This is a genomic window from Pseudomonas sp. ANT_J28 (assembly GCF_008370005.1).
Classification (GTDB): Bacteria; Pseudomonadota; Gammaproteobacteria; order Pseudomonadales; family Pseudomonadaceae; genus Aquipseudomonas; species Aquipseudomonas frigoris.
Map to the genome: position 1 here is coordinate 1 of NZ_VOBM01000031.1, position 56,634 is coordinate 56,634.

Sequence of the window (56,634 nt, forward strand, 5' to 3'; positions counted from 1 at the left end):
ACATCGTTGGGTTTTACAACAACGAACGGCTGCACTCGAAACTGGGATATCTGCCACCGACCGTTTACGAACGGGCGATGGCGTCAAAATCACCTATCGAGGTGTCCGGAATTAGTTGACCACTACACTTGAACAAGGTCGCCATGAACGTCATCGATAAGCAGCGCGGCCTACACAATGAACTGGTCTTCCCCTACGGACAGCCAGATCAATTTGGGGCCACAGCCATGCACCGTATGAACGATTCGGCCTGGAGGAAAGCCAGGAAGCGCGCGGCGGACAAGTGGGAGAAAACCAACCAGTCGCCAGCGCATCCGGGGTTCAGGTCATTTCGGATTCACGACTTGAAGCACACCTTTGGCAGAAGGTTGCGTGCAGCAGGCGTGACACTCGAGGATCGAAACATTTTACTTGGGCACAAGAACGGCAGCATTACGAGCCACTATTCTACCGCAGAGCTCGGGCAACTGATCGACGCGGCAAACAAAGTGTCAGCCACCGATTCGAGAGGACCGGCTCTGACCATCTTGAGGAGAAAAACGGGATGAACCCCCGCAAAAGTCCCTACGCGTAAAAAAGCCGAACTGGCTAGAGTTCGGCTAAGTTACTGATAAATATGGTCGGGACGGAGTGATTCGAACACTCGACCCCTAGCACCCCATGCTAGTGCGCTACCGGACTGCGCTACGCCCCGACTAGGCGTGAAACCCGTTCCTCTTCTCGAAGAACGCTCAAGAATATATCGCAAGCTTTTGAAAACTGGAAGTATTTAAAAGCAGGAAATTATTTCTTGAGCACAACCAGTACATCTTCCAATTCAGCGATCATCTGCCGAATCATTTGCTTGTATTGAGTGGTGTCATCTTTGGCTTCATCGCCGGACAAACGTAGGCGTGCACCGCCGATGGTGAACCCCTGGTCGTAAAGAAGCGCGCGGATCTGCCGGATCATCAGCACGTCTTGACGCTGATAATACCGGCGGTTTCCGCGGCGTTTGACGGGGTTGAGTTGAGGAAACTCCTGCTCCCAGTAACGCAGCACGTGTGGTTTTACCGCACACAGCTCGCTGACTTCACCAATGGTGAAGTAGCGTTTGCCTGGGATGACGGGTAGCTCGTCGTTATGACTTGGTTCCAGCATAAGCCTCAACTCGGGCCTTCAACTTCTGCCCTGGACGAAAGGTGACCACACGGCGAGCCGTGATCGGGATTTCTTCACCCGTTTTCGGATTGCGGCCAGGCCGCTGGCGTTTGTCCCGAAGGTCGAAATTGCCGAAACCGGACAATTTGACTTGTTCGTTGTCTTCAAGAGCGTGCCTGATTTCTTCAAAAAACAGTTCGACCAATTCCTTGGCTTCCCGTTTATTCAGGCCCAGCTCTTCATACAGACGTTCCGCCATCTCAGCTTTCGTCAGAGCCCCCATACGTCACTTCCTTAACGTGGCGTTCAACCTTTGTTCGAGCGAGGTGAGGATGTTTTGCGTCGTGGTATTCACCTCATCGTCATTAAGAGTGCGCGATGGATGCTGCCAGGTCAAGCCGACTGCAAGGCTTTTTCTATCAGGATCAATGCCTTTACCCTGATACACGTCAAATAGCCTGAGGTCTGTCAGCCATTCGCCTGCATTTTCACGGATTACGTCCAGTACAGCACTGGCCGCCACGTCCTTGGACGCAATCAGTGCCAGGTCACGACGCACTTCAGGAAAACGCGATAACTCCTGGAATTTAGGCATTTTGCCCAACGCTACTTCGGCCAAAACCAGCTCGAATACGAAGACTGGACGGTCGAGACCGAGGGTTTTCGACAATTCAGGGTGGATAGCACCGACGAAACCGACCAAGCGACCTTCACGTTCGATGCGCGCGGTTTGACCCGGATGCAACGCAGGGTGTTTGCCCGGCACAAAAGTGAATGAATCCAGTGCACCGGCGAAGCCCAGCACCGCTTCCACGTCGGCTTTGACGTCGAAGAAGTCCACCACATCGCGACCTTGCGCCCAGCCTTCCGGCAGACGACTACCGCAAACAACACCCGCCAGCATCGGCTCTTGCTTCAGGCCGTCCAGCTGACCGACGAAACGCAGGCCGCTTTCGAACAAACGAACCCGATCCTGCTGACGGTTCAGGTTGTGCTGAAGCGCCTTGACCAGGCCTGGCCACAGGGACGAGCGCATGGCGGCCATGTCGTTCGAAATCGGGTTGGCCAACAACAGCGGTTCGACACCTGGATTAAACAACTCGAACTGTTTCGGATCGATGAAGCTGTAGGTAATCGCTTCCTGATAGCCACGGGCTACCAGCAGACGGCGCAGCTCAGGCAGATCGCTCCGCGCCTCAGCCTTGGCCTGCGGCGCCAGACGAGCTTGCGGGTAGCGAACCGGCAGACGGTTGTAACCATACAGACGAGCCAGTTCTTCGATCAGATCGACTTCCAGGCTGATGTCGAAGCGATGGCTTGGCACTTCGACGCGCCACTGCCCTGCCCCATCGGCAGAAATCTTCAGACCCAAGCCGCTGAGCAGTTGCTCGACTTCGGCCGAATCCATTTCCATACCCAGCATCTGAGTGATGCGTTGCGCACGCAGAGTAACTGGCGCAATCGACGGCAGGTGCTGCTCGCTGACGGCTTCGATGATCGGGCCAGCTTCGCCGCCAGTGATTTCCAGAAGCAGGCCAGTCGCGCGCTCCATGGCTTCACGGGCCAATTGCCAGTCCACGCCACGCTCGTAGCGGTGCGAGGCATCGGTGTGCAGGCCATAGGAACGGGCCTTGCCGGCTACAGCAATCTGGTCGAAGAACGCGCTTTCGAGGAAGACATCGCGAGTAGTCGCGGTGTTGACGCCACTGTGCTCGCCACCCATGACGCCGGCGATTGCCAAGGCGCGGGTATGGTCGGCAATCACCAGCGTATCGCTACGCAGGCTGACTTCCTGACCGTCGAGCAGTACCAGCTTCTCGCCTTCTTCAGCCATGCGCACGCGGATGCCGCCATTGATTTCGGCGAGATCGAACGCATGCAGCGGTTGACCCAGCTCCAGCATCACGTAGTTGGTGATATCGACGGCAGCGTCGATGCTGCGCACGTCGCCACGACGCAGACGCTCGACCATCCACAGCGGCGTGGGCTTGGACAAGTCAACGTTACGGATCACACGACCCAGGTAACGCGGGCACGCGGATGGCGCCAGCACTTCGATCGAACGCACTTCGTCGTGCACGGCCGGCACGACAGCAACCATCGGCCGGGTGACTTCGGTGGCGTACAGCGCGCCGACTTCACGGGCCAGACCGGCCAGGGACAGGCAGTCGCCGCGGTTCGGGGTCAGGTCGACCTCGATGCTGGCGTCGTCCAGACTCAGGTATTCACGAATGTCCTGACCGACCGGCGCATCGACCGGCAATTCCATCAGGCCATCGTTGCCTTCGCCGACTTGCAGCTCGGCTTGCGAGCACAGCATGCCGTTGGACTCAACGCCACGCAGCTTGGCTTTCTTGATCTTGAAATCGCCTGGCAGCTCGGCACCGATCATGGCGAACGGGATCTTCAGGCCGGGGCGCACGTTAGGCGCACCGCAAACGACCTGGAAGGTCTCCGACCCATTGCTGACCTGGCAAACACGCAGCTTGTCGGCGTCCGGGTGCTGTTCGGTGCTCAGCACCTCGCCCACCACCACACCGGTGAATTCGCCGGCGGCCGGCGTTACGCTATCGACCTCAAGACCGGCCATCGACAGACGAGCAACCAGCTCGTCACGACTTACCTGCGGGCTTACCCAGCCACGCAGCCATTGTTCACTGAATTTCATCCTGCTCTCCTAAGAATTCGTTACGACTAGCGAAATTGCGCGAGGAACCGCAAGTCGTTGTCGAAGAACAGACGCAAGTCGTTCACGCCGTAACGCAGCATGGCCAGACGCTCAACGCCCATGCCGAAGGCAAAGCCCGAGAACTCTTCCGGGTCGATCCCGGACATACGCAACACGTTCGGGTGAACCATGCCGCAGCCCATGACTTCCAGCCAGCCAGTCTGTTTGCAGACACGGCAGCCTTTACCGCTGCACATCACGCATTCCATGTCGACTTCGGCGGATGGCTCGGTGAACGGGAAGTACGAAGGACGGAAACGAACGGCCAGTTCTTTTTCGAAGAACACCCGCAGGAACTCTTCGATAGTCCCTTTTAGGTCGGCGAAGTTGATATCGCGATCAACCAGCAGGCCTTCGACCTGGTGGAACATCGGCGAGTGGGTGATATCGGAGTCGCTGCGGTACACACGGCCTGGGCAGACGATGCGTATCGGCGGTTGCTTCGATTCCATGGTGCGGACCTGTACCGGCGAGGTATGGGTGCGCAGCAACATGTTGGCATTGAAATAGAAGGTGTCATGCATCGACCGGGCCGGGTGATGGCCTGGGATGTTGAGCGCTTCGAAGTTGTGGTAGTCGTCTTCGACCTCAGGACCTTCGGCGATGCCGTAGCCAATGTGGGTGAAGAACTGTTCGATACGTTCCAGAGTGCGAGTGACCGGATGCAGACCACCGGAGGTCTGGCCACGGCCAGGCAGGGTCACGTCAATGAACTCGGCGGACAGTTTGGCGGCCAGATCGGCCTCTTCAAACAGTGCCTTGCGTGCATTGAGAACCTCTGTGACACGCTCCTTGGCAACGTTGATCAGGGCGCCGACTTGCGGACGCTCTTCTGCCGGCAAATTCCCCAAGGTCTTCATCACCTGAGTCAATTCGCCCTTTTTGCCAAGGTAGTGAACCCGGATTTGCTCCAGGGCATTGATATCTTCAGCGCTTTGCACAGCCTCTAGAGCTTGAGAGACCAGCGCGTCCAGGTTTTCCATGTACAGACTCCAGATACAAAATAGGGGAAGAGCTTGAAGGCTCTTCCCCTATTTATGACGTTTAACACCTGGCCCCACAGAGGTGAGGCCGGGTGACTGTCGGGGGTACTTAAGCCAAGGTGGCTTTAGCTTTCTCGACAATCGCAGCAAACGCCGCTTTTTCGTTCACTGCCAGATCAGCCAGAACCTTACGGTCGATCTCGATGGACGCTTTTTTCAGGCCGGCGATGAAACGGCTGTAGGACAGACCGTTGATACGTGCACCAGCGTTGATACGAGCGATCCACAGAGCGCGGAACTGACGTTTTTTCTGACGACGGTCACGGTAGGCGTATTGGCCTGCCTTGATTACCGCTTGCTTGGCAACACGGAATACGCGCGAGCGAGCGCCGTAGTAGCCTTTAGCAAGTTTCAGAATTTTTTTGTGACGTTTACGGGCAATGACGCCACGCTTTACACGAGCCATGAGTTACTTCCTCTATTCTTGACTAAATTAACGAAGGCGCAGCATGCGCTCGACTTTTGCCACGTCACACGGTGCCAGCAAGCTGCTACCGCGCAGCTGACGCTTACGCTTGGTCGACATTTTAGTCAGGATGTGGCTCTTGAAAGCGTGCTTGTGCTTGATACCGTTAGCAGTTTTCAGAAACCGCTTAGCAGCACCACTTTTAGTTTTCATTTTTGGCATGTTCGGATACTCCGCATTCAGTTGATAAACATAATCAGAAGGCCTGCCGTGCCCTATTGATTACTTCTTCTTTTTCGGGGCGATGACCATGATCAGTTGGCGTCCTTCCATCTTAGGATGCTGTTCGACCGAACCGTACTCAAGCAAGTCACCTTCAACTCGCTTGAGAAGTTCCATCCCCAGCTCCTGGTGGGCCATCTCACGGCCGCGGAATCGCAAGGATACCTTGGCCCTGTCCCCATCACTCAGGAAACGTACCAGGTTGCGCAGTTTTACCTGGTAATCCCCTTCCTCCGTCCCTGGACGAAACTTGATTTCTTTAACCTGAATCTGCTTCTGGTTTTTCTTGGCCGCGGCAATCTGCTTCTTCTTTTCGAAGATCGATTTGCCGTAGTCCATCAGTTTGCAAACAGGGGGTACTGCATCGGCGGAAATTTCCACCAGATCCAGTTTGGCCTCTTCAGCCTTAAGAAGCGCGTCTTCAATTGACACAATCCCAAGCTGTTCACCTTCAGCCCCAATTAACCGAACCTCGCGTGCCGAGATATTCTCGTTGATCGGGGCCTTCGGTGCAGCTCGTTTATCTTGTCTCATTTCACGCTTAATAGTAATTACTCCGAATCTGGGCGACCACGCCGGGAAACCGCTTGAGCGAGGAACTCGGCGAACTGGGCGACGGGCATCGAGCCCAGGTCAGCACCTTCACGAGTACGCACAGCGACAGTCTGCATCTCGACTTCCCGATCTCCGATAACCAAGAGATAAGGAACCTTGAGCAAAGTATGCTCGCGGATTTTAAAGCCGATCTTTTCATTTCTCAAGTCAGACTTGGCACGAAATCCGCTTTCGTTGAGAGTTTTTTCAACCTCTGCGGCGAAATCAGCCTGTTTGTCAGTGATATTCATGATCACTGCCTGGGTCGGAGCCAGCCACGCGGGGAATGCACCCTCGTAGTGCTCGATCAGGATTCCGACGAAACGTTCGAAGGAGCCAAGGATCGCCCGGTGCAGCATAACCGGGTGCTTACGACTGTTGTCTTCAGAGACGTATTCGGCTCCCAGACGGACAGGCAGGTTAAAATCGAGCTGAAGGGTACCACACTGCCAGACGCGGCCAAGGCAATCTTTCAGCGAGAACTCGATCTTCGGACCATAGAACGCACCCTCGCCCGGCTGCAGATCATATGGCAGGCCAGCACTATCAAGGGCTGCAGCCAGGGCCGCTTCGGCGCGATCCCACAGCTCGTCGGAACCGACGCGTTTTTCCGGACGAGTGGACAGCTTCATCTCGACGTCTTTAAAGCCGAAGTCGGCATAAACGTCCATGGTCAGCTTGATGAAGGCAGCGGATTCGGCCTGCATCTGCTCTTCAGTGCAGAAGATGTGGGCGTCATCCTGAGTGAACGCACGCACACGCATGATGCCGTGCAGTGCACCCGATGGCTCATTACGATGGCAAGCACCGAATTCGGCTAAACGCATCGGCAATTCGCGGTAGCTTTTCAAACCCTGATTGAACACTTGCACGTGGCAAGGGCAGTTCATCGGCTTGATGGCGTAGTCGCGGTTTTCCGACTGCGTGGTGAACATGTTGTCGGCGTAGTTGGCCCAGTGCCCGGACTTCTCCCACAGACTGCGGTCAACGACCTGCGGAGTTTTGATCTCCAGGTAGCCGTTGTCGCGCTGAACCTTGCGCATGTACTGCTCAAGCACCTGGTACAGAGTCCAGCCGTTCGGGTGCCAGAACACCATACCCGGCGACTCTTCCTGGGTGTGGAACAGGCCCAGGCGCTTACCGATCTTGCGGTGGTCGCGCTTTTCAGCTTCTTCGATGCGCTGGATGTAAGCTGCCAGCTGCTTTTTGTCTGCCCACGCCGTGCCGTAAACGCGCTGCAATTGCTCGTTCTTGGCATCGCCACGCCAGTAGGCGCCGGACAGCTTGGTCAGCTTGAAGGATTTCAGGAAGCGCGTGTTCGGCACGTGCGGACCGCGGCACATGTCGACGTATTCTTCGTGATAGTACAGGCCCATGGCCTGCTCGTTCGGCATGTCTTCGACCAGGCGCAGTTTGTAGTCTTCGCCGCGGGCCTTGAACACTTCGATCACTTCGGCGCGCGGAGTGACTTTCTTGATCACGTCGTAATCTTTTTCGATCAGCTGCTGCATGCGCAGCTCGATCGCGGCCAGGTCGTCCGGAGTGAAGGGACGTTCAAAGGCGATATCGTAATAGAAGCCTTCGTCGATGACCGGACCGATCACCATCTTGGCCGTCGGGTACAGCTGCTTGACCGCATGGCCAACCAGGTGGGCGCAAGAGTGGCGAATGATCTCCAGCCCCTCTTCATCCTTTGGCGTAATGATTTGCAGCGTAGCGTCGCTGCTGATGATGTCGCTGGCGTCGACCAGCTTGCCATCGACCTTGCCGGCCACGGTGGCTTTGGCCAGACCTGCACCAATGGATGCGGCGACCTCGGCTACGGATACCGGGTGATCGAATGAACGTTGACTGCCGTCGGGAAGAGTAATAGTTGGCATGGCGCCTCCTCTCCTAGTGGTGACCCCTACCAAAGGTCACGTGGGTTGGGATGAGCCAGTACAAGATCCGATCCAGGCCATTCAATGACGAACGCCTGCCTTACAGCGGCAGGAGCCTTGCGGCCAACCGGAAAACCGAACCAGAGTGACTGGGATTCAAATCAGGGTTATTCGCACAATTGCCGCTACCGGGATTGAAGGTCATCCGGAGCCTGCAAACGCCCGAGCCAGGCATGCTAGCACAGATGAACGGTCGTCGATGCACCGAGGCCTTGTCTTGGGGCGAATCGGGCAATTTTATGCCAGAGTGCTGAACTAGAACCCTGCTTTACCCCTCAGATAACAAGACATTGACCCACAAGGAGCATCCCAGCATGCATCTGAAACGTTTATTCGCAGTAGTCGCCCCCATCGTTTTGCTGCTGCCACTGGCTGCCCACGCCGATTGGCCGAAGGGCGAGCGCGAGAAATACATGGCTCAGTGCACAGAAGCGGCCACTTCGCAGATCGGTGCAGCAGCAGCGAAGGCTCACTGCGCTTGCGGCGCCGATGCCATCAAATCGTACCCTGCTAAAGACATCCAGTCCCTGATGGACAACACCGCCAGTGATGCCCTGAAACAAAAAGCACTGACCCAAATCTCGTCGTGCAAAGCCGATAACAAAGCGAAAAAATAAGCCCGACAGAGCGCTTTTTGCGCCTGCAACGACAGTAAAAAGCCTCTGAAAACCGCTTTTTCATACAATTTATGCAGGTTTTAAAGGTTTTTTTATTGTCTTTACTTTTGGCTGAAAGCCTTTTAAAACGGGGCTTGCAGCCAAACAAAGCAGCAAACAGAACGCGACTGCAGGGCAAACAGCACGTCCGGGGGGCTCCCAAAGCGAACATTTCGACTATGATACCCCGGTGTGCCCAGTTGGCCTGAGCAGCACAGCACTACTGAAAATATATGTTTCTTGGAGATACACCATGTCTAATCGCCAAACCGGCACCGTTAAATGGTTCAACGATGAAAAAGGCTTCGGCTTCATCACTCCTCAAGGTGGCGGTGACGACCTGTTCGTACACTTCAAAGCTATCGAAAGCGACGGTTTCAAAAGCCTGAAAGAAGGCCAGACCGTTTCCTTCGTGGCTGAGAAAGGCCAAAAGGGTATGCAAGCTGCACAAGTCCGCGCTGAGTAATTTTCAGCCGCACTAAAAAAACCCCGTCCACGTGACGGGGTTTTTTATGGGCGAAACAAAAGTCTGAGCGGTCAGCCGCAGTTGACGCGAGTGATGACCCGATTGGCATCGGTATTCAGATTCAGGCGATCGGAGCGGTACTCCAGGGTCACCATGTCAGTGGGCAAGAGGAACCGAGCATTCTGCGCGCCTGCGCGAGTACGCGCTTGCTCCAGCAGTTCAGGCGAAGCCTTTTTGCCAATGGTGAATTCGGCAGCCTTTGCCTCACAACGGCTGTGACCCGTGTCAGTCGTCGTGACAGGATCTGTTGTCGACTCGGTGGAGGTAGTGCTGCAACCGGCCAGCATGGCAACGGCCAACAAAGTACCCAATGACGCGAGCTTCCAAGGCATGAAGCCTCCTTTTTTCAATAGTTAAGCTGAGATCGTGCGACCGCCAATCTGGCGTTTGGTTTCACAGGGAGCACTAGCACCCTGCCCTCTATTCGGACACGCAGCGAGTGTGCCTGAGCATCGCCCTGCCGTTTACCACTCAATCGTGACTGAATATGAACAGCGTTCAATAGACGTCAATGTAGTCGAACGGCGGATTCGGCCAGTTCTCTTTCAGCGCATTGAAAATCTGCATGACCCAGACCTCGTCACTGGCCGCGACCAATCCTACATAACCGGAACCCTTGGCCCACGTCTCCAGACGAAACAACAGCCCGCTGATATCAGTGCCGCCCACAACGCCTGACGAAATGTAGGCGATGCCGCCCTTGGTGACTCGCAATTGAGTGTGCTCATCGTCGCTGGCAGAGGCCAGCAGCTGGCGCACCGCCTCAAGGGTCAAGCCGTCAGGGGTGTTCAAATCGATCTGCACAGCACAGTCCTTGAAAAATCGTCAAAGACCAAGTGTCGCATAGCCCGCCCCTCATGCCTAAGTCGGAGTGCCAAAAGCCGCGCAAAATGGTTAACTCGACACACAGACTTTCCCGACTTCACGAGCGCCATCATGACCACCGTAAGCATCGACGCCGACATCAAAGCCAAGTGGCCACAGGGCCACAGCTCTTACAGCCCGGGCAGCCCGGAAGAGTTGGCAATCATTGGTATCGATCTATTGGTCAAGGAACTGGGGACGCAAGCCGCCCAGACATTCATCGCACAGATATTCGAGAAGTACCCCACCAACTACTTGGGCCTGATAGATAGCGAGTGAAAGTAAAACCCGCAGGCTGGCACCTGCGGGTCTATGCCTTACTTCAGGCGAGCCAGACGCTCGGTCAGCAGGTCAAAGAAGCCCTGGGCGTCGCCGCTTTCTACCCAGAAAGCGTTCTTCGGCGCTTTCAGGCCGTCATACCAGTCGACGATGGTTTGGCCGAACGTCGGGCCTTCGCGGCTATCAACCACCACATTTACCGAGCGACCGGTGAACAACTCAGGCTTGAGCAGGTAGGCGATGACCGTCGCGTCATGCACCGGGCCACCCGGAATGCCGTAGTGCTCCATGTCGCCTTTGACGTATTCATTGAGAATATCGCCCACCAGCTTGCTGGCATTGTTGTTGATCGCTGCGATCTGCTTCAGGCGCGCTTCGCTGGTGAGGATCTTGTGGGTCACGTCCAGCGGCAGGTAGGTCAGCTTCACGCCACTTTTCAATACCACTTCCGCAGCCTGTGGGTCGGCGAACAGGTTGAACTCGGCCACCGGGGTAATGTTGCCACCGTTGAAGTGCGCCCCGCCCATGATCACCACTTCCTTGATGCCCTGAACGATTTCAGGTTCCTGGATCAGCGCCAAAGCCAAATTGGTCTGCGGACCGAGCATGGCGATGGTAATGCTATGGGGCTTGGCGGCTTTCAAGGTATCGATCAGGTAATTGACCGCATTGCCTTGGGCCAGGCCTTTCTTCGGCTCATGTACGGTGACACCCGACAGTCCTTCCTTGCCATGGATGTTCTCGGCATAGATCGGCGTGCGCATCAGCGGCTTCGGAGCGCCCGCATAGACCGGCACCTCCTCACGCCCTGCCCACTCGCGGGCCAGCCGCGCATTACGCGAAGTCTTGTCCAGACGCACATTGCCGGCGACGGTGGTCAGCGCACGAATGTTCAACTCTTGCGGCGATGCCAGGGCAAACAGCAAGGCAACCACGTCATCGGCACCCGGGTCGGTGTCGATGATCAAGTCGATCTTTTCCGCCGCCTGGGCGCTTGTTGCGGTAATCAGGGACAAAAGCAGCAGACTCCGGAGCAGGTGGTGCAGTTTCTGAGCATAGCGGTGCATAGCGCACTCCTTGTGCGTAGGACAGCAGAAAGACAACAGCGAGTTAGAACGTAACCCCTGCCACCAGCACGATGTTGCAGTACGGCTGACATTCGCCTGTACGAACAATCGCCCGTGCCTGTCGGCTAAGGACTTTGAATTGGTCATGACTGAGCAGCTCACGCCGACCCAGCGCACCTTCGGCATTCAGCTCATCGAGTATCGACAATGCTGAAGGCTTTTTGTCCAGGATCTCCTGGGCCAGTACATGGCTCTCGACCTGCATTTCGCTGAGCACAACCTTCAACGTGCTGACGAAATCCGGGATACCGTGGGTCAGGGCCAGGTCGATCAGCTCAACGCCTGATGGCACCGGTAGACCTGCGTCGCCGATCACCACCGTGTCGCCATGGCCCAGGGATGCGATCAGCCGCGACAACGCGACGTTGAGCAAAGGTGTCTTTTTCATGGTGCTTTAAAGGCCTGTACGTCGGACAAGGTGGGAATCGAGGGTTGCGCGCCAGCGCGGGTCACCGACAGCGCCGCGGCGCCCTGGCCGAAACGGATCGCGTCGGCTTCGTTTTTGCCGGCCGCCAGCGCGGCGGCGAAACCACCGACGAAGGTGTCGCCAGCCGCCGTGGTATCGACAGCCTTCACCTTCGGCGCAGGGAAATGCTCGAAGCCTTTGCCGCTGGCAAACAGCGAACCTTGAGCACCGAGGGTGATGATGACCTTGCCGGCACCCATAGCGATCAACCGGGATGCAGCGGTTTCGGCAGATGCCAGAGAATCCACTGGCAAACCACTCAGCGCCGAGGCCTCGCTTTCGTTGGGAATCAAATAATCGATGGACGCGTACCAGTCCGCCGGCAGTGGGCGGCTGGCCGGCGCCGGGTTGAGGATCACGGTCTTACCCAACTCACGGCCGCGCTTGAGCGCATGACCGACAGTGGCATCCGGGACTTCCAGCTGACAGATGATCACGTCCGCTGCCCGCAATACGGCGTCGAAACGATCAATCACCTCTGGAGTCAGCGCCCCGTTGGCACCGGCAACGATCACGATTGCGTTCTGGCTATTGTCATCGACCACGATCAACGCTACGCCGCTGGAATCGTCGACGGTGCTGACCGCCTGGCAATCGATCTGCTCGGCTAACAGCGCCCCGAGCAGTTCTTCGCCGTAGGCATCGCTGCCCACGCAACCGACCATCGACACTTGCGCCCCCAACCTCGCCGCTGCGACCGCCTGATTCGCGCCCTTGCCACCGGAAACCGTGGCAAACGACTCGCCGATCAGCGTTTCACCGCCACGGGGCAGCCGTGGCGCCCGGGTGACCAGGTCCATGTTCAGGCTGCCTATAACCACTACTTTTGCTGGCATACGTCACTACCCATCAATTTTGTTTCAGCGGTGCTTTTGATTTAGCGGCTTTCTATTTCAACGGAACTGGGCGAACACGCCGGCCAGCGGCGCAGTCGACTCCCGCAGGACAATACTGGGCGTCACGATCCGTTGATCGGTGGCCATATCCGGCGTGGCGATTCTTCTTAAAAGCACTTCGGCCGCCATCTCGCCGAGTTGCAGGATCGACTGCCCCACGGTGGTCAGCGCCGGGTACACATAGCGGCTCATCTGAATATCGTCGAAGCCGATCACCGACAGCTCCGTTGGCACGCGAATATTGCGCTCGGCCGCCGCTCGCAGCACACCGATGCCAATCATGTCGTTACCGGCGAAGATCGCGCTCGGCGGGTTATTTTCCAGCAGCATCGCGGCGGCGTTGTAACCGCCGGTGCTGGTGAAGTCGCTTTCCAGCATGCGCTCGCGGGAGACTTCGACACCCGCCTCTTTCAGGGCACGGCAATAACCGGCCAGACGCATCTGCGCCACACTGGTACTCGCCGGGCCACCAATAGTGGCGATGTCCCGGTGCCCCAATTCCAGAAGGTGGCGGGTCGCCAGATAGGCGCCGTATTCGTGATCGATCCGCACCATGTCGGCATTCACGCCTTCCAGTCCACGGTCGACGATCACCATCGGCGTACGCACGCCTGCAAGGCCCTCCGCCAGCCCCGCGTCACCGCCAGCCGAAGCGACGATCAGTCCGTCGATGCGCTTTTCCAGCAGTACGCGCAGGTAGCTGCGCTGCTTGTCCGGGTTGTCATCGGAGTTACAGAGAATCACGCAGTAGCCATTACGCTCGCAGTAATCCTCGATGCCGCGCGCCAGTTCGGCGAAGTACGGGTTGAGGCTGTTGGGCACCAGTAGACCGATGGTCGCCGTGGTTTTGGCTTTGAGAGACCGGGCCACGGCACTGGGCACGTAGTCGAGGGTTTTGATCGCTGCCTCAACCTTGACCCGCACCTCTTCGCTCACCGGCCGGGTCTTGTTCACTACGTGGGAAACCGTGGTGTAGGAAATTCCCGCGAGCGCTGCCACATCCTTGATCGTTGCCATGACTCAGGTCCGCCGGCTTGCGCGCTGACTGCGATAAGTATCAAGCACCACCGCCACCACGATCACCGCGCCGGTGATGATGCGTTTGGTGGGTTCAGTTGCGCCGATCTGCGCGAGACCGGCCGCCAATACGGAAATGATCAGAACCCCGAAGAACGTACTGATGACCGAACCGCGGCCACCCATCAAACTGGTGCCGCCGATCACGACCGCGGCGATCACTTGCAACTCCAGCCCGGAGCCGGCATTCGGATCCGCCGCTTCCAGACGGGAAATCTGGAACAGCGCAGCAATACCGGCCAGCAGCCCCATCAGACTGAAAACCAGGATCTTGTAGGGCTTCGGATTGATCCCTGCCAGACGCACCGCCTCTTCGTTGGTGCCGATGCCGATCAGGTAACGACCGAACACGGTACGCGTCAGCACTGCCTGGGCAATGAAGATGATCAGCAAGGCAATGATGAACGACGGCGAGATGCCGAAGGCGATCGGGTTGGACAACCAGGCGAAGGCATCACCGATGTAGGCCGTGCGCGATCCGGTCATCTGATACGCCACGCCCCGGGCCATTTCCAGCACGCCGAGGGACACGATGAACGACGGAATCCGCCACGCCACAGTAATCGAACCCGTGATGGTCCCGGCCAGTGCTGCCGCCGCCATTCCGAGCAGCGCCGCAGGCAACACGCTCCAGCCCCAACCGAGAATTGCCACGCTGACCGTTGACGCCGCGAGCGCGAGCACCGAGCCCACCGACAGGTCGATACCGCCGATGATCAACACGAACGTCATGCCGACCGCCAGCACCATCAAGTCCGGAATCTGGTTCGCAAGGGTGCTGAAGGTGTCATAGGACAGGAAATGGCTACTTAGAACCGAGAACAGCGCAACCATTGCCAGCAAGGCACCGGCCAGTCCCAGATAGGTACCGAGGCCGTAAAAGTTGCCACTCCGTTTGCTGGCAGTCACTGCAGTATTCATGCGAGATCCCTAGGCGCTGCTTCGTTGAGCAACGCATCACGTTTTTGGTAGCCGGCGAACGCGGCGGCAAGCAAATCATCCTGGGTCCAGCTGTCACGCTCAAAGGTGTCGATCAGACGTCCCGCCGAGAGCACGCCGATGCGGTCGCAGATCAACATCAGCTCACGCAGGTCGCTGGAGACCACCACGAGCGCTTTGCCTTGACGGGTCAGCTCACCGAGCAAGGCATAAATGTCAAACTTGGCGCCGACGTCGATGCCACGCGCTGGCTCGTCGAACAGCATCACCGAGCAATCACGCTCAAGCCACCGGCCGATCACGACTTTCTGCTGGTTGCCGCCGGATAGTTCCGACACACGTTGCGTCGGGCTGGAACTGCGGATGCGCATGGCGTCGATCTGACGCTGGGCCAGCGCCATCTCGTCACCATTGTTGACGAAGCCACCGCTGGAAATCACCGGCATGTTGCCCAAGGCAATATTCGCGCTGATCGATTGGGTCAGCAGCAGGCCTTCGCCCTTGCGGTCTTCGGTTATCAGCGCGATGCCATGACCGACCGCGTCAGCCGGTGACCGGATACTGACAACCTGTGCTGGCGAACCGAGTGCAACCGTGCCGCTGTCCGCTGTATCAGCACCGAAGATCAAGCGCAGCAACTCAGTGCGCCCTGCCCCGATCAAGCCGGAAATCCCGTAGATCTCGCCGGCTCGCACGTCGAAGGACACGTCGCGAACCTTGTCGGAACGGGTCAGTCCTTTGACCGTCAAGGCTGGAGCACCGATCTTGCGCGGCCCCATGTCGATGTGTTCGCCGAGTTCACGACCGACCATCAGCGTCACCAGTTGCTCGCTGTTGTAATTGGCCATCGGCTCGACGCAAACCAGGTTGCCATCGCGCAGTACCGCAATACGCTGGGCGACCCGCGCCAGTTCTTCGAGACGGTGCGAGATATAGATGATCGACACGCCGCGAGCTTGCAGACGAGTAATCTGCTCGAACAGCATCTCGACTTCACGATTCGTCAACATCGCGGTCGGTTCGTCGAGGATCAGCACGTGGCAATCGCCGATCAGGTTGCGGGCGATCTCCACCATTTGCTGGTGACCGATGCCCAATTCGCCCACCAGCGTGTCCGGGTCAATCGCGTCGAGGCCGACCTGGGCCATGGCTTCGATCGCAGCCTTGCGCAATTGCCTGCGACTGATCCAGCCGCCCTTGCTGGGCAGGTTGTCGAGAAACAGGTTTTCCGCCACCGACAGGGTCGGCAACAGATTGAGCTCTTGCATCACCATGCGGATGCCGAGGTCTTCGGCCTGAGTGCGGCTTGCGGGGCGGTAATCCTGCCCCTGGAATTGCATGTGGCCGGTGGTCGGTGTGACCAGCCCGCCGATGATCTTCGACAGCGTGCTTTTTCCCGCGCCGTTTTCGCCGGTCAGCGCCAGCACTTCACCGCGCATCAGCGTCAGGTCGATGCCGGTCAGGACCGGTTGTGCGTAGGTCTTACCGATACCGCTGACCGAGAGGACAGCGTTCGGGGCGGAAACTGACATAAAAACTCTCCATGTGCTCGCCCCGACGGGCGAGCACCGTTGTGTCGCCATAAGGACTACTTGGTGACCAGCTCTACCGGAGTTTCGATCACGCCATTGGCGCCGCCGTCGACTTTCTCACCCTTGATGATCTTCAGTGCAGTCTCGATGCCAAACACCGCTTGCCTGGCTGCAAACTGGTCAGCGGTGGCCAGAACGCGACCATCCTTGAGCATTGGCTTGATGGCGTTGATGTTGTCGTAACCGACCACTTGCACCTTGCCGGCCTTGCCCGCTGCGCGCACGGCGGATACTGCGCCGACGGCCATGCTGTCGTTGCCGGCCAGCAGGGCTTTGACTTGCGGGTATTCGCTGAGGATCGAGGCCGCAACCTTGTTGCCTTTGTCGATTTCCCAGTCACCGGACTGCAAAGAGACGACCTTGATCTGCGCCGCTTCCATCGCATCCTTGAAGCCTGCGGTTCTTTGCTGTGCGTTGGTGGTGGTTGAAACGCCTTCGATGATGCCGACTTCGTCTCCGGCCTTCAGTTGCTTGGCCAGGTACTCGCCCACCAGACGCGCGCCTTTGCGGTTATCCGGGCCTACGAACGGTACGGTGATGTTTTTGCTTTTGACCACAGCCGGGTCCAGCTGGTTGTCGATGTTGATCACGGTGATACCGGCATCGATGGCTTTCTTGATCACAGGAACCATAGCCTTGGAGTCAGCCGGCGCGATGACCAGCGCATTGACCTTGGCCAGAATCATTTGCTCGACGATGCGTGTCTGGCCAGCCGTGTCGGTTTCGTCTTTGATGCCGTTGGAGATCAGCTCGAAATCGCCGGAGTGGTCTTTCTGATAGGCCTTGGCGCCGTCTTCCATGGTCAGGAAGAATTCATTGGCCAGGGATTTCATGACCAGCGCGACTTTGGGTTTTTCAGTCTCGGCGAAGGCCGAAGAGACGGGTAACGCGACGGATGCGGCAGCCAGCATAGCGACAGCGAGAAGACGTCCAGCGAATGGCAGCTTCATGGGTTCACTCCGATCTTATGATTATTGTGAGCAACGCTTGCGCTGGCGTAGGCTTCATTGCACTCGCTGATGGAAACCACCGGGAGCACCGCGCAAACGTTTGCGGAGACAGAACTATGCGAACCCTGTCGACATTTGTCAACGAGCAGAAACGACCATTTATTTGAACTGGCTGGCAAAATCCGGGCATTCAAGTCATGCCGTGGTGTTGACCACCGTTCCAGTGCTGGAACCCTTGGCCATTTCCTTGACCAGGGCCCCGGACACTTCCAGCAACGCACCATTGGTGTCGGCAATCTGTCCTTGAATTGCCATGACCACAGTGGCCTTGGCTTCCGGTGTCGGATAAGACGCCGCCTGAGCTGCGGCTAATTGTTGCTGTTGTTCGCGCAGTTGCTGCTGTAGCTCTTGCATGCGTTTGAGCAGGACTTTCACCGCCACACTCTGGTTGCTCTCGTCTGGGGTTTCGGTCTGCGCGCCCGCGCTTTTATCCAACCCCAAAGGGCCAGTCTTGACTTCGTTGCCGTCACCTTCCTTCGTACCCAACGCTTGATTCGCGGCATCGGCCGCCTGATCGTTCAACGCTTGAATCGAAGCGGTGGACTTGCCGCCGATGGTGATGCCTGCGGCGTTTGGGATACCAATAGATAACGACATGTGAACTCCTGAGTAAAAAGATCCTTTAAAGGAACATCGACCGAAGCGCGGGTTTCTTTAGCACTGATTCGCAATCTTGCAAGGCGATTTGCTCTACAGAGTTCGTAGTACTTTTCGGAGAGCCGAACAAAAACGCTCAACGCGTTCGGAAACCCGGACAACAGACTATGTAACCATTCTGGCTACTCAAATAAATACTGATACAAATCATCAAGTTAAAAGTTTTTCTCATTCAGAGTACGACTGGTACAGATCCTGCTCATCTCATTCACCCCAAGCGTTCAGATCGGCCTGGGGTGCATCTAGATGAACCTGCATCAGCACTGTCTCACTACTAGAGAGAAAAATAATGACATCTGCTTTCAAGACCTTCGTTCCGGGCGCTTTGGCCCTCTTGCTACTCCTGCCTACTGCCCTTCAGGCAAAAGAAGTCGAAACCCAACAGAAACTGGCGAACGTGGTGATCCTGGCCACCGGCGGCACCATTGCCGGCGCGGGCGCCAGCGCCGCCAATAGCGCGACCTATCAAGCGGCAAAAGTCGGCATCGAACAATTGATCGCCGGGGTTCCGGAACTCAGCCAGCTGGCTAACGTTCGTGGCGAACAGGTCATGCAGATCGCGTCCGAAAGCATCACCAACGACAACCTGCTGCAACTGGGTCGTCGCGTGGCTGAGCTGGCCGACAGCAAGGACGTCGACGGCATCGTCATCACCCATGGCACCGACACCCTGGAAGAAACCGCTTACTTCCTGAATCTGGTGGAAAAAACCGACAAGCCAATCATCGTTGTCGGCTCCATGCGCCCAGGCACGGCGATGTCGGCCGATGGCATGCTGAACCTGTACAACGCAGTGGCCGTGGCCAGCAGCAAAGAGGCACGCGGCAAAGGCGTACTGGTGACCATGAACGACGAAATCCAGTCGGGTCGCGATGTAAGCAAAATGATCAACATCAAGACCGAGGCGTTTAAAAGTGCCTGGGGTCCACTCGGCATGGTGGTCGAGGGCAAATCCTACTGGTTCCGTCTGCCGGCCAAGCGTCACACCATGGACTCGGAATTCGACATCAAAACCATCAAGAGCCTGCCTGACGTAGAAATTGCCTATTCCTACGGCAATGTCAGCGATACCGCCTACAAAGCGTTGGCTCAGTCTGGCGCCAAAGCCATCATTCACGCCGGTACCGGCAATGGCTCAGTCGCGTCCCGCGTAGTCCCATCGCTGCAAGCCCTGCGCAAGGACGGCGTGCAAATCATTCGTTCGTCCCACGTCAACGCCGGCGGTTTCGTACTGCGTAACGCCGAACAGCCAGACGACAAGTACGACTGGGTTGTGGCGCATGACCTGAACCCGCAAAAGGCCCGCATCCTGGCCATGGTCGCACTGACCAAGACCAACGACAGCAAAGAGCTGCAACGGATGTTCTGGGAATACTGATCCGCCCTCGCCCCACCGGTTCCGGTCGGGCACTGCTTTCACCACTCGCCAACCCAGGCGAGTGGCTCACACCCCCTTCCGATATTTCGATAAAAAATTTCCCTTCGTCCTACACAAAACGGAAAAAATTGCTGTCAGAGGATTTTCTTGGATTTTAAGCAGTTGCGAAAATGCTTACAGTTAAATACTGTATGCACGTACAGCTTAATAAGGATAATTCCGTGGCCACCACCTCTGCCTCTCCTGACTCCTATGAACGCATGGGTATGCGCGTTCAAAAAATCATCAATTCCCCTACCGCCCAAAAAGCCAAAGCAGCCTTGATCTTCCGTCTACCGGACGAACCCGTGGATGAGTGGGAACAATTGCTCGAAGAAATCGACGAGAACGACAACGTCACCCTCGCCTATCGCGACGATGGCGGTGTGCAGATTTTTTGGGTTGTGCCGAAGGAAGATTGAGTCAATGAGTGCCGCTGGTTTGCTTTGCTGTTTTTGTTCATCACCCTCGGCGCCCAGGCTGGCGCCCCACGCACCTTCAACGAAGCCAAGAAAGCTGCCTGGAAGCTCTACGCACCGCAATCCACAGAGTTCTATTGCGGGTGCAAATACACCGGTAGCGAGTCCGCTTCACCAGGATTCTCAACTCGTGCCGATCAAACCCTGCATCATCCACGGCAGAATGCAGTCGGTCGATTTGCTTTTTCAGCGCTTTCTCAATTTGAGGCTGGGCGTTTTTCAGATCGCCATTGGCTTCAGCAGCACGAAAAGCTGAGGGCCATACATCCAATTGATCGAACAGGTGACTCAGGGCTGGGCTTTTTAGAATTTTGGAATAGCTTGCTGCAAGCCGTTCCTTTCTGAGCTGCGCCTGAGTAAGAAAGCCCCGGCTTTCCAACTCATGGATCATCACCTCCAGATCACGGGTTGGAGTGGTCAGTTGCCCCACTGCAGCTGCCGCATTGTTGAGTGCCGCCGCCTCGCTCATGGCGCGCATCGGTCGAAGCAGGCTTCTGATACGCCTAACGGCTATTCTCAGATCATGCAAAGCCTCTCCATCAGTCCGCATCTCCAGTCGAGCACGCGAGTGATATAGGGAAACCTGGAGAGCCAGTATCTCAGCAACGAACTTGTCAACAAATGCCATGCGTTTATCTCAATGAAACGCAGTGGATTTGAGCTTAGCAGAACCTGGATCGCCGATTTATGACCCGATACGGTCATAGTTTTCGAACAGGGAAGGGCTTCTTCAAAAACAGCTATCAATGCGACCAGGCGGTCGCTTTCTAGGGTGTTGAACCGTCCTACTTCCGCTCTACGCGCCAAAGTCGTAGGTGACATGCAAATAGCCTTGGAAATACCCCCCGATTCACATGCAGAAGGTTCGCTATCCGGTCGAGGAATTCAAAATGCAGTCCTTCGCAAATTAGGTCATGAAGCCTGGTACCGCGTGACGGCAGCCCGAGGGTCATCCAAATGCTCTGTGCGATCTGAGGCCCTGGTTGGTATTCCTTGATCGATGACAGCACTTTCATCTCCATCTGAAAAACCTACAACTAAGCCGGGCTCGCTGGCCCGAACCAGCGACTTCTACATTGCCCTCTTCGTAGGTCTATCAGAATCACAGATCAACGTGATTTCGAAGGGTAGCGTAGTCATCCTAGCTTAGGAGTCTTTATTAAAACTTGAAGCGCCCTACGAGCCCCTTCAATTGACCAGAAATATCCGTCAGGCGACCCGATCCGGTGTGCGCCGAATGCGCAAACCTTTCGACCAACTGGGCATCGGCGTGGATTTGTGCAATGTGTCGGTTGATATCTTCGGCCACCTGATGCTGTTCCTCTGCTGCCGTGGAGATCTGAGCGTTCTGGTCGCGAATCGAGTCCACCGAGTCGCGGATCTTGTCGAAACTGTCGCGCGCCTGCTGGATACATTCAACGCTGGTTTGCGACACCTCCAGACTCCGTTGCATCTGCTGGGTGACCTCCTTAGTTCGCCGCGCGAAGTTACCGAGCAGGCTGTCGATCTCGCCGGTTGAGTCTGCAGTGCGTCGTGCCAAGGCGCGTACTTCGTCGGCCACCACCGCAAATCCACGGCCCTGGTCGCCGGCGCGCGCCGCTTCAATGGCGGCATTGAGGGCCAACAGATTGGTCTGTTCAGCGATCGAACGAATGGTATCGAGGATGGTGTTGATGTTCTTACTGTCCTGCTCAAGCTTCTGCATGGTGCCTGCCGACTGCTGCAGGTCGTCACTCAATTTAAGAACGCTGCCCGTGGCCTCACCAATGTGCCGTTGCCCATCGTGCACCTCTCGATAACCGACGTCCGCGCTGGAAGCAGCATGACTGCAAGAGCGGGCCACTTCGTTAGAGGTAGCGACCATCTCGTTGAACGCTGTGCTCACCAACTCAACTGCTTCGCGCTGGCGCACTGCGGCGTTGTTCATGTTACTGGCCACTTGACTGGTGTCCGCAGCGACCTCTTGCAAATCGGAGGAAGCGCTGCCGATGCGCCGCATCAGTTGCGCGATCATGCCAAGGAACTTGTTGAACCAACCTGCCAAAGTGGCGGTTTCGTCCTTGCCCCGCACTTCCAGTTCGCGGGTCAGGTCGCCCTCCCCTTCGGCGATTTCCTGCAGGCCATCGGCAACACCGCGAATCGGTCTAACGATCACGCCGGCGAAGCTCGCGCCGACGATGGCGAAGATGATTGCCAACACGGCGGCGATCAGTGCAATCAACCCTGTCAGGCTGGTGGCCTGAGCCATGACTTCGTCGCGCTTGATCAGCCCGATGAAGCGCCAGCCTAGGCTTTCGGAACTGACCACATTGACCATGTAGGGCACGCCATCGATCTCGACCTGGGTGACGCCGTCACCACTCTTTGCCAGCTCCGTATAGCCGGGGCCCAGATCGGCCAGGGGCTTGAAACTGTTTTTGGCATTTGCCGGATCGACCAGAACGTTGCCGTTGGCTTCGACCATCATCAGGTACCCGCTGTCGCCCAGCTTGATGGTTTTAACCAGTTCAGTCAGTTGCTTGAGCGAGACGTCCACGCCGACGACACCCACCGGGTTGCCGCTGGCGTCGGCGAAAGCGCGAACCGTGCTGACCAGCACCATGTCATCCGGCGCCCAGTAGTAAGCGCCCGTGCGCACGGTTGAGCCTGGCGCCGCCGCCATGGCGGTCTTGTACCAAGGACGTACTCGGGGGTCGTAGCTGGCCATTTTCGGGTCGTCGGGCCAACCGGCAAAGCCGCCGTCGTTGAGCCCCAGGGAAATGGACGCGGTGGTCGGATGGGTCTCGGCAAATCGATCGAAAATAGCCTGGAGCCGCTGATCGGCTTCGGTCACAGGCGTTTGCTCAGCATTGGCAGCGTTATAGTTTTTCAATCCCTTGACGGTGGCGATCCGAGGTTCCTTGGCAAGGTATTCGACGTTTTGGCGGATGCTGTCAAAGAACTGCTTCATACCGTTATCGATCTGGCGAATTTCACGGCCGCTGCTATCCAGGAAATTGGCTTGAGCCGCGCTCCGCAAGTTCAATACGACGAGTACCGCGACCAGAATCACCGGAAGGCAGGCGATAGCGGCAAATACCCATGTCAGCTTCTGTTTGATGTTCATGACTTCTCCAGCGGGTATTTATAAGTATTTAGGGCGAGCCGATGGGATGGATATACCGACTGAAATCAGAACAACGCCCACGACGACTGCCACGAAATCTGCACGTGCAGCGTCCGTAGATAAAAATCAGTGTTTATTTTCCCGACAGGCAGGTTCTCGCCCGTTACTCCGACGGAGATGGGCGAGAAGGTTCATGCACCGCTACTCAGCTCAGAAACGCCCTGGAGCAAAGGGTGCCGGATCCACCACAGGCGTCTCGCCCATCATCAATTCTGCGAGCAGTCGACCGCTGACCGGGCCTAGCGTAAACCCCTGATGGGCATGGCCGAAATTGAACCAGAGCCCTTTATGCAAGGGCGCCGCGCCGATCACCGGCTTCATGTCTACCGTGCAGGGTCGGGCGCCGCTCCATGGCGTGCGCTCCACTTGGGGGCCTAACGCTAATACCTGCCGTGCGGCCCGCTCGGCCTTGGCCAACTGCACCGGTGTTGGCGGCGCACTTAGGCTGGCGAACTCTGCCCCCGTCGACAGGCGGACACCGCGCTTCATCGGCGCCAGCATGTAGCCTTGTTCGGTATCCAGCACCGGGCGGTTCAATGTTGCGCCATCGGCAAAGTGAGCGTGGTAACCACGCTTGACGAACAACGGAATGCGGTAGCCCAACTCACCAAGCAATTCGTGAGCCCAAGGGCCCAACGCCACGACCACCTGCGACGCGCCGACCGATCCAGAATCGGTGTCGACGCTCCAACCGGCTCCTGACTGACGCAACGAGCGCGCATCGCCGCGCACAATTTCTCCACCTTCACGCACGAACAGATCGGCATAACGCTGCACCAACTCACCCGGTTCAATGCACGTCCAGGGTTGCAGCCAATGAATGCCCCCCACCAATGCATCGCTCAACGCTGGTTCCGCCAGTCTGAGCGCGACACCGTCCAGATGCTCGGACAACACGCCGTGTGCACTCACGCGTACCGCACGCTCCACCGCCGCATCGAATTGCTGTGGGCTACGAAAAGCCTGGATCCACCCTTTGCGCACGATCAGGTTTTGCGAACCGCTTTGCTCAATCAACTCCGAGTGCTCGCTGATCGAGTGCTCAATCAGCGTGCGAAAGGCATCTGCAATGGCCTGGTAATGCCTAGGCGCGGAGTTGGCCCAATACCTGACCAAGGCAGGCACGTATTCAGGCATCGCGCGCAGATGGTAATTGACGCCAATGTCGCGCTTGGCTGCCACGTTTATCAGGCTGGCAAAATCCCTTGGGAACGCATAGGGCTCAATGGCCTCACGCTGAATGATGCCTGCGTTGCCGAACGACGTTTCACGCCCCGGCAAACCTTTGTCCACCAGCGTCACCGCGCAGCCACGGCGTTGCAAATGCAACGCCGTGCATACGCCGACAATGCCGGCCCCCAGTACTACCACTTGTTTTTCGTTCACGCTGCCTCCGAATCAAGCACGCTGTTGCGCGATGACACTGATCTCGACCAATGCATCGACCACAAGGCCGGCGCAGACGGTCGCGCGCACTGGCAGGTTGGTCGTGAAGAATGATGCATAAGCCCGATTGAATTCGGCGAAATTACTCCGGTCGGTCAGGTACACGGTAACGCTGACAACATCGTCCAGCGACAGCGATTCGGCTTCCAGCGTCTGGGCAATACGCGTCAAGGTCAAACGCGTTTGCGCTTCGATACCTTCAGGAAAGCTACCGTCCTCACCAAACGGCAATTCGCCAGACAAAAAAACCAGGCCCTGGCTGTGGCGGACTTTGGAAAAGGGCAGATTGCTAACGGTCATGGCAGTTCTCTCTTGGGTATTTCAAGGAGGCGCCCATCAACGAGCACCGGTTGTGAATCATCGATTCGACTTCAGCGGTTTTTACGGTAGGCCATTGAGTCATGCATACGCTTAACCATGTGATCCCCCTCGCGGACACCGGACACATAGATCAGGAGCGAACAGCTGCTTGAGATCATGTCGACTCGTTGCTTAATAGGTTCAGGAGGGGTGAAATGTATGTTTTAGCCTGAAACACTAATCCTGTATATACAAGATTAAGCATTTACCATGCCGCTCGATAAAAAAATGCGCCATGAGCCTGAGGTAGAGCGACTTACCCTCCTCTCGCGATTAGGACACCTTAGGTGCCTCGATACTCAAGGTTTCGTTTTTCCCCACTAGGCATCATGGGTAACACTCCTGGCGCAACCTTTGGTTACATAAGGCTAAAAGGCAGCGATCATCAGCCTGATCTACTTCGCTAGAAACAGGCCTGTACTGCGGAATCAAGAGCAGCTCAGACATTTTGGCCTGCATCTTGCCTGACCGGTATATACAGGCACATACAGATGTCTGCTGCGTAATCATCCTGCTCCCCAAGGATGTTACTCATGAATGTACTGATACCGCTCAGACCCATTCAACTACCAGCCGTACGAGATCAGCCATAACGCCGAATAGCCGCGTCTGCAGCAACTCCTGCAGAACTGCCTAGATCGTAATGCCTTCCAGCAAGACACTAATGAGGTTAACCCTGTATGAATGCCAATGACTTGAACCTGCTTGCCCGCGCAGAAGTGCGCGAATTGGCCAGTTACAACGCCGGCCTCGCCTCGGATGCTGTGCGCAAGCGTTTCGGCCTGACTCGCGTCGCCAAACTAGGCAGCAACGAAAACCCGATGGGCACAGCACCCGCCGTTAGCGCCGCAACGGCTCGAGCTTGCAGCGAAATTGCGCTATACCCCGATGCTGGCTGCCAGGCATTACGCTCTGCACTCTCGAAAAAGCTCGACGTACCCGAGAATCAATTGGTGTTCGGCAACGGCTCGGAAGATTTGCTGAGCGTCATCAGCCGGGTGTTTTTAGACCACGATGACGAAGTAGTTACCGTGGTGCCATCTTTCGGGTTGCACTTCATATACCCAATGGCAGCCGGTGCCCGGGTGGTAGGTGTTCCCATGACCGACAGAGGCACCTTCGACGTAGCGGCAATGATCGCTGCACTCACCCCCCACACCCATGCGCTGATGTTTTCATGCCCGTCAAATCCGGTCGGCTGCACCTTAAGCGCCGACGAGTTGCAGCAGCTGCTCGACGCATTGCCCTCGAAGTGTCTGCTGGTGTTTGATGAGGCCTATTACGAATACGCGCAGTGGGAGGCCGAGTACCCGGATTGCCTCGGTTTGATTCAGGCCAGCGGCAAACCGTTTATCCTGCTGCGGACTTTCTCCAAGGCTTATTCCCTGGCAGGTTTGCGCATCGGCTACGGTATCGTCAGCGATCCACTGCTGGCAGATCTGATTAACCGCCTGCGCACCCCGTTCAACGTCAACAGCGTGGCACAAGCTGCCGCGATTGCGGCGCTGGCAGATGATGGTCATCTAAACGCCTGCCTATCCCATGTCGCCAGCGAACGCCGGCGGCTGGAAGTGGCGCTGCACGAGCAAGGCATTACGACCGCACCGTCCTTGGCCAACTTCCTGTTTTTTAGCACGCCTTATCCGGCCGAAGTAATCAACCAAGCACTGCTGCGTGAAGGGGTTATCATCAAACCGTGGCGCGAAGTTGGATACACTGAGTACTTGCGCGTCTCTGTCGGAAGCTGTGAGGATAACGACCTTTTCCTCCAAGCACTGGCAAGCGTCCTTGCCGCACTAGAAACACGGACTGACTAATGATCAAAAATGCACCACAAGCGCTCTACCGGCGTGCAAAGGATTATGTGCAAGACCAACTTCGCGCGGGCGTTTGGAAACCTGGTGACCTGATTTCTTCAGAAAACCAACTGGTGCAAGAACTGGGCATTTCGCGCATGACCGTCAACCGGGCCTTACGCGAACTGACCGAAGAAGGTCATCTGGTCAGGATTTCAGGCGTTGGCACGTTCGTAGCCGAAAGCAAACCGCAATCAAACTTGCTGCGTATCACCAACATTGCCGACGAAATCCTCGCCCGAGGTCACAGTTACACCTGCCGTGTCCTGCACCTGGGGCGCGAATCGGCCTCAATGCCGGTGGCGTCCGCATTGGGCCTGACCACCGGTTCTTCAGTTTTTCATCTGGTCTGTGTTCACAGCGAAGAAGGCGTGCCCGTGCAACTCGAGGATCGTTACGTCAATCCCGAGCTGGTGCCAGAATTTCTGAAGCAAGACTTTGGCGAGCACCTGCAACCGGCCAAGTACCTGTTGCGGGTCATCAAGCCCGACGAGATGGAACACATCGTCGAAGCCTGTCACCCCAGCAACGAAGAAAGCAAACACATGCAAATCGATGCTAATGAACCTTGCCTCGTGCTCATACGCCGAACCTGGAGTCAGAGCAAAATCGTCACCTATGTGCGTTTAGTACACCCGTCCTCACGCTATCGCCTAGGCAGTCGCCTGCCAGTAAATGGGGCGCATAGAGACAGTTGAGGCCTGAAGGCACTTGATGAATTGAACCATCATGATTTGGGATGAACACGTCATTCCCGCAGCTTCGTTTGAGCCAAGGTATCAACGCCGAATCTCAGGAGTTGCTCCCCGCGACTTCAGCCTTCCTGCTTTTTTTGCTTGTTCACCGGCTACTTCATGCTGCGTCCGATCCGCGAATCCATGGGCATAACGGCGGGGGTGGAGAATTTTCAATGGCTGTTCGCCGCGACCTTCTTCGTTATGCTCGCCGCAGTTCCCATGTTTGCCTGGCTCAGTTCCCGAGTGACACGCCTGCACTTCGTCGATTGGGTCTTTGGGTTCATCAGCGTGAACCTGATGATTCTCGCCGCAACCTTCCAAGTGCAAAGCGAAAGCCCGTGGATGGCACGTGTTTTCTACGTCTGGTGATCGGCGGTGCAGGACGCCCCGGCGCCACTTCGATGGACAGTCCGAGCATCCTGTCCCCGGCAACCCTTTCAGCGGCTTGACGCGAGTCCTGAAGTCGCCCTACCTACTGGGTATATCCAGCTTTGTGGTGCTGCCCGCAACTATCACGACATTTCTTTACTTAGAACAAGCACGTTTGGTGGCCGAGCTTTTTCCTGATCGTCTGGCTCAGATTCGCGTATTAGGAATCATCGACTTCATTGTCCAGGCTGGCGCCATATTCTCGCAGCTATTCCTGACAGGCCGCTTGGCGGAGAGATTGGGGGTGCGCATGCTTCTGGCGATCGTGCCGCTGCTGATGTGCATCGGCTTGATTGGGCTCGCGCTGGCACCAAGTTTTATCATCCTCGCCGCCCTAATGGCCGTGCGCCGCATCGGCGAATATGCCTTCGCCCGTCCGGGTCGGGAGATGCTCTTCGCGCCACTCGACGCTGAGAGTAAATACAAGGCCAAAAGCGTCATCGATACCGTCGTTTATCGCGCAGGCGATGCCATTTAGCGGGGGCAAAAGTGCGCTTGATATGTTGGGCCAAGGTGGCGGCCTGCTTGCGGTTGTCGGTACAGCGTGCGCATTGCTCTGGGGCCGCCTGGGATAGAGGCTTGGCAAGCAGGCAGATGAATCGAATGCTAAGAGCTCCGATTATGCTGCCGGACACTCCGACGCAAAGCTTGCCGGTGGAACGGGCGGGCGTTTAGAGATCCTGTAACAGCGCTTCAGCGAAAATGCGGCCGTCATAGGCATCGCCCTGAGACTCAAAATCTCAGGCCATGGCTGTCGTGAATTTTCATGTACTACAAACGCAAAAAAGCTCCACAGCTACAACGACTGTCTGTCGCCAATAGCTGTAGAGCAAAAAACTGCATAAACACTGTAGCTAATGTGCGGGATTACTCGACCAATTCAGCTCACCCGAGACAGGGGCCAAAGGCCCCTCCCCCCGATTACAAGCTAGGCAGCAACTTCGGCAACACCAGTTCGTTCAAGCAACGGGAAGCCAAAAGCTCGCTCGCCGCGTTGATATCCGGCGCGAAGAAGCGATCTTTCTCGTAGTAGGCCACTTTGCTGCGCAGACTGGTGCGGGCAAGCTCCAGCTTCTCCGAAGTCTTCAGACCTTCGCGCAAGTCTAGGCCCTGGCAGGCAGCTAGCCACTCTACAGCGAGCACGCCACGGGTGTTTTCAGCCATTTCCCACAACCGCTTGCCGGCTGCTGGTGCCATGGACACGTGGTCTTCCTGATTCGCGGAAGTCGGCAGGCTATCTACCGAATGCGGATGCGCCAGTGCCTTGTTCTCACTGGCCAGCGCCGCTGCGGTAACTTGGGAGATCATGAAACCGGAGTTCACGCCGCCATTAGCCACCAGGAACGGCGGCAGTTGCGACATATGCTTGTCCATCATCAGCGAAATGCGACGCTCGCTCAGGGAACCGATTTCAGCGATGGCCAATGCCATGTTGTCAGCAGCCATGGCCACAGGCTCGGCGTGGAAGTTACCACCGGAGATCACATCGCCTTCGGCAGCGAAGACCAACGGGTTGTCGGAGACGGCGTTAGCTTCCACGACCAACACTTCGGCGGCTTGACGGAACTGGGTCAGACACGCGCCCATGACTTGCGGTTGGCAACGCAGGGAGTACGGATCCTGAACCTTGCCGCAGTTCTGGTGCGAGTCAGAGACTTCACTGCGCTCGCCCAGCAAGTCACGGTAAGCGCTAGCGGTGTCGATCTGGCTTTTTTGTCCACGAGCGGCGTGGATGCGAGCGTCGAACGGCGAGCGCGAGCCCAAGACTGCTTCAACTGTCAAACCACCAATGGCCAGTGCGCCAGCGAACAGATCTTCGCCCTCGAACAAACCACGCAATGCGTATGCGGTAGACACCTGCGTACCGTTGAGCAACGCCAGACCTTCTTTGGCAGCCAGTGTCAGTGGAGTCAGACCGGCGATTTTCAGCGCCTCGGTCGCCTCCAGCCATTCTCCTTTGTAGCGGGCCTTGCCTTCGCCCAGCAGCACCAGCGACATGTGAGCCAAAGGCGCCAGGTCGCCGGATGCGCCGACCGAACCTTTCAACGGAATGTGCGGATAGACCTCGGCGTTGATCAATGCGATCAGCGCTTCGATAACGACGCGGCGAATGCCGGAGAAGCCACGGCTCAGGCTGTTGACCTTGAGCACCATAACCAGTCGGACTAGCGCATCGCTGATCGGCTCGCCAACACCGGCAGCGTGGGACAGAACCAACGAGCGCTGGAGGTTTTCCAGGTCGTCGGTGGCGATGCGGGTCGAGGCCAGCAGGCCGAAACCGGTATTGATACCGTAGGCGGTGCGGTTCTCGGCGAGGATCTGTTCCACGCAGGCAACGCTGGCTTCAATCTGGGCCGAAGCGCTGTTGTCGAGGGTAATTTTCACCGGGTGCTGGTAGACATCACGCAGCTGGGCAAGGCTCAGTTGGCCAGGGATAATGTTGAGTGTGTTCATGCTTTGGCTCCTTTAACAGGGGTGATCATTGGCAGGTTCAAGCCTTGCTCTTTGGCGCAATCTATTGCGATCTGGTAACCCGCATCGGCGTGACGCATGACGCCGGTCGCCGGGTCGTTGTGCAGTACGCGAGCGATACGCTCGGCCGCTTCGTCCGTACCGTCGCAGACAATCACCATGCCCGAGTGCTGGGAGAAGCCCATGCCGACGCCGCCGCCGTGGTGCAGGGAGACCCAGGTCGCGCCGCTCGCGGTGTTCAGCAGAGCGTTGAGCAGTGGCCAGTCGGACACGGCATCGGAACCGTCTTGCATCGATTCGGTTTCGCGGTTCGGGCTGGCCACAGAACCGGAATCCAGGTGGTCGCGACCGATGACGATTGGCGCCGACAATTCACCGCTACGCACCATTTCGTTGAATGCCAGGCCGAGCTTGGCGCGCAGGCCCAGCCCGACCCAGCAGATACGTGCCGGCAGGCCCTGGAAGCTGATGCGTTCGCGCGCCATGTCCAGCCAGTTGTGCAGGTGCGCGTCGTCCGGGATCAGTTCCTTGACCTTGGCGTCGGTCTTGTAGATGTCTTCAGCGTTGCCCGACAGTGCAGCCCAGCGGAATGGGCCGATGCCACGGCAGAACAGCGGCCGGATGTAGGCCGGTACGAACCCCGGGAAGTCGAAGGCGTTTTCCACACCTTCTTCCTGCGCCATCTGACGGATGTTGTTGCCGTAGTCGAAGGTCGGAATGCCCATTTTCTGGAATTCGAGCATCGCTTTAACGTGCACGGCCATTGATCGCTTGGCGGCTTTCACCACGACCCCAGGCTCGGTCTTGGCGCGAGCGCGGTACTCTTCCCAAGTCCAGCCGGCTGGCAAATAACCGTTGAGCGGGTCGTGGGCACTGGTCTGGTCGGTGACCATGTCCGGGCGCACGCCACGCTTGACCAGTTCCGGCAGGATCTCCGCCGCGTTGCCCAGCAGCGCGATGGAAATCGCCTTGCCTTCCTTGGTGTACTTGTCGATACGTGCCAGTGCGTCGTCGAGATCTTTGGCTTGCTCGTCGACATAGCGGCTGTTCAGACGGAAATCGATGCTGACTTGCTGGCATTCGATGTTCAGCGAGCAAGCGCCGGCCAGGGTCGCGGCTAGCGGCTGGGCACCGCCCATACCGCCGAGGCCTGCGGTCAGCACCCAACGACCTTTGAGGTCATCGTTGTAGTGCTGGCGACCGGCTTCGACGAAGGTTTCGTAGGTGCCCTGGACGATGCCCTGGCTGCCGATGTAGATCCAGCTGCCGGCGGTCATTTGGCCGTACATGGCCAGGCCCTTGGCGTCCAGTTCGTTGAAGTGTTCCCAGCTCGCCCAGTGTGGCACCAGGTTGGAGTTGGCGATCAGCACGCGCGGAGCGTTGCTGTGGGTCTTGAACACGCCGACCGGCTTGCCTGATTGCACCAGCAGGGTCTCGTCGTCGTTCAGGCTGGTCAGGCTTTCGACGATCTTGTCGTAGCACTCCCAGTTACGCGCCGCACGACCGATGCCACCGTAAACCACCAGTTCTTTTGGGTTCTCGGCCACTTCCGGGTCGAGGTTGTTCATCAACATGCGCAGTGGAGCTTCAGTCAGCCAGCTTTTGGCGGTCAGCTTATTACCACGCGCGGCGCGGATTTCGACATTACGGAAATGGGATGGCTTGCTCACCGGTAATCCTCTCGAAATGACTTTTTCAGCCTATTTATTGGTTTAGCGCTACAGATCGCACATAAATATAATCATGTATATACAACCATAATCAAGCAAAATTTTACTCGCCTATAATTTGTCTTTTGTGACCCGTTCATCCAGCATGGGTTGTGCTTATTGCAGATGAAGGGCAAGGCTATTTGAAGAGGTGGTTAAGACAGCGAAGTGATGGGGTTCAGCAATTCGACAGTCCTGCGCTGTCGCAGGTTATGGCAGGCAATCGAGGCGCGTGGCCCCTGAGCACGACAGGCTCAGACCCGAGTCATGAACCGAATCGCCCTTCCAGACGGTGCCGTGAACCCGGCAGAATCAGGCGCGCAGACGTGACAGACTGATAGCCAGACCAAGTCCGCCGACGAATCAACAAGCACGCCTCATGACGTGTGATCTGCAACAGCCTGCACTCCTCCTCGTCGGCCAGGATCGCCTCGACCACATGCTCACCTTCAGTCAGAGGAGCGACCTTGGAAAGATAGGCATAGGGCGTCTGCATCACGAAATTCTGCCGCAGATAATCCGGAGCCACTGCCGCGTTCACGTAGCGATCCTCCAATTGCACCGCCACATTATTCTCGTAGTGCACGATCAGAGAATGAAACACCCGCTGCCCTTCGCGTATTTCCAGCGAAAAGGCGTGGTCAGCGCTAGCCCCCTCCTCGCATAGGAGAATCACCTTGCAGTGATGGCGATGGTCACGCTCGCTGATCTCATCAGCAATGTTGTTGACGGCAAATAAAGCCGATTTACCTTTGCGTTCGGCTACGAACGTCCCCACCCCTTGCATGCGCACTAACACACCATCGGCGGTGAGCTCAGAAAGAGCGCGACTTATGGTCATGCGACTCAATCCAAGTTCCTGAGCCAGTTCACTTTCCGAAGGTATACGTTCGTGAGCCGACCAGGTGCCACTCAAGATCAATTGGGTGATCATCTGTTTGACTTGTGCATAGAGCGGCGCGGGGGAATCACTGAGCTGATCGACCCGCGAAGGAAAATTCCGGGATTTCTTCGGCACGTGGTCTCCTCATCAAACTGGACAGCGGCCTACTCCCACCGCAAACGCACGACCGAGCGGGCAGAGCGCGTGCGAAGGAGCATCTGAGCGACCGAACAGCCGCTCGAAGGCATTCCGGTTACTTCAGGTTGCCACTGAGGAACTGCTGAAGGCGCTCGCTTTTGGGATTGCCCAGGACATCTTCAGGGAAACCCTGCTCTTCCACGAGCCCTTGATGGAGGAACAAAACCTGGTTCGACACCTTGCGCGCGAAGCTCATCTCATGGGTCACCATGATCATGGTTCGGCCTTCTTCGGCCAGACCCTGGATAACCTTAAGCACCTCGCCCACCAACTCCGGATCCAGCGCCGAAGTCGGCTCGTCGAACAACATGATCTCCGGCTCCATGGCCAGAGCGCGGGCAATAGCAACCCGCTGTTGCTGCCCGCCGGAGAGAAAGGCCGGGTATTGATCGGCGACGCGGGACGGCAAACCTACCTTGTCCAGGTAACGCCGGGCCCGCTCCTCTGCATCCTTCTTACTGACACCCAGTACCCGGCGCGGGGCCATCGTGATGTTGTCGAGCACGGTCATGTGGCTCCACAGATTGAAATGCTGAAACACCATCGCCAGGCGCGTGCGCAGGCGTTGCAGTTCATCGGCGTCGGCCACATGCATGCCGTGGCGGTCATGGACCATGCGAATCGGCTGGTTGTCCAGGCCCATGGCACCGTCGTTGGGCGTTTCCAAAAAGTTGATGCAACGCAGAAAGGTGCTCTTGCCCGAGCCACTGGCGCCGATCAGGCTCACATCGCCGGTCTTGGCGTTCAGTGAAACGCCCTTGAGCACTTCGTGGTTGCCATAGCTTTTGTGCAGGTTTTCAACGGTCAGTTTGTACATGTTCAAACATCCTGAATTAATGAGCCGGGCCGAGGAAAGACAGCCAGCGGCGTTCAGCCAGACGGAACAGGCCGACCAGAGAGAAAGTGACTGCGAGGTAAATCGCTGCGGCGATACCGAACGACTGGAAGGTCAGGAACGTTGCCGAGTTGGCGTCCCTTGCGACCTTGAGGATGTCCGGCACAGTGGCGGTGAACGCTACGGTGGTCGAGTGCAGCATCAGTATCACTTCGTTGCTGTAGTTCGGCAGCGAGCGACGCAGTGCAGACGGCATGATGATGTAGGCATATAACTTCCAGCCGCGCAGTCCGAAAGCCTTGGCTGCTTCGACCTCACCGTGATTCATGTTACGGATCGCCCCAGCGAAGATTTCTGTGGTGTACGCGCAAGTGTTCAGGGCGAAGGCCAGGATGGTGCAGTTCAATGCATCGCGGAAGAATGCGTCGAGCATGGGCTGGGATCGCACCGCTGCGATGCTGTAAATGCCGGTGTAGCAGATCAGCAGCTGTATATACAGTGGCGTGCCACGGAACAAATAGGTATAGAACTGCACCGGCCAGCGCACCCAAACGCAGGTCGAAACCCTGGCAATCGACAACGGAACCGACATCACGAAACCGAAGAAGAGCGAGGCACTGAGCAGCCACAGCGTCATCGCCAACCCGGTGATGTGGTAGCCATCGTTATAGAGGAAGGGTTTCCAGTATTCCTGCAGTAGCTCGATCATCGCACGGCCTCCCGAGTGCCTGCGGCGTAGAAGATTTCCAGCCGGCGCAAGACGTAGTTCGATGCGGTGGTGATGACCAGATAAATCAAGGCAGCCAGCACCAGGAAAAAGAACAGTTGATAGGAGCTCTTGCCCGCGTCCTGAGCCACCTTGACCAAGTCGGCCAGGCCAATGATCGAGACCAGAGCGGTGGCCTTGAGAATGACCATCCAGTTATTGCCAACACCCGGCAAAGCATAACGCATCATTTGCGGGAACAGCACGAAGCGGAAACGCTGGGCACGGGTCAGGCCGTAAGAAGTGGCTGCCTCCATCTGGCCACGGGGCACAGCGAGGATCGCGCCACGGAAAGTCTCGGTGAAATACGCCCCATAGATAAAGCCTAGAGTTATCACACCGGCACTGAATGGATTGATCTCAATGTAATCCCAACCCATGGCTGCGGTCAGATTGGTCAGCCAGGTTTGCAGGCTGTAGAAGATCAGCAGCATCAGAACCAGATCCGGCACTCCACGGATCAGCGTGGTGTAAGCCTGCGCGGGGACGCGCAACAGTGCCGACTTTGAAAGCTTGGCACTGGCACCGATCAGGCCCAAGACCACGCTTAGCAGCAAGCAAAGGAAGGACAACTTGACAGTCATCCAGGAGCCTTGCAGCAACAGTGGGCCGAAGCCCTTGAGACTGAAGCCTGACAGCCCCAGCATCTGCAATATGTTTTCTAACATTGGGGAGCCCTTCGTAAATCAGGAAAACGCCCATCCGCGAATGGGCGCAGCGTCGTTATTTGCCGCTGTAAATATTCTGATCACCGAAGTGTTTCTTTTGGATGGCCGCGTAGGTGCCGTCGTCGTGCAGCGCCTTTATACCTTTGTCCACCAGGGTTTTGAGCTCGGCGCTGCCTTTGAGGAGACCCATCGCCGTTTTCGCTGGCAGCAGCTCGTGATCGACTGGCTTACTGACTTCAAAGTCGGCGCCTTGCGGGGACTTCAGGAAACCCATTTCAGCTTGCAGCATGTTCTGAATTGAGGCGTCGAGGCGACCAGTCACCAAGTCAGAATAAACTTGGTCTTGATTGGAATAGGCCTGGGTCTTGATCCCGGCCTTGTTCAGCACGGCCTTGGCGTAGGCCTCCTCGGTGGTGCCTTGTTCATAGCCCACGGTCTTGCCAGCCAGCGTCTTGAGGTCTTCGCTTAGGCCAGAGCCCTTCTTGAACACGAACGACGTGGGCACCGAAAACAATTCGCTGGAGAAATCGATGACTTTTTCCCGCGATGAGGTCACGGTCATGGCAGAAATCACGCCGTCGAATTTGTTGGCCTTTAGGCCGGGGATCATGCCGTCGAAATCGCTTTCTACCCACTTGCACTTGACCTTCAGTTCAGCGCAAATCGCGTTACCCAGATCAATATCAAAGCCCACCAGGCTACCGTCGGCGGCCTTGGATTCGAAGGGCGCATAAGAGGGGTCGACACCAAAGCGCAACTCCTTGTACTCCTTGGCCAGGGCAGAGCCAGCAGCCACGCATAGAGCCAATACTGAAAGGGTCAAAATAGATTTTTTCATTGTTTTTATTCCTAAGAACCAACAGAAGCGCTTGTGGCGCACGAGTACAGTTATGGAGCACGTGTGTCGTTACACAGAACACACACAGACCCCAATTTGCGGATAAACGTGTCGAGACGCGTGGTCGACTCTAACGCGCAAATACATACTTGTACAGACAGGCATAGGCAATCAATCAGCCATTTATCTGGTCGACTGCTTCAGGAAGCGTGATGAAGGCTGGATGGTGCCGGGAATACCGCTGATTGAAGCGTTTGCGACACGAACATAGCCTGACAGTCATCTGTCCCTGTGCGCCCATTCACTGGCAGGCGACTGCCCTGTCGATAGCGAGTGAACGGATCAACCAGCCGCACATAGGTGACGATTTTGCTCTGACTCCAGGCCCGGCGTATGACTACCAGGCAAGGTTCATCGGCATCGTTTTGCATGTGTTTGCTTTCGTCGCTGCTGGGGTGAGGCGATGTTCGGGATTTTGGGTCACCTGGACGCCCCGAGGCGCTGGCTACCAGTTGCAACGGTTGTCCCAGCAACCATGCGAGACTGGATGTTCAACAAAATCGCCCTGAATCGTTACCGGCTTTTCGGAAGGTATGACTCCACCCATCTTCCGACCGCCGATCACGACCGCCGCTTTTTTTGAAAGCAAACCTGTAAATATGGTCTCTGGATACTCCTCGAGGTCGGGCATCGCCGTGACTTGCTAGGACGTAGATTCCGGCGCTTCGCCCCGATGGTGGGGATTCCATGCGCACTTGGACACCCAGTCCACGAACACTTGGACAGCGATTCCACGCTGACTTGGACACTCATTCCACGGCCACTTGGACACTGATTCCACGAGTATCGGCTCACACATCCGCAAGGCTTCCAATACAGCTGGTTCTGCGAGCATTACCGCCTCTGGGCCGCCAAGATCGATGTGGTCATGCGCCAGGAACACCGTGCCGGCGAGAAGCTGTTCGTTGATTACGCCGGCCAGACCGTGCCGGTCATTGATCGGCGAACCGGCGAGATCCGCCAGACGCAGATCTTCGTCGCCGTCCTCGGCGCCCAGGTCGCCATTTCGGTAACCATCGGACCGGCCAGAGTGACGCGCATCAAATGAGGACTCAGCGCCTTTTTGTGCCGCAGGACTGCATCGAATATTTTGTAAGGGGTGGCGGAGGCCATGGGGGAACTCCTACTGGGAATCGACAGTGACTACGTCTAGAAACGAGTCAGTGTGGATCCCCTTTAAGGCGTTCCGTCGAAAGCTCCCAGGAAAAGACCGTTACTGGGCCACTGGATGTTCGACAACCAGCAATTCGATGTTCTGTTTCTTCGCCCGGGTGAGCGCCGCGCGCACTTCTGTCTGTTTGGCCTCGGCCTCGGCTTTCGAACTGAATGGCCCGAGCAGAATCCGGGTCTTTCCATTTTCCTTGACGATATTGGAAACGAAACTGTGCTCAATCAGCCAGCCGCTCAAATCGCTGACCGCCTGAGGTGTTTCGCCTCGAACTTCGAGATCCCATTGTGGTGCGGATACCACCGAGGCTGTAGTCGCAGCTGCCGGTTGCGGTTTTTGCGCGTCAACATTCTTGCCCTCACCGCATCCCGCCAGCGCCAGTACCGCGATTACCAAGACCATTTTGCGCACAACGCTTCCCTCAGAATGCTTAAAGCGGCGATTTTAGCATCCATGAATACTTCCCGAGTGCCGCAAAATGGGCTCAAAACAACGAGAATGATGGTTGCGGCCTCTGTATAGTTACGCCTTGGGAATTAATGCAGCATCTGCGCGTCAGAAAGAGGCACCCAAACCGTGAGACTTCGCACTAATCTATACATACCACCGACCTCTGCACTGTCCGAATCAGGTGCCCTACAAAGCAATCAAGGAGAAGACCATGCTGATACTCACCCGCAAAGTCGGTGAAAGCATAAATATTGGTGATGACATTACGATCACCATTCTGGGCGTTAGCGGCCAGCAAGTCAGAATTGGCATCAATGCCCCGAAAGACGTTGCGGTTCATCGCGAAGAAATCTATCAGCGCATTCAGGCTGGCCTCACCGCTCCAGACAAACCGCAGACTCCCTGAATCCTGTTGCAGTCAGTAGCCAGCCCGTTCGTTACAGCGCAATGGCTGGCTAAAGATTCATGCTCGGCATTTTGCTGAGCACTCGCCTCCTCCCCCCATTACGTGAAGCCGATACTACCGGCTTCGGCCAAGCCGTGACTGTCAGATTATTCGCTTTAACCCCGACGAATCACGCCGTTATTAGCCGAAGGTCACACCGCGCGCCATGCCGGTGGCCGCAATCACCATCAACATCAACAACAGCGCTTCGATATGGCTGATGCGTGCAAACAGCCTGGCTCGGCCCTGGTCAATCGAAGCGCCCCTGCCCAAGGCGATACGCCACTTGATCAAGGTGATCATTGGTGCCACTTCAAGCAGCAGAATGATCACGAACAGCGTCATCTTCAGGTGGAACAACGGATGATGAAGGTAATAGTCGGTGCCTTTTTCGTACCCACCAAAGGCCCGCATCAAACCTGTAATCAGCAAAATACCCGCACAGACGCCCCATACGTTATCGGCAACCAGCACGCTGCGAACCTGCGCCGCACCGTCGGCCAGGCGGCTTAACGCCGCCCCTCGGGTGAGCACCGCCCAGAGACCCAAGGCAACTGCCAAGAGGTGGATCGCCGCAAGAAACCAGTGAGACAGCATAGGGGTGCTCCTGACAGGGATAAGGAAATGGGCTTGTCAGTAGTAGTCCAAAATCTGGAAATCTGCCTGCCAGGCACCCACAGGCTGAGGGCGATTTTTTCGAAGCATGCCTGCTCAGGGTGACATGACTGGCGAACGGCCAGCTATCTCCCTATCATGCCGCCCACTGGCCCTTGCGTAAGGAGCCAGAGGATAATCATTGAAAAGGGAATAGACGTGAAAGAGTTCGTAATTGGCGTAAACAACGTAGTTCTGTACGTCGCACTGGCCGTTATCTGGATCGCCGCAGTGGTCATGATCTTCGTTCAGGGCTTCTGGTCCGGGGCAGGCGTTTTCATTACCGGCACCCTGACGTGGTGCATCATCTCCGGCTTCTGGTTTGTACAGTCGGCGACTTATGAAGAATTGAAGAAGTTGAACGCCAGGTAAGATTGGTTTTAGTTGGTTGGACCTACCACGCAGGTCCGACGTTGTTGAGATGAACCACGCCAGTAGTGATTCATGCTCTTCATGCAACATTTGTAACGAGGGGGCAATCCCCTCGTTACAGTGACTACCCAGGCTTTTGGTTATCAGTACGCGATTGACCGCTAACTCACCCATCATGATCACCTGTTGCAGCACCAGCATCGTCTTGCGCTGCGGGCCTTCCATTAGGCCGGCGATAGCACTGGCTATAACGCTGGCCGACGCCAACGATTCGCAGGTAAGTACGGAATACATTTATCGCTCAACACTCACGCTGGTCCTGCTACCTGGAATGGATGGAACAGGTGGCTTGTTCGCAGCCTTTGCATCCATCATGGAGCGCGAATTTGACACACTAGTCATCACCTACCCCTCTAATACTCCGCTGACTTACACAGCGTTGGAGTTGCTGGTTCTAGAGTCGCTGCCAACCGACCGACCATTCGTGCTGCTGGGTGAGTCCTTCTCGGGACCGATCGCTATTTCTCTGAGCGCCAGGCAACTGCCCCGACAGGCGGGACTCGTGCTATGCAGCACATTCGGCAGCGTACCGACTATTTACCTTCGCGCTAAGCATGATTGGGTGGTTCCAGGGACAGCGTCCGCGCTTGTCTCTTCAATGCATCGTGATACACGAATAATTGAAATCGAAGCACCGCACTTCCTGCTTCAGGTTGCACCTGAAGAGGTGGCCAGGCACATCCGGGGATTTTTGAAAACGCTGGATGGCACTTGAGGTTCTCAATCCTAACGGTGATCAAACCCACGCACCCTGCCATGCCTGGCAGCAAGCGCTGCACCGATGCCGAAATCCAGATGTGAAGAGCCCAGCGCGATGGCTGGGCTCTGGTTATTTTCTGTTTTCCATCATCTTGTCGGCGAGAGCTTTGGCCCTTTCAATCAACAGGTTCTGCCTGTCTTCATGAGTAGCCCCTCCTACAACCGGTGCCGTCAAATTGCTTTCCGCAATCAACGCAGCACAGAAGTATTGATCCCAAACAGCTCTGTCCTCAGATACCTGCTGGTTCATTTGGTCGGCGATCATATGCGGCTCCTTTTGATGAGGTAGCACCGCTATCTTACGCCTGAATCACTGGCAATCCGTGCCGCTGAATCTAATAGGCAAACCAGGCGATTATTGACCGGCCCGAGGAGAGTCTGTCACCGCCGTTTCTCGATAGCCGATGGCCAGCGCGTTCAGTCGTCTCTATCGTCACGATCACGATCACGACCGTGATTGCGTTCATACCCCTGATCATCGTCACGACGATCATATCTGCGATCATCGTCATAACCTCGGTCGTATTCACGACGGTAATCATGACCTCGATCACGATCTCGACCGTACCTTTCTCCGTCGTCCCAGTGAGGCCCGCAGCCTCCCAGCAGGAGAGAGCCTGAAATGGCCATGAACATTATTACTGCACGCTTCATTTGAACGTCCTGAATGCAAAGGTCAGCGATATGACCGTGAGGCCGCTCAATGATTCACAGGTCAGATACAGCACGCCAAATCCAAAAGAGGTGGGCGCCGAGTTGGCGTTTTGAGTGGGGGGTTTTGCAAATCGCAGGCAACAAAAAAGGGCCCACCTCTCGGTGAGCCCTTCTAGACCGCCCAGCAGAGCGGATTTTGTTTGGTAGGCGCGATTGGACTCGAACCAACGACCCCCACCATGTCAAGGTGGTGCTCTAACCAACTGAGCTACGTGCCTGCTGTGTGGCGGCATTCTACGGAATTCCGGAGGGGTGTCAACACCTTTTTTCGAGCTAACCCTATGAATATGCAAAATATTTAATTTTGCGACTGCAAAGAAGATTTTGCGGTGGCTGGCGGCGGTTTTTTAACTCGGGTAGGATCGGGGCACTCGTAAAATATATTAAACAGAGGCTGCAGGATGGCGAACACCCCCTACCCGGAATCCTATTACGCCGCATCGGCCAATGCGGTTCCGCCGCGCCCGGCCTTGCAGGATGACGTAGAGACTGATGTCTGTGTAATCGGTGCCGGTTACACCGGCCTGTCCTCTGCCCTGTTTCTGCTGGAAAACGGTTTCCGGGTCACGGTGCTTGAGGCCGCGAGGGCAGGCTTTGGTGCGTCGGGGCGTAACGGTGGCCAGATCGTTAACAGTTATAGCCGCGACATTGATGTGATCGAGCGCAGTGTCGGGCCCAAGCAGGCTCAGTTGCTGGGGCAGATGGCGTTCGAAGGTGGCCAGATCATTCGTGAGCGGATTGCCAAATATAATATCCAGTGCGACTTGAAGGACGGTGGTGTATTCGCCGCCATTACCGCCAAGCAGATGGGCCATCTGGAATCCCAGAAGCGTCTGTGGGAGCGGTTCGGTCACACGCAACTTGAATTGATGGATCAGCGTCGCATCCGTGAAGTGGTCGCTTGCGATCAGTACATCGGCGGCATGCTCGACATGAGCGGCGGGCACATTCATCCGCTGAACCTGGTGTTGGGCGAAGCGGAAGCTGTCGAGTCGCTGGGCGGCACCATTTATGAGCAATCGCCGGCGGTGCGCATCGAGCGCGGCGCGAATCCGGTGGTGCATACGCCTCAGGGCAAGGTCAGGGCCAAGTTCATCATCATTGCGGGCAATGCGTATCTCGGCAATCTGGTGCCGGAACTGGCCGCCAAATCGATGCCCTGCGGGACTCAGGTGATCACCACCGAACCGCTGGGCGACGCATTGGCCAAGAGCCTGTTGCCGCAGGATTACTGCGTCGAGGACTGCAACTACCTGCTCGACTACTACCGGTTGACCGGCGACAAGCGCCTGGTCTTCGGCGGTGGCGTGGTGTACGGCGCGCGGGATCCGGCGAACATCGAGGCGATTATTCGGCCGAAGATGCTCAAGGCCTTCCCGCAGCTCAAGGACGTGAAGATCGATTACGCCTGGACCGGCAATTTCCTGCTGACCTTATCGCGACTTCCTCAGGTCGGACGCTTGGGCGACAACATCTACTATTCCCAGGGTTGCAGCGGCCATGGCGTGACGTATACGCACCTGGCGGGCAAAGTGTTGGCCGAAGCATTACGTGGCCAGGCTGAGCGTTTCGACGCATTTGCCGACCTGCCCCACTACCCGTTTCCCGGCGGACAACTGCTGCGTACACCGTTCGCTGCGTTGGGCGCCTGGTATTACGGATTGCGGGACAAATTCGGCTTCTGACCGATAGACGAAAAAAAGGGGCAACTGCACAGTTGCCCCTTTTCATTTCAATTCGGGACGTCAGTCCCTTCGCTGATTGAGCCTCTGCAAGAATTCGGCCCTGCGCTGCTGGTCCATTTCCCCTTTGGCCGAGAGTTCGGGAAGTAGCTTGGCCGCACGCCGGGCATCGAGGATGAAGACACCGTCATCATCGCCAATGGCCAGGTCCCCCGGCTGCACCTGAGCCCCGCCCACACTGATCGACTGATTGACACCACCACCCCGGCCAACCCTTTGATCAGCCCGGCCAGGGTGCGCAGTTCGCCCCAGCACCCACACTCCTCGTCGCCCACACATTCGATCACCAACACGTCGCCCGGCTCACTCATAACAAGGCCTCAGAGCACCATGCCACGCGGGCCGTGGCGGTCCAGCCACTTGCCGCCGAGATGCCCGAACAGGCTGGCGAACATCGCCGTGCACAGCAGCGACAGGCCGGTCCAGATAGCGCTGTAGCCCATCACCACTTGCACCGGCAGCGGCAGCGGCAGCAGGACCAGGCATTCGAACATGCCGACCGACTGCACCACGGCGATGATCACGTTCAAGCGATAACCGCGCAGGGCAAAGATGCGCAGGTTGAGCAGCGGCGAAGTCCGGTTCAGTTCCAGTCGCACGAACGCGACCGGTCGAAAGGTTTGCGTTCCGATGCTTCGGAAGCAGGCAGCACGCCGACGCCAAGGATCAGCGAGCGCCAACTGAACCACTCCAGCATCAGGTTCCCGCACAAGGGCCCCAATGCCGGCACAAGCATGACCGCCGCGCCCCACAGGCCGGTCCCCTGCCCCGCTCGCCCTTGACGTACACCGAAAAAATGATCGCCAGCGACAGCGGAATCATCAGCCCGCTGGCGATGCCTTGCACCACGCGTGCGGCAATCACCAGCGCGATGGAATTGGCCAACGCCCCCCGGCAGCGAACCGCAGACAAACAACGCCACGCCCCACAAATACAGGGATTTGCGCCCCATCCGCTGGCTGAGAAAACTGGTGAGGGGCATGGTCATGCCCATGCTCACCATGAACGCCGCCACAATCCAGGTGGCCAACAGCGGGCCGATCTGAAAGGCCTCCATGAATGCCGGCAACGCCGGATTCAGCGAGCTGTTGTTCAGGCTGGTAGCCGCAGAAGGCGCTGATGAAACGACCGGGCTCAAAGCGCACGATGGGCGCATCGGCACACGCTGCAAGGCTCTGCCCCAAATGCGTACACAAGCGCTGCCAATCAAATTGCTGCGGCCCAAGGTAATTGACGCCAATGCCACCGCCCACATTGAGGTGGGTGATCGCCGCGGGATCGGCCGACAACGCTTTCCATTGCGGCCAGCGCAGCAGGTACAGATCAAGCAATTGTTCATGGCGTTCCACCAGCGACTGATGGGACATCGCATGCACATGGAAACCCTTGAGCCGCAGGTGGCTGGCGTTATCGACCCAACTGACAGCCTGAGCCAGTTCCGACTCATCGATCCCGAACGGTGTGGCTGTGCCGGCCATCGCCAGTTTGCTGGAGAGCGGCGACGGCAGTTCGGGGTTGATTCGCAGCAATACGTCTTGCACGCGCCCCGCTTCCAATGCCAGCCGCTGCAAACGGACGATTTCATTCAGACTTTCAATGTGAATCGCTTCGACCTGATGTTGCAGCGCCGAACGCAGATCGGAGTCCAGTTTGCCGGGGCCGGAGAAGATGAATGGCTTGCGCGTCGGGAAGGCCTGGAGACGATCGATCTCGTCGCCGGAGGAAATCTCGAACCCGTGCACCAACGGCGCGACGGTGGCGAGGATTTGCGGTTCGCTGTTGGCCTTGATCGCGTAGTAAAGCTCTACGCCTTCGGGCAGCGCTGCCATCACTTGCGTCACGTGCTGTTTCAGCGCGTCAAGGTCATAGATGAACAGCGCCAGCGGATCTTCTTGTTGTGTACGGGCTTCGTCGATCGCGACCACAACCGTTGCGGGCAGCTTATCCATGCTTGGCCTTCTTGCCCCACGGGGACACTAGCGTGACGTAGCCAGCCTGGCGATCAGCCTTGGCTGCCAGGCGGACTTTCAGGTTGGTTTTGCAGGCTATCGGCTGACCGGCGATCAGTGCGTCCAACTCTGGCGCAGCGCGGGTCAATTCGGCGCGGAGACGATGCGATTCCAGCCTTGCTGGCGGGAATAGAGCAGCGACTCACGCACCCGTGGATGAACATCTGCGTCGATCCGGGAAGCACCCAGTTCATCGGCCAGTTTGCCCCCTTCGAAATCCCGCATCAGCAAGCGTTGTGGACGACCGTTGTTATGCACCAGCACGCTGTTCTGCAAGTGCGGCTCCATGACGATGCCGTGATGGAAGAACAGCGTCAGCACCGGCCGTAGCAGTAGCGTCTGATAGTCGTCGAACCAGCTCAACAGCGTTTGATCGTCGATGTCATTGCCGTTGAACCGGCTCAGGACCTCATGCACCAATGGCGGCAAATGCAGGCCACGAGCGAACAGCGTACCGGCCATGATGATGCAGTCGGTGCCGGTATCGAGGCAGAAACTTTCCCGCAGGATCGCCCCGGCTTGTTCGCGGAATCAGTGGTTATCGGCTTCGCTGGCCTGTTGCGGCGCCCAGCTCAGATTGCCCGGCTCGGCCACCACCGAGAGCCCGCCAAGGGTTTCGGGTCGGGTCAGTTGGAGGTTACGAAAGACTCGGTCGATTATCAGTGCGCTTTCCAATTCGTACCAGGCGTTTTTCCTGACGCAGTTGGTGATGCGCACGTTCAGCGAGCCCTTGATGAAAAACTCATGGCCCTCGATGTACCAGGTTCGGATGGACGCCGTGGGGTTGGCCATCAGCCCTGTGGCACCAAGATCGACGATGGCTGCGGATTTCAGTAGATGCTGCACGCGACCGTCCTGAAAGGAACCCTGCGCGAAGAAATACTTTAAATGCGACTCATTCCAGTCAGTGTTAAGACTTCAAACCAAGCGCTTTGTGCGTTTTGCCCCCAGGAAAAACTTTAATACGCAAATGAAAGACAAGTGTTTTTGCCACGCAGCCACCGGTTAATCGGGGCTGAGCGTTATTGAAGGGAATGTTCGAGATGAGTAAGAATTCGACACACGGCCGCATTTGGTCGGCAGATGCGAATACCCATGGTTGCGGGAACCAGGAGAGAAAAGCCAAATCGCAGACACAAAAAACCCCGGCCTTTCGACCAGGGTCTTTGCTATCGACTCGAAGCAGCCAACGGCTTCTTCGTAGCTCCAAGGCGTTCAGCGGGCCTTGAGGCAGATATGGCGCAGCGGACGGGACTCGAACCCGCGACCCCCGGCGTGACAGGCCGGTATTCTAACCGACTGAACTACCGCTGCGTATCGCTTTGGACTTGCGTCCAAGTAACTCGTCTGACTGATAGCTTCGAGGCTTTCAATCTCGAACCAGAATAAATTCTGACTCGGAAAATATGGCGCAGCGGACGGGACTCGAACCCGCGACCCCCGGCGTGACAGGCCGGTATTCTAACCGACTGAACTACCGCTGCGCGTCGGTGGAGGCTTTTAAAAGCTTCCATCTTGCTTTCGCAAGACTCTCGGAAGTGGTGGGTGATGACGGGATCGAACCGCCGACATTCTGCTTGTAAGGCAGACGCTCTCCCAGCTGAGCTAATCACCCGTTTGCATCTCCGAGGCCGCGAAATTTACGCAGGTACCGAAGCTAAGTCAATACCCCGCTTGAAGTTTTTCTGAAAAAGACAAAATCGTGTCTTACGCTGTCAGACCGCTTTCGCGAGCAAGCCCGCTCCCACAGGAGTTCTGCAGTGAGCATCAGTTCTGTGCTCGACGAAAATCAACTGTGGGAGCGGCGGTGCGACGATTCGACTTGCTCGCTAAGACGGCGGCACATTCAACATCAATGCCGGAGACAGCGCCCCACCCTATTACTCGCTGTAAATCATCTTCTTGGTCATGCCGCCATCGACCACGAACTCCTGGCCCGTGACAAACCCGGCGTTCTTCGACAGCAGCCAGGCGACCATCGCCGCCACGTCCTCGACCGTCCCTACCCTGCCCGCCGGATGCTGGGCATGGTCGGCATCGGTCAGCGGTTCGGCACGACGTGCGGAGGGATCTCGCGCATCGATCCAGCCCGGGCTGACCGCATTGACGCGAACTTCCGGTCCGAGGCTGATCGCCAAGGCATGAGTCAGGGCCAACAGGCCGCCCTTGCTCGCCGCATAAGCCTCGGTGTCGGGTTCCGACTGCCCGGCGCGGGTCGAGGCCAGGTTGACGATCGCGCCGCTGTGAGCACGCAGGTACGGCGCGCAGTGCTTGGCCAACAGCATCGGCCCACTGAGATTCACTGCCAGCACCCGATTCCAGTACGCCAGATCAAGGCTTTCAAGGGTGATGTTGTGCGGATCGGCAACCGCCGCGTTGCACACCAGCGCATCCAGACGCCCGAACTGCCCCAGCACTTCGGCGACACCCAATGCCACCTGCCCTTCGTTCGAGACGTCCATGGCGATGAACCAGGCGTTGTCGCCGAGCACCTTCGCCACTTTCGAACCGCGTACTCGATCAAGATCAGTCAGCACCACCTGCCAGCCTTCGCTGATCAGCCAGGCCGAGATCCCCAGACCAATGCCCCGCGCAGCACCCGTGACCAGTGCGACGCGGCCATTGGTGCCGATGGTCGGCGTGGACAACTCGATCACAAGGCAGCCAACCCGCGTGCCAGATCGGCTTGCAGGTCGGCCACGTCTTCCAGACCGACCGCGATGCGGATCAGGCTGTCGCGAATGCCCGCTGCTTCACGCTCTTGCGGCGCCAGACGGCCGTGAGAGGTGGTGCTCGGGTGCGTAATGGTGGTCTTGCTGTCGCCGAGGTTGGCGGTGATGGAAATCAGACGGGTCGCATCGATAAAGCGCCAGGCGCCCTCTTTGCCGCCCTTGACCTCGAAACTCACGACCGCTCCAAAGCCTTTCTGCTGGCGCAGGGCCAACTCGTGCTGCGGATGGCTTTTGAGACCGGCGTAATGGACTTTCTCGATACCTTCCTGCTGCTCCAGCCATTCGGCCAGTTGCTGGGCATTGGCGCAGTGAGCCTTCATGCGCAAGCTCAAGGTTTCCAGGCCCTTGAGGAAGATCCAGGCGTTGAACGGGCTCAGGGTCGGCCCGGCAGTCCGCAGGAAACCGACGACTTCTTTCATCTGCTCGCTGCGACCGGCCACAACACCGCCCATGCAACGGCCCTGGCCGTCGATGAACTTGGTCGCCGAGTGCACGACGATGTCCGCACCCATCTTCAGCGGCTGCTGCAACGCTGGGGTGCAGAAGCAGTTGTCGACCACCAGCATCGCGCCTTTGGCGTGAGCGACTTTCGACAGCTCGGCGATGTCCACCAGCTCAGCCAGTGGATTGGACGGCGATTCGACGAATAGCAATTTGGTATTGGCCTTGATCGCCGCATCCCAGCCGGACAAGTCCGCCAGAGGCACGTAATCGACTTCGATGCCGAAGCGCTTGAAGTACTTCTCGAACAGACTGATGGTCGAACCGAACACGCTACGCGACACCAGTACGTGATCGCCGGCGCTGCACAGGCTCATCACCACCGCCATGATCGCGGCCATGCCGGTCGCCGTGGCCACGGCTTGCTCGGCGCTTTCCAGCGCGGCAATGCGCTCTTCGAACGCACGCACGGTCGGGTTGGTGTAGCGCGAGTAAACGTTGCCCGGCACCTCACCAGCAAAACGTGCGGCCGCGTCGGCGGCGGTACGGAATACGTAGCTAGAAGTGAAGAACATCGGATCACCGTGTTCGCCTTCCGGCGTGCGGTGCTGACCGGCGCGTACGGCCAGGGTGTCGAACGCTACGCCTTCGAGGTCGCTGTCCAGCCGACCGGCATCCCAATCCTGACTCATGCTGTCACTCCTTGCCTTGCTCTTTTAAGTAGATACAAAACCGGCCCCTCAGGGCCGGTAGATACTCAGTTGTTATACAGATCGATGATCGCGCTGACTGCCTGCGTCTTGACCTTGGAGGCATCGTTACGTGCCTGCTCGATCTTGTTCAGGTAAGCCTCGTCGACGTCGCCGGTGACGTACTGGCCGTCGAACACCGCGCAATCGAACTTCTCGATCTTGATCTTGCCGCCACCGACTGCTTCGATCAAGTCAGGCAAGTCCTGATAGATCAACCAGTCAGCGCCGATCAGATCAGCCACGTCCTGGGTCGAACGGTTGTGCGCGATCAACTCGTGAGCGCTCGGCATGTCGATGCCGTAAACGTTCGGGTAACGAACGGCCGGTGCCGCGGAGCAGAAGTAGACGTTTTTGGCGCCGGCTTCGCGGGCCATCTGGATGATCTGCTTGCAGGTGGTGCCGCGAACGATGGAGTCGTCCACCAGCATCACGTTCTTGCCGCGGAATTCCAGCTCGATGGCGTTGAGCTTCTGGCGTACGGATTTTTTCCGTGCAGCCTGGCCCGGCATGATGAAGGTCCGGCCGATGTAGCGGTTCTTCACGAAGCCTTCGCGGAACTTGACGCCCAAGTGGTTCGCCAGTTCCAGGGCCGCGGTGCGGCTGGTGTCCGGAATCGGGATAACCACGTCGATGTCGTGTTCCGGACGCTCGCGCAGAATCTTCTCGGCGAGCTTCTCGCCCATGCGCAGACGGGCCTTATAGACCGAAACGCCGTCGATGATCGAGTCCGGACGCGCCAGGTACACGTGTTCGAAGATGCACGGGGTCAGGGACGGGTTGGTCGCGCACTGACGGGTGTGCAGCTTGCCGTCTTCAGTGATGTAGACCGCTTCGCCCGGCGCCAGGTCGCGAATCAGGGTGAAACCGAGTACGTCCAGGGAAACGCTTTCGGAAGCGATCATGTACTCGACGCCTTCGTCGGTGTGACGCTGACCGAAGACGATCGGGCGGATGCCGTGCGGGTCACGGAAACCGACGATGCCGTAACCGGTCACCATCGCCACGACCGCGTAACCACCGACGCAACGGTTGTGCACGTCAGTGACGGCCGCGAACACGTCTTCTTCGGTTGGCTGCAACTTGCCGCGCTGGGCCAGTTCGTGCGCGAACACGTTGAGCAGCACTTCCGAATCGGAATTGGTGTTGACGTGGCGCAGGTCAGATTCGTAAATCTCCTTGGCCAGCTGTTCAACGTTGGTCAGGTTACCGTTGTGCGCCAGGGTGATGCCGTAAGGCGAGTTGACGTAAAACGGTTGGGCTTCGGCCGAAGTCGAACTGCCCGCGGTCGGGTAACGCACATGGCCAATACCCATGTGGCCGACCAGGCGCTGCATGTGACGTTGATGGAACACGTCACGCACCAGGCCATTGTCCTTGCGCAGGAATAACCGGCCATCATGGCTGGTCACGATACCGGCAGCGTCCTGGCCGCGGTGCTGGAGGACGGTTAGCGCGTCATACAGCGCCTGATTGACGTTCGACTTACCGACGATACCGACGATGCCACACATGCGACGCAACCCCTACTTAATGGATCTGAACTGAACACAACTCACTGAGGCGTTTTGGCCATCGGCAAGAGGTGCTCCTTGAACGGTATCTCAACGGGTACGCTGATACCGCTGGCAAGCCACTGACTGCTCCACCCGAGAATCAGGTTTTTGGACCAATCTGCGACCAATAGAAATTTTGGCACGAGCTGTGACTCTTGCCACCACCCGTCCTGCTGTACCGGCCCCAGGCTCAACAGCCCGACCGCCACGACCACCAGCAACACGCCACGCGCGGCGCCGAAGGCCATGCCGAGGAATCGATCGGTCCCGGATAGCCCGGTGACGCGAACCAATTCGCCGATAAGATAATTGATCATTGCGCCTACGATTAACGTGGCGACAAACATGATGGCACAGCCCGTGATCACACGGGCCGACGGCGTTTGGATGTATCCGGCGAGGTACTCGGACAATGAACCACCGAACATCCAGGCGACGACTCCTGCGATGATCCAGGTCACCAGCGATAGTGCTTCTTTGACGAAGCCGCGGCTCAGACTGATCAATGCGGAGATGGCGACGATTGCAACGATCGCCCAGTCAACCCAGGTAAATGGCACAGTGCAGCCTACAGACGGATAAGGCGGCGCATTTTAGCAGAGCGCATGGCTATCGGTAAGCTGCGATTGTCAGTGCATTTCAAATCGAGGCGATAGTTTTACCCACGCTCAGGCTGAAAACGCACCACAAAACCCTTGAGGTTCTGCTGGCGGCTCAACAAGTCACGCAGCCGATCGGCTTCTGCCCGCTCGATCAGCGGCCCGACAAACACCCGATTCTTGCCATCGGCAGTACGAATGTAAGCGTTGTAGCCCTGGCTGCGCAGGGATTTCTGCAGGCTTTCTGCACTTGCACGGCTCGACAGGCTGGCCAGTTGCACCGACCAACTGACCGACAGGCCATTGGCATCGACGCGGCTTTGAGTCGTGTCCGGCTTGCCCGGTGCGGCCGTGATCGGTTGAGTAGGCGCTGTCGCAGGCTTGACGACCGGAACAGGAGCTGGCGCGACCGGTTTGGCGGCAGGCGCAGGCGCCACCGGTACACTCGGGGCAATCGCTGTCGACGGTGCTTCTTGCTGAGCGATTTCGTCATCACTCGGCACAGGCTCCTGAGGCAGCGCTTGCGGCTCAGGCACCACCACCGGCTCGACCTGCACTTGCGGCACCGAAGGCGCTTGCGGCGCAGCCGGGGCGTCAACCGTCACTTGACGCTGTTCATCCTGACGGGAAAACAGCATCGGCAGGAAAATCACCGCCAGCGCCACCAGAACCAGGGCGCCGACCATGCGCTGTTTGTATGCCTTATCCAGCAATGCCATTTGCCGCTTCCTCCGTGGAGCGCCGGGCCAGCCATTCGAGGGCCTCGGCGACACAATAAAATGATCCGAACAACAGAATCTCGTCGTTGCTGGTCGCCAGCGCGCACTGCCCTTCCAGGGCGGCGGCCACGCTGTCATAGGACGTTACCGAGGCGCCAAGGTTCTGCAACGCCCCGTGCAAATCGGCAACCGGGCGTGCTCGCGGTGAATCCAGCGGCGCGACGGCCCAATGCTGGACACTAGCATTCAATTCACCGACAACACCATCCAGATCCTTGTCTGCCAACAGTCCGAACACTGCCAGACGCTTGCCGGCAGGTGGACGGCTGGCCAAACGCCGAGCCAGATACTCTGCCGCATGGGGATTATGCCCCACGTCCAGCAACAGGTTCAGACGCTTGCCCTGCCAATCGAACTGACGGCGATCGAGGCGACCGACCACCCGAGTGGCTTTCAGCGCAGCAATAATTTGCGCATCCACCCAAGGCAACCCGAGCAACAGGTAAGCCTGCAACGCCAGCGCGGCGTTTTCCATCGGCAGATCGAGCAACGGCAAATCATGCAGCTCGACCACTCGCCCCTGAGCGTCAAGACCGCGCCATTGCCAGTTGTGATCGGTGATGCCGAGGTCGAAATCGCGCCCACGCAGGAAAAACGGGCAATTGAGCTCGCGCGCTTTATCCAGCAGAGGTTGTGGAGGATTCAGGTCGCCACAGAGCGCAGGCGCGCCCTGGCGGAAGATGCCGGCCTTTTCGAACGCCACGGACTCGCGGGTATCGCCCAGGTAGTCCGAGTGATCGACACCGATGCTGGTGACCAGCGCCATATCGGCATCGACCACATTGACGGTGTCCAGACGCCCGCCCAGCCCGACTTCCAGCACCACTGCATCGAGACTGGCGTGTTGAAACAGCCAGAACGCCGCCAGGGTGCCCATTTCGAAGTACGTCAAGGATGTGTCGCCACGGCCTGCCTCGACCGCTGCAAAGGCATCGCACAGCTCGGCGTCAGTGGCTTCGACGCCATTGACCTGCACCCGCTCGTTGTAACGCAGCAGGTGCGGAGAATTGTAGACACCGACGTTCAGGCCCTGCGCCCGCAGCAACGAAGCCACGAATGCGCAGGTAGAACCTTTGCCGTTGGTGCCGGTGACCGTGATCACCCGAGGCGCCGGCTTGCCCAGTCCCATGCGGGACGCTACCTGTTGCGAGCGCTCCAGGCCCATGTCGATGGCCGAAGGGTGCAACTGCTCAAGGTAGGCGAGCCACTCGCCAAGGGTACGTTGGGTCATATGTTGGCAGGTACCGGTGGAACTACGATTGGCTCGATTGGCGCGGCGACGAATTTCGGCGTTGGCAGGCCCATCATTTGTGCCAGCAGATTGCCCAGACGCGGACGCAGTTCCTGACGGTGAATGATCATGTCGATCGCACCGTGTTCCAGCAGGAATTCGCTGCGCTGGAAGCCTTCCGGCAGTTTCTCACGCACGGTTTGCTCGATCACGCGCGGACCAGCGAAGCCGATCAGGGCTTTCGGCTCACCGACAATCACGTCGCCAAGCATCGCCAGACTGGCGGAAACACCGCCGTAGACCGGGTCGGTCAGTACGGAGATGAACGGAATGCCTTCTTCACGCAGACGCGCCAGCACCGCAGAGGTCTTGGCCATTTGCATCAGGGAGATCAGGGCTTCCTGCATCCGTGCACCGCCAGAAGCGGCGAAGCAGATCATCGGGCAACGGTTTTCCAGCGCGTAATTGGCGGCGCGAACAAAACGCTCACCAACGATGGCGCCCATCGAACCGCCCATGAAGGAGAATTCGAAGGCCGAAACCACTACCGGCATGCCCAGCAGGGAGCCGCTCATGGAGATCAGTGCGTCTTTTTCGCCGGTCTGCTTCTGCGCAGCGGTCAGGCGATCCTTGTACTTCTTGCCGTCGCGGAACTTCAGACGGTCAACCGGCTCCAGGTCCGCGCCCAGTTCGGCACGGCCTTCAGCGTCGAGGAAGATATCGATGCGGGCGCGTGCGCCGATACGCATGTGGTGGTTGCACTTGGGGCAAACGTCCAGGGTCTTTTCCAGCTCCGGACGATACAGCACAGCCTCGCAAGACGGGCATTTGTGCCACAGACCTTCAGGCACCGAGCTCTTCTTGACCTCGGAACGCATGATCGAAGGGATCAGTTTGTCTACTAACCAGTTGCTCATGCTTTCTTTCTCCAGTACCGGCGGCCCGAACGCTCTGGTTCGCAGCCCCGCGTATGCCCTTGAGCTAAATTCATGTGTGTGTGGCGATGATCAATGAATGGCCGGGTCAGTGAAGCGTGACCTGCGTACAACCCATCAACCCTCAGCCGTACCTGCTTTGTGCAGCGCAGTGCATTTTGGGACGGCGGCAGTGTGCCAGCCGTCACATCAGCTATTGCGTACCGCTTTAATGAACGCCTGAATCTTTGCGTGATCCTTGATGCCCTTGCTCGCCTCCACCCCGCCGCTGACGTCCACGGCATAAGGCCGAACCTTTGCAACCGCCTCGGCGACGTTGTCCGGCGTCAAGCCACCCGCCAGGATGATCGGTTTGCTCAAGCCTTGCGGTATCAGAGACCAGTCAAACGTTTCACCGGTTCCGCCAGGTACGCCTTCAACGTAGGCGTCGAGCAGGATACCGCTGGCGCCTGGAAACGCATCGCATGCGGCCGCGATATCGTCACCAGCCTTGACCCGCAGCGCCTTGATGTACGGACGGTGCCAGCCTTCGCACTCGGCCGCGGCTTCATCGCCATGGAACTGCAACAGGTCCAGCGGCACGGCGTCGAGGATTTCCCCCAACTCGCAGCGGCTGGCGTTGACGAACAACCCTACGGTGGTCACGAACGGCGGCAACGCCTCGATGATCGAGCGCGCCTGCTGAAACGTCACGGCCCGGGGGCTTTTGGCGTAGAACACAAATCCGATCGCATCAGCCCCGGCCTCAACCGCCGCCAACGCATCTTCTATGCGGGTAATCCCACAAATCTTGCTGCGAACGGCTGACATGTCGATAGAACCCCAAGGTAAATCCGAGAAAGTCCCGGATGGTAACAAAAGCGTTCGAGGGCGTCAGCCGTCAAGTTCCGAGAAGCCGGTCAAGAAGTGCGGCCCAATGTAACGCTCGGGTAACTCGAACTCGTCGCGGTACTCCACCTGCACCAGGTACAGGCCGTACGGATGCGCCGTCACCCCACCGGAACGGCGAATGCGGCTCTCCAGCACTTCTTTCATCCACTCCACCGGGCGCTCGCCGGCACCGATGGTCATCAGCACGCCAGCAATGTTGCGCACCATGTGGTGCAGGAAGGCGCTGGCGCGGATGTCCAGCACGATCATCTTGCCGTGGCGCGTGACGCGCAGGTGATGCAGCTCCTTGATCGGCGACTTGGCCTGACACTGGCCGGCACGGAAAGCGCTGAAGTCGTGGGTGCCGACCAGGTACTGCGCTGCCTCGGCCATGCGCTCGACGTCCAGCGGACGGTGGTTCCAGGTGATTTCTTCATTCAGGTGCGCCGGGCGGATCTGATCGTTGTAGATCACGTAGCGATAGCGCCGGGCAATGGCCTTGAACCGCGCATGAAAATCCGCCGGCATGACCTTGGCCCAGCTGACACTGACATCGTGGGGCAAGTTGATGTTGGCGCCCATGACCCAGGCCTTCATCGAACGCTCAACCTGGGTATCGAAATGCACCACCTGACCGCACGCATGCACGCCGGCATCCGTACGCCCGGCGCAGAGCAGCGACACGGGCGAATCGGCGACTTTGGACAAGGCCTTTTCGAGGGTTTCCTGCACCGTGAGCACGCCGGAAGCCTGGCGCTGCCAGCCGCGATAGCGCGAGCCTTTGTATTCAACGCCCAACGCGATCCGGAAAAAGCCGTCGGCCACCATTTCGGCGGCCGGATTATCTATATTTGCCAAGGAGTGACAGCCTGCTGATGTACGCAAAGGCGGGCATTATAAGGCCGCCGGACGGGGACGCCAGAGGCGTGTGTGTTTTGTACCCTGCCCGGCGCCCAGGACAGAAACAAAAACGGCAGCCTCAATGGGCTGCCGTTTTGTTTACGCCTTACCGATCAGTCAAGCCAGACGCGAAAGCATTTCCTTGGCTTCGCTCTTCTGACCAGCATCACCCTCGGTCACCACTTCGTTGAGGATGTCCCGGGCACCGTCAGCGTCGCCCATGTCGATGTAGGCCTGGGCCAGATCGAGTTTGGTCGCAACTTCGTCGGTGCCGGAAAGGAAGTCGAATTCCGGCTCGTCAGCTGCGGAGGCCATGGCGTCTTCCGCCGTGAAGCTCGGCTCGCCAAGACTCTGGGACAGACGATCCAGCTCGGCGTTGACGTCATCCAGTTCGGCGGCAAACGCGTCCGGAGCGTCTGGCACGTTCATTTCGTCAGCCAGCGACAGGTCGAAATCGGCTGGCAGCTCCAGATCGTCCAGCGCAACCTCGGGAACCGCCGGCGCTTCAGCGACAGGTAAATCCAGGTCCTTGACGCCGTCATCCAGGCTCAACAGAAAATCGTCTTCGGCCAGGGTCGCCGGCGAGGCATCCCCACCGAGATCCATATCCAGGTCGAAGTCCGACAGGTCATCGAGGTTTTCCTTGATGTCGGTCTGCTGCTGCAACACCGACTCGAAGCTCAGGTCGTCGTCCAGCGGGAACTCGTCCAGCTCAGCCGCAGACACTGGCACTGGCTCTGGTTCTAGTGCAACCACCGCCGGAGAGGCAGCTTCCAGATCATCGAGGCTCAAATCGAAGGCACTGTCGAAGTCATCAGGCTCTGGCTCTGCCTCTGCTTCTGCCTCTGGTGCAACCACTGCCGGAGCTGCAGATTCCAGATCATCCAGGCTCAAATCAAAGGCATTGTCGAAGTCATCGGGCACTGCC

At 57.7% G+C, this 56,634-nt stretch carries 54 protein-coding genes, 5 tRNA genes and 11 pseudogenes (1 of these 70 only partly in view); 16 read left to right on the forward strand and 54 right to left on the reverse strand.

The genetic code is table 11. From position 1 onward, the window contains the following. Positions 1-128: 128 nt before the first annotated feature. A pseudogene (locus tag FQ187_RS20520) lies at positions 129-548 on the forward strand (tyrosine-type recombinase/integrase); the annotation flags it as partial. 69 nt (positions 549-617) lie between these two features. Here FQ187_RS20520 and FQ187_RS20525 read toward each other — a convergent pair. The 9 genes from FQ187_RS20525 to thrS form a co-directional block, all read right to left on the reverse strand. Then, positions 618-694: transfer RNA gene (locus FQ187_RS20525), tRNA-Pro, on the reverse strand. A gap of 89 nt (positions 695-783) precedes the next feature. Continuing rightward, positions 784-1,140: a MerR family transcriptional regulator gene (locus FQ187_RS20530; RefSeq protein WP_003179985.1), complete on the reverse strand. Its 357-nt coding sequence runs from the start codon at positions 1,138-1,140 to the stop codon at positions 784-786. Then, a complete protein-coding gene (gene ihfA / locus FQ187_RS20535) occupies positions 1,121-1,423 on the reverse strand; it encodes an integration host factor subunit alpha (protein ID WP_002553164.1) in 303 nt (100 codons plus the stop codon). Before ihfA ends, FQ187_RS20530 begins: the two co-directional genes overlap by 20 nt. 3 nt (positions 1,424-1,426) lie before the next feature. Next, a complete protein-coding gene (gene pheT / locus FQ187_RS20540) occupies positions 1,427-3,808 on the reverse strand; it encodes a phenylalanine--tRNA ligase subunit beta (RefSeq protein WP_149630876.1) in 2,382 nt (793 codons plus the stop codon). A 26-nt stretch (positions 3,809-3,834) separates the two neighbouring features. Further along, entirely contained in the window at positions 3,835-4,851 is a 1,017-nt protein-coding gene (gene pheS / locus FQ187_RS20545) for a phenylalanine--tRNA ligase subunit alpha (RefSeq protein ID WP_149630877.1), read from the reverse strand. Positions 4,852-4,960: 109 nt separating this feature from the next. Continuing rightward, positions 4,961-5,317 carry a 50S ribosomal protein L20 gene (gene rplT, locus FQ187_RS20550; RefSeq protein ID WP_007905879.1) on the reverse strand — a complete coding sequence of 119 codons (357 nt, stop codon included), beginning with the start codon at positions 5,315-5,317 and terminating at the stop codon, positions 4,961-4,963. A 27-nt stretch (positions 5,318-5,344) separates the two neighbouring features. After that, positions 5,345-5,539: a 50S ribosomal protein L35 gene (rpmI, locus tag FQ187_RS20555; protein ID WP_008145659.1), complete on the reverse strand. Its 195-nt coding sequence runs from the start codon at positions 5,537-5,539 to the stop codon at positions 5,345-5,347. Between the two features lie 60 nt (positions 5,540-5,599). After that, positions 5,600-6,151, reverse strand: coding sequence for a translation initiation factor IF-3 (gene infC / locus FQ187_RS20560; protein ID WP_169857083.1), 552 nt, complete (start codon positions 6,149-6,151; stop codon positions 5,600-5,602). Continuing rightward, positions 6,151-8,073 (reverse strand): threonine--tRNA ligase, encoded by a 1,923-nt coding sequence (thrS, locus tag FQ187_RS20565; RefSeq protein ID WP_149630878.1) that lies wholly within the window; start codon positions 8,071-8,073, stop codon positions 6,151-6,153. Before thrS ends, infC begins: the two co-directional genes overlap by 1 nt. A gap of 374 nt (positions 8,074-8,447) precedes the next feature. Here thrS and FQ187_RS20570 point away from each other — a divergent pair, with 374 nt between their 5' ends. Further along, positions 8,448-8,750 carry a hypothetical protein gene (locus FQ187_RS20570; protein WP_149630879.1) on the forward strand — a complete coding sequence of 101 codons (303 nt, stop codon included), beginning with the start codon at positions 8,448-8,450 and terminating at the stop codon, positions 8,748-8,750. A 292-nt stretch (positions 8,751-9,042) separates the two neighbouring features. Next, complete coding sequence (locus tag FQ187_RS20575; RefSeq protein WP_007905882.1) at positions 9,043-9,255, forward strand: cold-shock protein; 213 nt, start codon at positions 9,043-9,045, stop codon at positions 9,253-9,255. Positions 9,256-9,326: 71 nt separating this feature from the next. Here the strand turns inward: FQ187_RS20575 and FQ187_RS20580 are convergent, their stop codons facing one another. Both FQ187_RS20580 and FQ187_RS20585 read right to left on the reverse strand, forming a co-directional pair. Then, positions 9,327-9,647 (reverse strand): I78 family peptidase inhibitor, encoded by a 321-nt coding sequence (locus FQ187_RS20580; RefSeq protein ID WP_149630880.1) that lies wholly within the window; start codon positions 9,645-9,647, stop codon positions 9,327-9,329. Positions 9,648-9,813: 166 nt separating this feature from the next. Further along, positions 9,814-10,119 (reverse strand): hypothetical protein, encoded by a 306-nt coding sequence (locus tag FQ187_RS20585; RefSeq protein WP_008145652.1) that lies wholly within the window; start codon positions 10,117-10,119, stop codon positions 9,814-9,816. Positions 10,120-10,251: 132 nt separating this feature from the next. Between FQ187_RS20585 and FQ187_RS20590 the strand changes: the two genes are divergently transcribed. Next, complete coding sequence (locus FQ187_RS20590; RefSeq protein ID WP_149630881.1) at positions 10,252-10,458, forward strand: hypothetical protein; 207 nt, start codon at positions 10,252-10,254, stop codon at positions 10,456-10,458. A 38-nt stretch (positions 10,459-10,496) separates the two neighbouring features. Here FQ187_RS20590 and FQ187_RS20595 read toward each other — a convergent pair whose 3' ends face one another. The 8 genes from FQ187_RS20595 to FQ187_RS20630 form a co-directional block, all read right to left on the reverse strand. Beyond that, positions 10,497-11,525: a nucleoside hydrolase gene (locus tag FQ187_RS20595; RefSeq protein WP_095128565.1), complete on the reverse strand. Its 1,029-nt coding sequence runs from the start codon at positions 11,523-11,525 to the stop codon at positions 10,497-10,499. 43 nt (positions 11,526-11,568) lie between these two features. Beyond that, the gene (gene rbsD / locus FQ187_RS20600; RefSeq protein WP_149630882.1) at positions 11,569-11,973 is read right to left on the reverse strand and encodes a D-ribose pyranase; all 405 of its coding nucleotides are present in this window, start codon (positions 11,971-11,973) and stop codon (positions 11,569-11,571) included. Further along, complete coding sequence (rbsK, locus tag FQ187_RS20605; protein WP_149630883.1) at positions 11,970-12,887, reverse strand: ribokinase; 918 nt, start codon at positions 12,885-12,887, stop codon at positions 11,970-11,972. Before rbsK ends, rbsD begins: the two co-directional genes overlap by 4 nt. A gap of 57 nt (positions 12,888-12,944) precedes the next feature. Then, on the reverse strand, positions 12,945-13,964 hold the full coding sequence (locus FQ187_RS20610; RefSeq protein WP_149630884.1) for a LacI family DNA-binding transcriptional regulator: 1,020 nt from the start codon (positions 13,962-13,964) through the stop codon (positions 12,945-12,947). A 3-nt stretch (positions 13,965-13,967) separates the two neighbouring features. Beyond that, entirely contained in the window at positions 13,968-14,945 is a 978-nt protein-coding gene (locus tag FQ187_RS20615; protein WP_149630885.1) for an ABC transporter permease, read from the reverse strand. Continuing rightward, positions 14,942-16,495, reverse strand: coding sequence for a sugar ABC transporter ATP-binding protein (locus FQ187_RS20620; protein WP_149630886.1), 1,554 nt, complete (start codon positions 16,493-16,495; stop codon positions 14,942-14,944). The genes FQ187_RS20615 and FQ187_RS20620 overlap by 4 nt, the downstream gene beginning before the upstream one ends. 56 nt (positions 16,496-16,551) lie before the next feature. Next, on the reverse strand, positions 16,552-17,505 hold the full coding sequence (locus FQ187_RS20625; protein WP_056744472.1) for a sugar ABC transporter substrate-binding protein: 954 nt from the start codon (positions 17,503-17,505) through the stop codon (positions 16,552-16,554). 195 nt (positions 17,506-17,700) lie between these two features. Next, on the reverse strand, positions 17,701-18,162 hold the full coding sequence (locus FQ187_RS20630; RefSeq protein ID WP_149630887.1) for a hypothetical protein: 462 nt from the start codon (positions 18,160-18,162) through the stop codon (positions 17,701-17,703). Between the two features lie 349 nt (positions 18,163-18,511). On the opposite strand from FQ187_RS20630, the gene FQ187_RS20635 reads away from it, so the two are divergent. From FQ187_RS20635 to FQ187_RS30475, 3 genes and pseudogenes are all read left to right on the forward strand, one after another. After that, complete coding sequence (locus FQ187_RS20635) at positions 18,512-19,600, forward strand: asparaginase (protein ID WP_129443080.1); 1,089 nt, start codon at positions 18,512-18,514, stop codon at positions 19,598-19,600. 170 nt (positions 19,601-19,770) lie between these two features. Then, positions 19,771-20,061, forward strand: a complete 291-nt coding sequence (locus FQ187_RS20640) for a DUF1654 domain-containing protein (protein WP_095128572.1) — start codon at positions 19,771-19,773, stop codon at positions 20,059-20,061. Positions 20,062-20,085: 24 nt separating this feature from the next. Then, positions 20,086-20,220, forward strand: a pseudogene (locus FQ187_RS30475) (deoxyribonuclease); the annotation flags it as partial. A gap of 52 nt (positions 20,221-20,272) precedes the next feature. Here FQ187_RS30475 and FQ187_RS20645 read toward each other — a convergent pair. The 5 genes and pseudogenes from FQ187_RS20645 to FQ187_RS20665 form a co-directional block, all read right to left on the reverse strand. Beyond that, positions 20,273-20,746, reverse strand: a pseudogene (locus FQ187_RS20645) (CHAD domain-containing protein); the annotation flags it as partial. Between the two features lie 531 nt (positions 20,747-21,277). Beyond that, the gene (locus FQ187_RS30935) at positions 21,278-22,132 is read right to left on the reverse strand and encodes a methyl-accepting chemotaxis protein (protein WP_371925547.1); all 855 of its coding nucleotides are present in this window, start codon (positions 22,130-22,132) and stop codon (positions 21,278-21,280) included. A 9-nt stretch (positions 22,133-22,141) separates the two neighbouring features. After that, positions 22,142-23,224, reverse strand: a pseudogene (locus FQ187_RS30940) (cache domain-containing protein); the annotation flags it as partial. A gap of 210 nt (positions 23,225-23,434) precedes the next feature. Further along, the gene (locus tag FQ187_RS20660; protein ID WP_149630890.1) at positions 23,435-24,670 is read right to left on the reverse strand and encodes an FAD-binding oxidoreductase; all 1,236 of its coding nucleotides are present in this window, start codon (positions 24,668-24,670) and stop codon (positions 23,435-23,437) included. A 12-nt stretch (positions 24,671-24,682) separates the two neighbouring features. Then, the gene (locus FQ187_RS20665) at positions 24,683-25,030 is read right to left on the reverse strand and encodes a RidA family protein (protein WP_149630891.1); all 348 of its coding nucleotides are present in this window, start codon (positions 25,028-25,030) and stop codon (positions 24,683-24,685) included. 740 nt (positions 25,031-25,770) lie between these two features. Here FQ187_RS20665 and hisC point away from each other — a divergent pair. The 3 genes and pseudogenes from hisC to FQ187_RS20680 all read left to right on the forward strand — a co-directional run bounded on the left by hisC (position 25,771) and on the right by FQ187_RS20680 (position 28,687). After that, complete coding sequence (hisC, locus tag FQ187_RS20670; RefSeq protein ID WP_149630892.1) at positions 25,771-26,907, forward strand: histidinol-phosphate transaminase; 1,137 nt, start codon at positions 25,771-25,773, stop codon at positions 26,905-26,907. Continuing rightward, positions 26,907-27,644 (forward strand): histidine utilization repressor, encoded by a 738-nt coding sequence (hutC, locus tag FQ187_RS20675; RefSeq protein ID WP_149630893.1) that lies wholly within the window; start codon positions 26,907-26,909, stop codon positions 27,642-27,644. Before hisC ends, hutC (FQ187_RS20675) begins: the two co-directional genes overlap by 1 nt. A 41-nt stretch (positions 27,645-27,685) precedes the next feature. Then, positions 27,686-28,687, forward strand: a pseudogene (locus tag FQ187_RS20680) (NTP/NDP exchange transporter). A gap of 346 nt (positions 28,688-29,033) precedes the next feature. Here FQ187_RS20680 and hutH read toward each other — a convergent pair. The 7 genes from hutH to FQ187_RS20715 all read right to left on the reverse strand — a co-directional run bounded on the left by hutH (position 29,034) and on the right by FQ187_RS20715 (position 36,481). Next, the gene (gene hutH / locus FQ187_RS20685) at positions 29,034-30,566 is read right to left on the reverse strand and encodes a histidine ammonia-lyase (protein ID WP_149630894.1); all 1,533 of its coding nucleotides are present in this window, start codon (positions 30,564-30,566) and stop codon (positions 29,034-29,036) included. After that, positions 30,563-32,254 carry a urocanate hydratase gene (gene hutU / locus FQ187_RS20690; protein WP_149630895.1) on the reverse strand — a complete coding sequence of 564 codons (1,692 nt, stop codon included), beginning with the start codon at positions 32,252-32,254 and terminating at the stop codon, positions 30,563-30,565. Before hutU ends, hutH begins: the two co-directional genes overlap by 4 nt. A 304-nt stretch (positions 32,255-32,558) precedes the next feature. Next, positions 32,559-33,311, reverse strand: a complete 753-nt coding sequence (gene hutC, locus FQ187_RS20695; protein ID WP_256667384.1) for a histidine utilization repressor — start codon at positions 33,309-33,311, stop codon at positions 32,559-32,561. Positions 33,312-33,429: 118 nt separating this feature from the next. Beyond that, a complete protein-coding gene (locus FQ187_RS20700; RefSeq protein ID WP_149630896.1) occupies positions 33,430-34,191 on the reverse strand; it encodes an ABC transporter ATP-binding protein in 762 nt (253 codons plus the stop codon). Between the two features lie 16 nt (positions 34,192-34,207). Beyond that, positions 34,208-34,918, reverse strand: a complete 711-nt coding sequence (locus FQ187_RS20705) for an ABC transporter permease (RefSeq protein ID WP_149630897.1) — start codon at positions 34,916-34,918, stop codon at positions 34,208-34,210. Continuing rightward, positions 34,915-35,643 (reverse strand): ABC transporter permease, encoded by a 729-nt coding sequence (locus tag FQ187_RS20710; protein ID WP_149630898.1) that lies wholly within the window; start codon positions 35,641-35,643, stop codon positions 34,915-34,917. The genes FQ187_RS20705 and FQ187_RS20710 overlap by 4 nt, the downstream gene beginning before the upstream one ends. Positions 35,644-35,698: 55 nt before the next feature. After that, complete coding sequence (locus FQ187_RS20715; RefSeq protein ID WP_149630922.1) at positions 35,699-36,481, reverse strand: transporter substrate-binding domain-containing protein; 783 nt, start codon at positions 36,479-36,481, stop codon at positions 35,699-35,701. Between the two features lie 457 nt (positions 36,482-36,938). Here FQ187_RS20715 and FQ187_RS30480 point away from each other — a divergent pair. After that, a pseudogene (locus tag FQ187_RS30480) lies at positions 36,939-37,124 on the forward strand (thiol-disulfide oxidoreductase); the annotation flags it as partial. A 192-nt stretch (positions 37,125-37,316) separates the two neighbouring features. Continuing rightward, positions 37,317-37,535: pseudogene (locus tag FQ187_RS20730) on the forward strand (IS21 family transposase); the annotation flags it as partial. A gap of 219 nt (positions 37,536-37,754) precedes the next feature. Here FQ187_RS20730 and FQ187_RS20740 read toward each other — a convergent pair. Then, positions 37,755-38,120: an SPOR domain-containing protein gene (locus FQ187_RS20740; protein ID WP_149630900.1), complete on the reverse strand. Its 366-nt coding sequence runs from the start codon at positions 38,118-38,120 to the stop codon at positions 37,755-37,757. A gap of 250 nt (positions 38,121-38,370) precedes the next feature. Here FQ187_RS20740 and csrA point away from each other — a divergent pair, with 250 nt between their 5' ends. Then, positions 38,371-38,565 (forward strand): carbon storage regulator CsrA, encoded by a 195-nt coding sequence (gene csrA, locus FQ187_RS20745; RefSeq protein WP_007938114.1) that lies wholly within the window; start codon positions 38,371-38,373, stop codon positions 38,563-38,565. Positions 38,566-38,745: 180 nt separating this feature from the next. On the opposite strand, the gene FQ187_RS20750 is transcribed toward csrA, so the two are convergent. Then, positions 38,746-39,201 (reverse strand): DUF2214 family protein, encoded by a 456-nt coding sequence (locus FQ187_RS20750; RefSeq protein ID WP_149630901.1) that lies wholly within the window; start codon positions 39,199-39,201, stop codon positions 38,746-38,748. A gap of 216 nt (positions 39,202-39,417) precedes the next feature. On the opposite strand from FQ187_RS20750, the gene FQ187_RS20755 reads away from it, so the two are divergent. Then, positions 39,418-39,630: a hypothetical protein gene (locus FQ187_RS20755; RefSeq protein ID WP_033061943.1), complete on the forward strand. Its 213-nt coding sequence runs from the start codon at positions 39,418-39,420 to the stop codon at positions 39,628-39,630. Between the two features lie 144 nt (positions 39,631-39,774). Here FQ187_RS20755 and FQ187_RS30945 read toward each other — a convergent pair. Further along, positions 39,775-39,906: pseudogene (locus tag FQ187_RS30945) on the reverse strand (DUF6124 family protein); the annotation flags it as partial. A 73-nt stretch (positions 39,907-39,979) separates the two neighbouring features. On the opposite strand from FQ187_RS30945, the gene FQ187_RS20760 reads away from it, so the two are divergent. Then, positions 39,980-40,405, forward strand: coding sequence for an alpha/beta fold hydrolase (locus tag FQ187_RS20760; RefSeq protein WP_256667387.1), 426 nt, complete (start codon positions 39,980-39,982; stop codon positions 40,403-40,405). A gap of 114 nt (positions 40,406-40,519) precedes the next feature. On the opposite strand, the gene FQ187_RS20765 is transcribed toward FQ187_RS20760, so the two are convergent. The 3 genes from FQ187_RS20765 to FQ187_RS20775 all read right to left on the reverse strand — a co-directional run bounded on the left by FQ187_RS20765 (position 40,520) and on the right by FQ187_RS20775 (position 41,381). Further along, positions 40,520-40,714, reverse strand: a complete 195-nt coding sequence (locus FQ187_RS20765; RefSeq protein ID WP_149630902.1) for a hypothetical protein — start codon at positions 40,712-40,714, stop codon at positions 40,520-40,522. Between the two features lie 70 nt (positions 40,715-40,784). Continuing rightward, positions 40,785-41,003 carry a hypothetical protein gene (locus tag FQ187_RS30000; RefSeq protein WP_178122740.1) on the reverse strand — a complete coding sequence of 73 codons (219 nt, stop codon included), beginning with the start codon at positions 41,001-41,003 and terminating at the stop codon, positions 40,785-40,787. A 301-nt stretch (positions 41,004-41,304) separates the two neighbouring features. Next, positions 41,305-41,381, reverse strand: a tRNA-Val gene (locus FQ187_RS20775). Between the two features lie 183 nt (positions 41,382-41,564). Between FQ187_RS20775 and FQ187_RS20780 the strand changes: the two genes are divergently transcribed. Beyond that, a complete protein-coding gene (locus FQ187_RS20780) occupies positions 41,565-42,848 on the forward strand; it encodes an FAD-binding oxidoreductase (protein ID WP_149630904.1) in 1,284 nt (427 codons plus the stop codon). Between the two features lie 60 nt (positions 42,849-42,908). Here the strand turns inward: FQ187_RS20780 and FQ187_RS20785 are convergent, their stop codons facing one another. The 17 genes and pseudogenes from FQ187_RS20785 to FQ187_RS20865 all read right to left on the reverse strand — a co-directional run. Next, positions 42,909-43,160 (reverse strand): hypothetical protein, encoded by a 252-nt coding sequence (locus FQ187_RS20785; protein ID WP_178122741.1) that lies wholly within the window; start codon positions 43,158-43,160, stop codon positions 42,909-42,911. Positions 43,161-43,231: 71 nt separating this feature from the next. After that, positions 43,232-44,061, reverse strand: a pseudogene (locus tag FQ187_RS30775) (MFS transporter); the annotation flags it as partial. Next, positions 44,002-44,854: pseudogene (locus FQ187_RS20795) on the reverse strand (alanine racemase); the annotation flags it as partial. The pseudogenes FQ187_RS30775 and FQ187_RS20795, both read right to left, overlap by 60 nt. Further along, positions 44,847-45,787, reverse strand: a pseudogene (locus FQ187_RS20800) (IucA/IucC family protein); the annotation flags it as partial. The pseudogenes FQ187_RS20795 and FQ187_RS20800, both read right to left, overlap by 8 nt. A 364-nt stretch (positions 45,788-46,151) precedes the next feature. Further along, positions 46,152-46,228: transfer RNA gene (locus FQ187_RS20805), tRNA-Asp, on the reverse strand. 93 nt (positions 46,229-46,321) lie between these two features. Further along, positions 46,322-46,398 (reverse strand) — tRNA-Asp (locus FQ187_RS20810). Between the two features lie 55 nt (positions 46,399-46,453). After that, positions 46,454-46,529: transfer RNA gene (locus FQ187_RS20815), tRNA-Val, on the reverse strand. Between the two features lie 265 nt (positions 46,530-46,794). Beyond that, on the reverse strand, positions 46,795-47,571 hold the full coding sequence (locus FQ187_RS20820) for an SDR family oxidoreductase (RefSeq protein WP_149630906.1): 777 nt from the start codon (positions 47,569-47,571) through the stop codon (positions 46,795-46,797). Further along, a complete protein-coding gene (locus FQ187_RS20825; RefSeq protein WP_149630907.1) occupies positions 47,568-48,779 on the reverse strand; it encodes an O-succinylhomoserine sulfhydrylase in 1,212 nt (403 codons plus the stop codon). The genes FQ187_RS20820 and FQ187_RS20825 overlap by 4 nt, the downstream gene beginning before the upstream one ends. Before the next feature lie 65 nt (positions 48,780-48,844). After that, positions 48,845-50,350, reverse strand: coding sequence for an amidophosphoribosyltransferase (purF, locus tag FQ187_RS20830; RefSeq protein WP_010456022.1), 1,506 nt, complete (start codon positions 50,348-50,350; stop codon positions 48,845-48,847). 41 nt (positions 50,351-50,391) lie between these two features. Beyond that, entirely contained in the window at positions 50,392-50,952 is a 561-nt protein-coding gene (locus FQ187_RS20835; protein ID WP_149630908.1) for a CvpA family protein, read from the reverse strand. Positions 50,953-51,050: 98 nt separating this feature from the next. Then, on the reverse strand, positions 51,051-51,710 hold the full coding sequence (locus tag FQ187_RS20840) for an SPOR domain-containing protein (RefSeq protein WP_149630909.1): 660 nt from the start codon (positions 51,708-51,710) through the stop codon (positions 51,051-51,053). Then, entirely contained in the window at positions 51,694-53,001 is a 1,308-nt protein-coding gene (folC, locus tag FQ187_RS20845; protein ID WP_149630910.1) for a bifunctional tetrahydrofolate synthase/dihydrofolate synthase, read from the reverse strand. Before folC ends, FQ187_RS20840 begins: the two co-directional genes overlap by 17 nt. Then, on the reverse strand, positions 52,998-53,918 hold the full coding sequence (gene accD, locus FQ187_RS20850; protein ID WP_033061847.1) for an acetyl-CoA carboxylase, carboxyltransferase subunit beta: 921 nt from the start codon (positions 53,916-53,918) through the stop codon (positions 52,998-53,000). Before accD ends, folC begins: the two co-directional genes overlap by 4 nt. A gap of 207 nt (positions 53,919-54,125) precedes the next feature. Further along, positions 54,126-54,746, reverse strand: coding sequence for a phosphoribosylanthranilate isomerase (locus FQ187_RS20855; RefSeq protein WP_149630911.1), 621 nt, complete (start codon positions 54,744-54,746; stop codon positions 54,126-54,128). A 63-nt stretch (positions 54,747-54,809) separates the two neighbouring features. Further along, positions 54,810-55,634 carry a tRNA pseudouridine(38-40) synthase TruA gene (truA, locus tag FQ187_RS20860; RefSeq protein WP_149630924.1) on the reverse strand — a complete coding sequence of 275 codons (825 nt, stop codon included), beginning with the start codon at positions 55,632-55,634 and terminating at the stop codon, positions 54,810-54,812. Between the two features lie 189 nt (positions 55,635-55,823). Continuing rightward, positions 55,824-56,634, reverse strand: partial view of a FimV/HubP family polar landmark protein gene (locus tag FQ187_RS20865; protein ID WP_149630912.1) — the end only. The gene runs 1,937 nt beyond the window's last position; the window shows 811 of its 2,748 coding nt (coding positions 1,938-2,748); its start codon lies off the right edge, out of view; the stop codon is at positions 55,824-55,826.

Bases quoted from the DNA above. Each gene is read 5' to 3' on its own strand.
- FQ187_RS20530 (WP_003179985.1), bottom strand. From the start codon at position 1,140: ATGCTGGAACCAAGTCATAACGACGAGCTACCCGTCATCCCAGGCAAA.
- ihfA (WP_002553164.1), bottom strand. From the start codon at position 1,423: ATGGGGGCTCTGACGAAAGCTGAGATGGCGGAACGTCTGTATGAAGAG.
- pheT (WP_149630876.1), bottom strand. From the start codon at position 3,808: ATGAAATTCAGTGAACAATGGCTGCGTGGCTGGGTAAGCCCGCAGGTA.
- pheS (WP_149630877.1), bottom strand. From the start codon at position 4,851: ATGGAAAACCTGGACGCGCTGGTCTCTCAAGCTCTAGAGGCTGTGCAA.
- rplT (WP_007905879.1), bottom strand. From the start codon at position 5,317: ATGGCTCGTGTAAAGCGTGGCGTCATTGCCCGTAAACGTCACAAAAAA.
- rpmI (WP_008145659.1), bottom strand. From the start codon at position 5,539: ATGCCAAAAATGAAAACTAAAAGTGGTGCTGCTAAGCGGTTTCTGAAA.
- thrS (WP_149630878.1), bottom strand. From the start codon at position 8,073: ATGCCAACTATTACTCTTCCCGACGGCAGTCAACGTTCATTCGATCAC.
- FQ187_RS20570 (WP_149630879.1), top strand. From the start codon at position 8,448: ATGCATCTGAAACGTTTATTCGCAGTAGTCGCCCCCATCGTTTTGCTG.
- FQ187_RS20575 (WP_007905882.1), top strand. From the start codon at position 9,043: ATGTCTAATCGCCAAACCGGCACCGTTAAATGGTTCAACGATGAAAAA.
- FQ187_RS20580 (WP_149630880.1), bottom strand. From the start codon at position 9,647: ATGCCTTGGAAGCTCGCGTCATTGGGTACTTTGTTGGCCGTTGCCATG.
- FQ187_RS20590 (WP_149630881.1), top strand. From the start codon at position 10,252: ATGACCACCGTAAGCATCGACGCCGACATCAAAGCCAAGTGGCCACAG.
- FQ187_RS20595 (WP_095128565.1), bottom strand. From the start codon at position 11,525: ATGCACCGCTATGCTCAGAAACTGCACCACCTGCTCCGGAGTCTGCTG.
- rbsD (WP_149630882.1), bottom strand. From the start codon at position 11,973: ATGAAAAAGACACCTTTGCTCAACGTCGCGTTGTCGCGGCTGATCGCA.
- rbsK (WP_149630883.1), bottom strand. From the start codon at position 12,887: ATGCCAGCAAAAGTAGTGGTTATAGGCAGCCTGAACATGGACCTGGTC.
- FQ187_RS20610 (WP_149630884.1), bottom strand. From the start codon at position 13,964: ATGGCAACGATCAAGGATGTGGCAGCGCTCGCGGGAATTTCCTACACC.
- FQ187_RS20615 (WP_149630885.1), bottom strand. From the start codon at position 14,945: ATGAATACTGCAGTGACTGCCAGCAAACGGAGTGGCAACTTTTACGGC.
- FQ187_RS20620 (WP_149630886.1), bottom strand. From the start codon at position 16,495: ATGTCAGTTTCCGCCCCGAACGCTGTCCTCTCGGTCAGCGGTATCGGT.
- FQ187_RS20625 (WP_056744472.1), bottom strand. From the start codon at position 17,505: ATGAAGCTGCCATTCGCTGGACGTCTTCTCGCTGTCGCTATGCTGGCT.
- FQ187_RS20630 (WP_149630887.1), bottom strand. From the start codon at position 18,162: ATGTCGTTATCTATTGGTATCCCAAACGCCGCAGGCATCACCATCGGC.
- FQ187_RS20635 (WP_129443080.1), top strand. From the start codon at position 18,512: ATGACATCTGCTTTCAAGACCTTCGTTCCGGGCGCTTTGGCCCTCTTG.
- FQ187_RS20640 (WP_095128572.1), top strand. From the start codon at position 19,771: ATGCTTACAGTTAAATACTGTATGCACGTACAGCTTAATAAGGATAAT.
- FQ187_RS30935 (WP_371925547.1), bottom strand. From the start codon at position 22,132: ATGATCGCGCAACTGATGCGGCGCATCGGCAGCGCTTCCTCCGATTTG.
- FQ187_RS20665 (WP_149630891.1), bottom strand. From the start codon at position 25,030: ATGACCGTTAGCAATCTGCCCTTTTCCAAAGTCCGCCACAGCCAGGGC.
- hisC (WP_149630892.1), top strand. From the start codon at position 25,771: ATGAATGCCAATGACTTGAACCTGCTTGCCCGCGCAGAAGTGCGCGAA.
- hutC (WP_149630893.1), top strand. From the start codon at position 26,907: ATGATCAAAAATGCACCACAAGCGCTCTACCGGCGTGCAAAGGATTAT.
- hutH (WP_149630894.1), bottom strand. From the start codon at position 30,566: ATGAACACACTCAACATTATCCCTGGCCAACTGAGCCTTGCCCAGCTG.
- FQ187_RS20700 (WP_149630896.1), bottom strand. From the start codon at position 34,191: ATGTACAAACTGACCGTTGAAAACCTGCACAAAAGCTATGGCAACCAC.
- FQ187_RS20705 (WP_149630897.1), bottom strand. From the start codon at position 34,918: ATGATCGAGCTACTGCAGGAATACTGGAAACCCTTCCTCTATAACGAT.
- FQ187_RS20710 (WP_149630898.1), bottom strand. From the start codon at position 35,643: ATGTTAGAAAACATATTGCAGATGCTGGGGCTGTCAGGCTTCAGTCTC.
- FQ187_RS20715 (WP_149630922.1), bottom strand. From the start codon at position 36,481: ATGAAAAAATCTATTTTGACCCTTTCAGTATTGGCTCTATGCGTGGCT.
- csrA (WP_007938114.1), top strand. From the start codon at position 38,371: ATGCTGATACTCACCCGCAAAGTCGGTGAAAGCATAAATATTGGTGAT.
- FQ187_RS20750 (WP_149630901.1), bottom strand. From the start codon at position 39,201: ATGCTGTCTCACTGGTTTCTTGCGGCGATCCACCTCTTGGCAGTTGCC.
- FQ187_RS20765 (WP_149630902.1), bottom strand. From the start codon at position 40,714: ATGATCGCCGACCAAATGAACCAGCAGGTATCTGAGGACAGAGCTGTT.
- FQ187_RS20780 (WP_149630904.1), top strand. From the start codon at position 41,565: ATGGCGAACACCCCCTACCCGGAATCCTATTACGCCGCATCGGCCAAT.
- FQ187_RS20825 (WP_149630907.1), bottom strand. From the start codon at position 48,779: ATGAGTCAGGATTGGGATGCCGGTCGGCTGGACAGCGACCTCGAAGGC.
- purF (WP_010456022.1), bottom strand. From the start codon at position 50,350: ATGTGTGGCATCGTCGGTATCGTCGGTAAGTCGAACGTCAATCAGGCG.
- FQ187_RS20840 (WP_149630909.1), bottom strand. From the start codon at position 51,710: ATGGCATTGCTGGATAAGGCATACAAACAGCGCATGGTCGGCGCCCTG.
- folC (WP_149630910.1), bottom strand. From the start codon at position 53,001: ATGACCCAACGTACCCTTGGCGAGTGGCTCGCCTACCTTGAGCAGTTG.
- accD (WP_033061847.1), bottom strand. From the start codon at position 53,918: ATGAGCAACTGGTTAGTAGACAAACTGATCCCTTCGATCATGCGTTCC.
- FQ187_RS20855 (WP_149630911.1), bottom strand. From the start codon at position 54,746: ATGTCAGCCGTTCGCAGCAAGATTTGTGGGATTACCCGCATAGAAGAT.
- truA (WP_149630924.1), bottom strand. From the start codon at position 55,634: ATGGTGGCCGACGGCTTTTTCCGGATCGCGTTGGGCGTTGAATACAAA.